This window comes from Mesorhizobium sp. WSM4308, assembly GCF_002294905.1.
Taxonomy (GTDB): Bacteria; Pseudomonadota; Alphaproteobacteria; order Rhizobiales; family Rhizobiaceae; genus Mesorhizobium.
Map to the genome: position 1 here is coordinate 220,629 of NZ_NSFW01000010.1, position 51,799 is coordinate 272,427.

Sequence of the window (51,799 nt, forward strand, 5' to 3'; positions counted from 1 at the left end):
GGCTGGTGCTGCTGGGCTCGAAGGGCGGCCCGGCGCTGCGGCCGGGCGGACCGTGGCCGAGCTCATCGCTGCTTGAGATCGGTGGGCGGACCATCGTCGTCGATTGCGGGCTCGGCGTGACGCGCGGTCTGGTCGATGCCGGGATAAGCCTCAAGGCGCTCGACCTGATCTTCATCACCCATCTGCATTCCGACCACGTGCTGGAACTCGGGCCGCTGGTCCACACCGCCTGGACGGCGGGGCTGGCGACACCGGTCGACGTGTTCGGCCCGCCCGGCACCGGCCATTACTGGCGGCGCTTCTGTCAGGCGATAGAGTTCGATATCGAAATCCGCATCGTCGATGAGGGCCGGCCTGATATTCGCGAACTGGTTTCGGTCAGCGAATTCGCCGAGGGCCATGTGCTCGACCAACTCGGCCTGAAGGTTTCAGCGCTTCGCGTCGATCATCCGCCGGTGACTGACTGCTTTGCCCTGCGCTTCGACCAAGGCGGCAAAAGCGTGGTGTTCTCCGCCGATACGGCTTTCTTCCCACCGCTCGCCGATTTCGCCAAGGATGCCGACATTCTCGTCCATGAAGCCATGCTGGAGGAGGGCATCGAGCGGCTGGTTGCCAGAACGGGTAATGGCGCTCGGCTCAAGGAACATCTGCTCGCCAGCCACAGCTTTGCCGGGGAGGCAGGGCGCATCGCCAGCGATGCCGGCGTGAAGAGGCTGGTGCTCAACCACCCCATTCCCGCCGACGACCCCGAGATCGTCGAGGCCGATTGGCTTGCTGCTGTCAGGAAAACATGGGCCGGCGACTTGACGATCGCCCGCGACGGCCTTGTTGTGGCGCTAGCATGATCCCGAAAAGTGGAAACCGGTTTTCGCTGGAGATCATGCGCAAGACAAAGAAACTAAGCAGTGTGAAAGCTGCACAAGGAGAGGAAACCGCATGAAGCTTGCCACATTGAAGGACGGGACGCGCGACGGGAAACTCGTCGTCGTCTCGCGCGACCTGACGCAGTACACCGACGCCTCCTTCCTGGCGCGCACGCTGCAGGCGGCACTCGACGATTGGCGCCGGATCGCGCCGCACCTATCGACAATCGCGGAATCGCTGGAGAACAATGCGGTGCCGTCAGCCCGCTTTCACGAGCACGACGCGCATTCGCCGTTGCCGCGCGCCTATCAATGGGCCGACGGGTCCGCCTATGTGAACCATGTCGAACTGGTGCGCAAAGCGCGTGGCGTCGAGATGCCGGCGAGCTTCTGGACCGACCCGCTGATCTACCAGGGCGGCTCGGACTCCTTCATTGCGCCGCGCGATCCGATCCGCATGGCCGACGAAGCCTTCGGCATCGACATGGAGGCGGAGGTCGCCGTCATCGTCGACGATGTGCCGATGGGCGCAAGCCTTGATGAAGCGCGTGCCGCGATCCGGCTGGTCATGTTGGTCAATGATGTCACGTTGCGCGCGCTCACCGGCCCGGAACTGGCCAAGGGGTTCGGCTTTTTCCAATCAAAACCCTCCTCGGCTTTTTCGCCGGTCGCGGTGACGCCGGATGAGCTGGGCGACGCCTGGGACGGCGGCAAGGTCAGCCTGCCGCTGCTTGCCGACCTCAACGGCAAGCCGTTCGGCCGCGCCAATGCCGGCGTCGACATGACCTTCGATTTTCCGGCGCTGATCGTCCATGCCGCCCGCACAAGGCCGCTGGTATCAGGCACCATCATCGGCTCGGGCACGGTTTCCAACAAGCTCGACGGCGGGCCGGGCAAGCCTGTCTCGGCCGGTGGCGCCGGCTATTCCTGCGTCGCCGAACTGCGCATGATCGAGACCATTGAGAATGGCGAACCCAGGACGCCATTCCTGCGCTTTGGTGACACCGTGCGCATCGAGATGAAGGACAGTACGGGCCATTCGATCTTCGGCGCCATCGAGCAGAAGGTCGAGAAATACCAGGGATAGGGGATACGGAGGTTTCAGCGGTGAATCTTCTGGATCATCTGCGCCGCATGGCCGGCAACAATCTGTGGTCGAACGACCGGCTCTATCGCGCCGTGCTCGCGCTCAAGCCGGGTGAGTTCGAGGCCGAACGCACCAGCTTTTTCCCGTCGATCAAGGCAACTCTCAACCACATCCTCGCGGTCGATTATCTCTATCTCGATTTTCTCGAAGAGGGCGGCGTCGGCGCCGCGGCCCATGATGATTTTGCGCCCTTCGACGAACCGCAGCCGCTGTTTGCCGCTCAGGTGGCCGCGGACCGGCGGCTGATCGCCTTCTGCGATGGCCTGTCGGAAGCCGATCTCGATCGCCGTGTCGTCACCGACCGGCGCGAGGACGGTATGATCCCTGAAAGGATCGGCGACATCCTCGCCCATGTCTTCCTGCACGACATCCATCACCGCGGCCAGGTGCACGCCATGCTGTCCGGCACATCGGTTGTGCCACCGCAACTGGACGAGTTTTTGCTCGATTATGATTTGAAGCTGAGGAAGGCGGAGGTTGAGCGGCTGGGACTTTAGTCGCCAATTTCATCTTAAATAGTCGGCCCATCAACAGCTGAACTGGTGCCGATGCGTGGCAGAAGGCACGCCCTCACCGGAGGCGGGAGGAGACGCGCTACCGGCTTGCCGCGTCGGGTGATCACGATCTCCTCGCCGGCCTTCGCGCGCCTCACGAGTTCCGGCAGTCTAGCCCTGGCTTCGGTTATGGAGACGTTCTCGGCTCGACCTCTTATGATCGGAACTTAAATCGAAGCCGATCGAGCCGCAAACGAGCTTGAGATTTCAGGCCGCCTTGCCATCCACCTTGATCACGCCGCGCTTGATCTGGTCCTGCTCGATCGATTCGAACAGTGCGCGGAAATTGCCTTCGCCAAAACCTTCGTCGCCCTTCCTCTGGATGAATTCGAAGAAGATCGGGCCGATCACGGTTTTGGAAAAGATCTGCAGCAGGATCTTGGTCATGCCGCCATCGACCACACCTTCGCCGTCGATCAGGATGCCGTGTTTTTTCATCCGCTCGATCGGCTCGTCATGGCCGTTCACCCTGGCATAGGACATGTCGTAATAGGTCTCCGGCGGGCCCGGCATGAATTTCAGCCCGTTGGCGGCCAGCTTGTCGGTGGCGGCATAGATCTCGTCGGTGCCGACCGCGATGTGCTGGATGCCCTCGCCATTGTACTTCTTCAGATACTCGGCGATCTGGCTGGTCTCGTCCTTGGATTCATTGAGCGGAATGCGGATCTTGCCGCAGGGCGAGGTGATGGCGCGGCTGACCAGGCCGGTGATCTTGCCGTCAATGTCGAAGAAATGGATCTGCTTGAAGCCGAACAGTTCGCGGTAGAAATCCCACCACTTGTCCATCTGGCCGCGATAGACATTGTGGGTCAGGTGGTCGAGATAATAGAAGCCGACGCCTTGCGGCCGCGGATCGCGCGCGCCGAGCCATTCGAATTCGGCGTCGTAAGCCGAGCCTTTCTTGCCATAGGCGTCGATGAAATAGAGCAGCGAGCCGCCAATGCCGACGATTGCCGGCACGTCGAGCGCCTTATCGGCGCCTTCGTAAGGCGTGGCGCCCTTCGAGACGGCATGATCGAACGCATGCTTGGCATCGACCACGCGCCAGGCCATCGAGGCGGCACACGGGCCGTGCTTGTCGGCGAACTCCATCGCATGCGAGCCGGGCTCGGCATTGACGACATAGTTGATGTCGCCCTGGCGCCAGACGGTGATGTTCTTGGTACGATGCCTGGCCACCGCCACATAGCCCATGCGGGTGAACAGTTCTGCGAGCTTTTCCGGCTCCGGATGCGCGAACTCGACGAACTCGAAACCATCGGTGCCGGCAGGATTGTCCTTGCTGATTTTGGCGGGCGGGGCGTCGTGCGGGAAGGGACCCATGGCATTCCTCCAAAGCTGGCTTGGCCTGAAAAGACCATTTGAAGCCATCATAGCGCGGAGCCGGCGCATGGTGCTTGCATTCAAACGCTTGAAATGATGATCTCATGCGTGAAGCATGCATGTTGAGAGACAAAACCATGGATGAGACGCGCATTGACCAATTTGACCGCAAGATAATGGCGCTACTGCAGGGCGATGCGCGGTTGACCAACAACGATCTCTCGGAGCGGGTAAATCTGTCGGCCTCGCAATGCTCGCGCCGCCGCCAGCGGCTCGAAGAGGACGGCTTCATCAAGGGTTATCGGGCAGTGCTCGACCGCGACAAGCTCGGCTTCTCGCTGGTAAACGTCATCTCGGTGACCCTGGCCACCCACAACCGCGATAATGCGCGACGCTTCGGCGAACTGGTGGCACGGCTGCCGGAAGTGCAGGAGGCGCACGCGCTGACCGGCGAGATGGACTACATCCTGAAGGTGGTGACGCCCGACCTGAAATCGCTGTCGGAGTTCGTCAACGGCGTGCTCTTGCCGCACGAATCCGTGCAGCATGTGAAGACGGCGATCGTGCTGGAGACGCTGAAGGAGACCGGCGCGCTGCCGATTTAGCCCTTCGACTGCTGGATCAGCCCGTACAGATTCGTGCAACGCGCGCCGGAGCGGCAATAGGCGAAGACCGGGCCGTCGAGTTCGTCGAGCGCCTCGGCCTGGTCATCGACATTCTCTTTCGTGATCTGGCCGCTGATCACCGGGATGTAGCGGAAAGCGAGACCGGCGGCTTCGACCGCCGATCCGATGCTTTTGGCCGAAGGCTGGCCGGGCTGCTCGTCATCCGGCCGGTTGCAGATGACGGCCTTGAAACCGGCTTCCTTGATGGCAGCGACATCTTCGGGCTGGATCTGGCCAGAGACCGAATAGTCGTCGCTGATTTCACGGTATTCCATCGCAGCATCCTCGCAATCTGATTTGCGGGGAGTCTTGCCACTCCCCGACGTAGCCGGCAATCCGCCAGCGGAAATCGTTCTGCAGAGATAGACGTTTCCGGCGAAGATTCCAACTCAAGCCGTCCAGTCCTGGAACGGATCGGGCAGACCGCGCCACAGGTCGAGCCGGAAGTCCTGGGCCGAAAAAGGCAGAGACCGCCTTTGCCTTTCGGAGAACGGCGCTCCTCAGCTGCCGAGGATGGCACCTTTGATCTGACGGATGTTGTTGTGCATCATGTCGATATAGGTCGAACCAGGGCCATCAGGCTGTGACAGCGCATCCGAATAAAGCGTGCCCCCCACCTTGATCCCGGTTTCGCTGGCGATCTGTTCGATCAGGCGCGGGTTGGTGATGTTTTCGACGAAGATCGCCGCCGCCTTGTGCTGCTTGACCTGCTCGACCAGCTTGGCGACATCGGCGGCCGACGGTTCGGAATCGGTCGAAATGCCTTGCGGGGCGAGGAAGGTCAGGCCGTATTCGTGTTCGAAATAGCCGAAGGCGTCATGCGAGGTGATGACGACGCGCTTGGCCTCCGGGATCGACTGGATCGCCGCCTTCACTTCGCCGTCCAGCGCGTCGAGCTTCTTGGTGTAGGCGGCGGCATTGGTCTGGTAGCTGACGCAGCCCTCGCTGTCGGCCGCGCAGAAGGCCTCGGCGATGTTCTTCACATAGATCTTGGCATTGGCGATCGACTGGAAGGCGTGCGGGTCGGTCACCGTCTTGCCGCCCTCGGTGCCGGCACCTTCGGCCGCATCGGCGTCGGCGAATTCAGGCTTGAAGTCGATTGGCGTCACGCCCTTGGTCAAGGTGATGATCGAGGCCTTGGTGGCGCTGGCATCGACCAGCCGCTGCAGAAAGCCCTCGAAATGCAGGCCGTTGACCAGAACGATATCGGCCTTGGCCATGGCGACCGCGTCGGCCGGGCTCGGCTCATAGACATGGGCGTCGCCATCCGGGCCGACGATGGTGGTGATGTCGACACGATCGCCGCCGACATTCCTGGCAAAATCGGCAATGATGGTGAAGCTGGCGACCACTTTCAGCGGCGCCGCGAAAGCCGACGATGTGCCAAAGGCAGTAAATGTTATAACGCTCATCGCCAGGGCGGCAGGGATGGATCTCAGCATAGGCAGGGGACTCCTTTCGAAGGGGCGGGGGATCAGGCCGTTCTGTGACGGTGATGGATGATGCGGGCGCGCAGAATGCCGCGCGTTCCAAACAGGATCGAGGCGAAGTAGACGACGCCGGCCGACAGGATGATGGCCGGGCCGGACGGCAGCGAGGCGTGATAGGACAGAAGCAGTCCGGCGACGCAGGAGGCAAAGCCGATCAGCACGGCCAGCACGCACATCGGCTCGACGCGCACCGTCCAGAAGCGGGCGGCGGCTGCCGGCAGCATCATCAGCCCGACCGACAGAAGCGTGCCGAGCGCCTGAAAGCCGCCGACGAGGTTGAGCACGACCAGACCAAGGAAGATGAAGTGCACCGGGCTGCCCATCCGGCTGACCGACCGCAGGAACAGCGGATCGAGGCATTCGGCGACCAGCGCCCGCCAGAAGATGGCGAGGCTGACCAGCGTCACCGCGACGATGCCGCCGATCAGCGTCAGCGCCTCGTTGTTGAGCGCCAGCACCGTGCCGAACAGCACATGCATGAGATCGACGCTGGAGCCGCGAATCGACACCATCAGCACGCCGATGGCCAGAGAAATCAGATAGAAGGCCGCCATCGAGGCGTCCTCGCGCTGGATGGTGAAGCGCGAGACGGCACCGGCGCCGAGCGCGACGATGATGCCGGCGATCAGGCCGCCAATGGTCATCGGCAGGATTTCCAGCCCGTAGAACAGGAAGCCGGCCGCCGCACCCGGCAGGATGGCGTGTGCCATGGCGTCGCCCGACAGGCTCATGCGCCGCAGCATCAGGAAGACGCCGATCGGGCAGGCGCCGAGCGACAGCATCAGCGAGCCGAACAGCGCCCGCTGCATGAAACCGAAATCGGCGAACGGTGCGATGAACAGACCGTAGAGCGCGTCCATCAGGCAGCCCTCGGCCCGGCGCCATGGCGATGGTCGTGATCGTCGCCATGATGATCATGGCCATGGCCATGGCCATGGTCATGACCATGCTCGTCGGGTTCGCACCAGGGCGCGTTCTCCTCCCAGGCCTCATGGAAGCGACGGGCGCGCAGCAGGTTTTCCGGCTTCAGCGTCTCGCGCGTTTCGCCCCAGGCGATCGGCTGGCGGGCAAGCAGCAAGGTCTCGGGAAAATTCTGCCGCACCAGATCGAGATCATGGACGACGACCATGATGGTGCGTTCCTCGCCATGCCAGCGCTTGATCAGGGCAATCAGGTCGCCGACCGTCTTGGCATCGACGGCATTGAACGGCTCGTCGAGCAGGATGAGGTCGGCGTCCTGCAGCAAGACCCGCGCGAACAGCGTGCGCTGCAGCTGGCCGCCTGACAGCGTGTCGATCGGCCGCTTTTCGAAGCCGCCGAGACCGACGGCCATCAGCGCCTGGCTGACCGCCGCGCGATCCTCTGATGTGTAGCGGCCGAGCATGCCGCGCTTTGGCCAGAGACCGAGCGAGACCAGGTCGACGACGCGCGCCGGGAACGAACGGTCCAGTTCCGATTGCTGCGGCAGGTAGGCGGCGCGCACGCCTGGCGCGCGAACAACCTCGCCGGCCATCGGCTTCAATACGCCGACAATGCCCTTCATCAGCGTCGACTTGCCGGAGCCGTTGGCGCCGACCACGGCGGTCAGCGAGCCCTTGCGGATCGTGCCGTCGAGATGGTGGATAGCCGGGTGGCTGTTATAGCCCAGCGTCAGGTCACGGAATGTCAGGCAGGTCTGGGTCATGTCGTTCCGTGGAGCAGCGAAGTCCGGCCGCGGGCAAGCGCCGACTGGATATGTGATGTTATTACATTAGTCAACAAGCCAATCGGGCGGAATTGCGACCGGCGGCTCAACTTGCCGTGAGTCCTTTGCGCACTGGTCCAAGGGGATTTGGCGCCGGCGGCCTTGCCCCGAGCGAACCGCGACTCTAAACAGTCGCAACCCATAACAGGAAGGAACCTCCCATGAGCATTCGTCGCATCGATGTTGGCCCGCGCATGAGCCAGATTGTCATCCACGGCAACACCGTCTATCTGGCCGGCCAGGTCGGCGAGCCCGGAGGCAACGTCGCCTCGCAGACCCGCGACATCCTGATGACCATCGACGAATTGCTGGCCAAGGCCGGAACCGACAAGACCAAGATCGTCCAGGCGATCATCTGGCTGGCCGACATGGGTACCTTCGCAGAAATGAATTCTGAATGGGACAAGTGGGTGCCGCAGGGCCACACCCCCGCCCGCGCCACCGGCGAAGCCAAGCTCGCCGGTCCGGAATATCTGGTCGAGATTATCGTTACGGCGGCGATTTAAGGCACGGCCGGCCTTCTACCTCCCCCTTATGGGGAGGTCGGACCGCAGGTCCGGGTGGGGGGCTGGCGCCGCCCCCACCCCGCTGCTTCGCAGCGACCCTCGCCACAAGGGGAGGGTAAGAGGTGCTTACCCCTGCGATGGTGTGAATCTTGCCACCAGCGTGTGACTTTCCGCCGGATAGATAAACCGCACATGCGTAACCGGGCGTTCAGCACTCCAGGTGCGGCGCTCGACCACCAGGCAAGGCGCGCGCGGATCGATGTCGAGCGCGTCGGCGATAGCCTCATCGGCGGCCATGGAACGGATGCGGTGCTCGGCCTCGCTCCATGGTACGCGGCCGATCAGCCAGGGGCCGGCGGCGATCTCCAGAAACTCTTCGTCCCCGGCTTCCGGCACCGCGGAAAGATTGATCAGGCGCTGCTCGAGCGCGAATGGCCGTTCGCCGGCAAAATGCAGGCCTTCGACCCATAGCACCGACCCTGCGGCGGATAGCCCGAGCAGCGCTCTGTCCTCCGCGTTGCTGCGGCGCTTCAGCTGTTCCAGCCGCTCGTAGCGATAGGACAGGCCAAGCGCTTCGACCTCGATCCTGATGTCGTGCAATTCAAGCACCGCTGCCTGCGACTGCGGCCGGCGGACGAAGCTGCCCGAGCGGCGGCGGCGTTCGATCAGCCCGGCCTTGGCCAGCTGCGACAGCGCCTTGTTCACGGTCATGCGCGAGCAATTGTACTCGGTCGTCAGTTCGTGCTCGAACGGGATGCGATGTCCGGGCGCCCAGGCGCCCGACAGGATCTTTTCCCTGATGTCGGACAGGATGCGCTGATGCAGCGAGATGCTCTCTGCGCCGTCAACATCGTCTGTCTCGATCAAGCTCATCAAACGTCCTGCTTCAATTCTGCGACAGGTCGGTCATGACTTTGCGGAATCGCTCGGCGATTGCCGAGCGCTTGGCATGCCTGCCGCCGCTGACCTGCTTCTTGCCGTGCACCCAGACGCAATCGATCGTGCTGCCATTGGCGAAGATCCAGGCATCGAGGATGGCGTCGCCGGTCTTGCCGGCCAGCGAAGGATGGCCGGCGTCGAGTGAGACGAAATCGGCCGGACCGCCAATGGCGATCTGCGAGGCGCCGGCACCGAGCGCAACGCTGCCGCCATCGAGCGCGGCATCGAACAGCGCCCGCCCGGTCGAACCACCGGCCACGGCCAGCACATTGCGGGCGCGGTGGGCGAGGCGCTGCGAATATTCGAGCTGCCTCAGCTCATCCGGCAGGCCGATCAGCACGTTGGAATCGGAGCCGATACCGAAGCGGCCGCCGTGCTCCCTGAAAAGCGGTGCGGCAAACGTGCCGTCGCCGAGATTGGCCTCGGTGATCGGGCAAAGGCCGGCGATGGCGCCGCTCCTGGCCAAGGCGATCGTCTCCGCATCGGTCATATGCGTGGCGTGGATCAGGCACCAGCGCTGGTCGACCTCGGCTTTGGCCAGCAGGAATTCGACCGGGCGCGCGCCGGACCAGGCGAGGCAGTCCTCGACCTCCTTCACCTGTTCGGCGACGTGGATGTGGATCGGCCCATTCGGCGCCAAAGCAGCAACTTGGGTCAATTCCTCCGGTGTGGCGGCGCGCAGACTATGCGGGGCGACGCCAACGACAGCCTGATTCAACGCGCGAACCGATTCGCTGGACTTCTCAACAAGCCGGGAGAACCGATTCACATCGTTGATGAATCGCCTTTGGCCTTCGTTCGGAGCCGCTCCGCCGAAAGAGGAGTGCGCGTAAAACACCGGCAGCAGCGTCAGGCCGATGCCCGTTTCGCCGGCGGCGGCGGCGATGCGCTCGGCCATCTCGGCAAGATTGGCGTAAGGGTTTCCGTCGCGGTCGTGGTGCAGATAGTGAAATTCGCCGACGCGGGAAAAACCGGCCTCCAGCATCTCGACATAGAGCTGCGCGGCGACCGCCTCGACCTGATCGGGCGTCATCGACAGCGCGAAGCGGTACATAACCTCGCGCCAGCTCCAGAAACTGTCGGCGGAGGGGCCGCGAAGCTCAGCCAGGCCGGCCATGCCGCGCTGGAAGGCGTGGCTGTGCAGATTCGGCATGCCGGGCACGAGAATGGCGCAGCGCTCGTCGCCGGCCTGCGGAATGGCGGTCGCTTCGACAGAGGCGATGCGGCCGCCATCGAGCGTGATCCTGACATTGCCTTGCCAGCCCTTCGGCAGCAGCGCCTGTTCCGCAAAGATCACCGTCACGTCTGTCTCCAAATCTGCATGCCCGGGCGACGAGACCACTTGCGTCGCGTTCCAATATGTATATACATAATTGCCATCCTTTCAAATGGAAAAGATGATGGGTGGAGCAAACGGGAAGAGCGGCCTTCGTGTCTGGCGCAATGCGCGCCTGGCGACCATGGCCGACGGTGTGGCTGTTCTCGGCATTGTCGAGAAAGGCGCGATCGCCGCGCGCGATGGTCTCATTGTTTATGCGGGCGCCGAAGCGGACATGCCGGCTTCGGCGGGGCAGGGCGCCGAGACCGTCGATTGCGAGGGCCGCTGGATCACGCCGGGCCTGATCGATTGCCACACGCATCTTGTCTATGCCGGCAACCGTGCCAACGAATTCGAGATGCGGCTGGCAGGTGCCACCTATGAGGAAGTCGCCCGCGCCGGCGGCGGCATTGTGTCTTCGGTCAAGTCGCTGCGCGAGGCAAGCGAGGATGAGCTCGTTGCCCAGACGCTGCCGCGCCTCGATGCGCTGATGGCCGAAGGTGTCACGACGGTCGAGGTCAAATCGGGCTACGGCCTCGATCTCGACAATGAGAAGAAGTCATTGCGTGCCGCCCGCCGGCTAGCCAATGAGCGCCCCGTCACCGTCCGCACGACGTGCCTTGCCGCGCACGCGCTGCCGCCCGAAGCCCATGGTGACAAGGACGCCTTCATCGATCTCGTCGCCGGCACGATCCTGCCGGACGTCGCCGCTGAGAAACTTGCCGATGCCGTCGATGGTTTTTGCGAGGGCATCGCCTTTTCGCCGGAGCAGATGGCGCGCGTCTTCGACAAGGCGAAAGCGCTTGGGCTGCCGGTGAAACTCCATGCCGACCAGCTTTCGAATCTGCACGGCGCCGCGCTTGCCGCCAGCTATGGTGCGTTGTCGGCGGATCATCTCGAATACACCGACGAGGCAGGCGCTGCCGCGATGGCGAAGGCCGGCACGGTGGCGACGATCCTGCCTGGCGCCTATTACTTCATCCGCGAGACCAAGAAGCCGCCTGTCGAGCTGTTCCGCCGCCATGGTGTGAAGATGGCGGTGGCGACGGACAGCAATCCCGGTACTTCGCCGCTCACCTCGCTGTTGCTCACCATGAATATGGCGGCAACGCTCTTTGGCTTGACCGTCGATGAATGCCTTGCCGGCGTCACCCGCGAGGCCGCGCGGGCGCTTGGCCTTCTCGACAAGGCCGGCACGCTGGAATCCGGCAAATCCGCCGACCTGGCGATCTGGGACATCGAGCGCCCCGCCGAACTCGTTTACCGCATGGGCTTCAACCCGCTGCATGCCCGCATCTGGAGAGGACAATGACCGAACTGACCCTGAAGCCCGGCAATGCGACGCTGGCCGACTGGCGCGCCATCTACCGTGGCGCCGTGCCGAAGCTGGATGAGGCCTGTCGTCCAAAAATCAAGGCGAGCGCCGAGGCTGTCGCCAGGATCGTCGCCAAAGGGGAGCCGGTCTACGGCATCAACACCGGCTTCGGCAAATTGGCCAGCGTGCGCATTCCCGCCGGCGACCTCGAGACCTTGCAGCGCAACATCGTGCTGTCGCACGCCGCCGGCGTCGGCGAGCCGATGCCGGTTGCAATTGCCCGGCTGATGATGGCGCTGAAACTTGCCAGCCTGGCGCAGGGCGCCTCCGGCGTGCGCCACGAAACCATCAATTTGCTGGAAGCGATGCTCGCCAACGACGTCATCCCGGTGGTGCCGGCGCAAGGCTCCGTCGGCGCGTCCGGCGATCTCGCACCGCTGTCGCACATGACGGCGGTGATGATCGGCGTCGGCGAATGCTTTACCCCGCATGGCCGGTTCCCGGCCAAGGTCGCCTTCGTCTCGCACGGCCTCGAGCCCGTGACGCTGGGCGCCAAGGAAGGCCTGGCGCTGCTCAACGGCACGCAGTTTTCGACCGCCTACGCGCTCGCCGCTTTGTTCGAAGCCGAAGTGCTCTACCAGTCGGCGCTGGTTGCCGGCGCGCTGTCGACCGATGCCGCCAAGGGTTCCGATGCGCCTTTCGATCCGCGCATTCATCTACTGCGCAAGCATCGAGGTCAGATCGAGACGGCGGAGGCGCTGCGCAATCTGATGGCCGGCAGTGTCATCCGCGAATCGCACCGTGTCGGTGACGAGCGCGTGCAGGATCCCTATTGCCTGCGCTGCCAGCCGCAGGTCATGGGCGCCGCCCTCGACGTGTTGCGCAAGGCTGCCGATACGCTCGGCACCGAAGCCAATGGCGTGACCGACAATCCGCTGATCTTCGCCGAGGATGACACGGCGCTCTCCGGCGGCAATTTCCACGCTGAGCCGGTGGCTTTCGCCGCTGACATGATCGCGTTGGCCGTCTGCGAGATCGGCTCGCTGTCGGAACGCCGCATCGCCATGCTGGTCGATCCGGCGCTGTCCGGCATGCCGGCCTTCCTGACGCCCAAGCCCGGCCTCAACTCCGGCTTCATGATCCCGCAGGTGACGGCGGCCGCACTCGTTTCGGAAAACAAGCAGAAGGCCTATCCGGCCAGCGTCGATTCGATCCCGACCTCGGCCAACCAGGAAGACCACGTCTCGATGGCCGCGCACGGCGCGCGCCGGCTGATCGGCATGGTCGAGAACGCCACCGCGGTGATCGGCATCGAATTGCTGGCCGCCGCGCAAGGCTGCGATTTCCACCAGCCGCTGGCGTCGAGCGCTGCGCTGGAAGCGGTGCGCAAGCTGGTCCGGGCCGGAGTGCCGCATCTCGACAATGACCGCCACTTCCACCCCGATATGGAAAAGGCAATCGCCATGGTGCGCAGCGGCGCGACCGTCAGGGCTGCCGGCGCGGTGGCGCTGCCGTCGATTGCGGGAACGGCGTGATGGCCGCCACACCCTGGCTCACCGTCAGCCGAGGCACAGCACCGCTGCTGGTGTCGATCCCGCACACTGGCATCGACCTCGCTGGCCTCGAACCCCGGCTGGTGTCGCCCTGGCTCGGCCGCCGCGATTGCGACTGGTGGATCGACAAGCTCTATGGCTTCGCCAACGACCTCGGCGCAACCGTCGTGCACACCGCCATTTCGCGCACCGTGATCGACGTCAATCGCGACCCGTCAGGCGTTTCGCTTTATCCCGGGCAGACCACGACCACGCTTTGCCCGACCGACACATTTGACGGCGATCCGCTTTATCGCATGGGCGAGGAACCGACCCCATCCGAGATCGATCAGCGTCGCGAGAGCTATTTCAAGCCCTATCATGCCGCCTTGCAGGCCGAGATCGAACGCCTGCGCGGCATGCATGAAAAGATCGTGCTCTACGACTGCCATTCGATCCGCTCGGTGCTGCCGCGCCTGTTCGAAGGCACGCTGCCGGTCTTCAATCTCGGCACCAATGACGGCAAGAGCACCGATCCCGGTCTTCAGGACAAGGTCGCCGCCATCCTCGCCGCGACCGGCGAGACCTGGGTGGTCAACGGCCGCTTCAAGGGCGGCTCGATCACCCGCGGCTTCGGCCAGCCGCAGAACGGTGTTCATGCGCTGCAGATGGAGCTCTCCAACCGTGGCTATATGCGCGAGCCGTCGCAGAAGGGGTCGCCGGAGAACTGGCCGGTCCCTTATGACCCCACCTATGCAGCGCCGATCCGCGCGACGCTGAAGACCATCCTCGAAACCGCGATCGACTGGGCAAGGCGCTGACGCGTCGCCCGTCTTGCTGAAAGGGACAATGATGAACAACCCTCGCCACAACATCCGCGAAGTGCGAGCGCCGCGCGGCGACAAGCTCAACGCCCGCTATTGGACGACCGAAGCGCCGCTGCGCATGCTGATGAACAATCTCGACCCCGATGTCGCCGAGAACCCCAACGAACTGGTCGTCTATGGCGGCATCGGCCGCGCGGCACGCACCTGGAACGATTTCGACCGCATCGTCGCCTCGCTGAAGACGCTTGGCGAGGACGAGACGCTGCTGGTGCAGTCGGGCAAGCCGGTCGGCGTGTTCCGCACCCACGCGGATGCGCCGCGCGTGCTGATCGCCAACTCCAACCTGGTGCCGCACTGGGCGACCTGGGATAAATTCAACGACCTCGATAAAAAGGGCCTGATGATGTACGGCCAGATGACGGCCGGCTCGTGGATCTACATCGGCACGCAGGGCATCGTGCAGGGCACCTACGAGACCTTCGTCGAGGCCGGCCGTCAGCACTATGGCGGCAATCTCAAGGGCAAATGGATCCTGACCGGCGGCCTCGGCGGCATGGGCGGCGCCCAGCCGCTGGCCGCCGTCATGGCCGGCGCCTGCTGCCTGGCCATCGAGTGCAACCCGGACTCCATCGATTTCCGCCTGCGCACCCGCTATGTCGACGAGAGCGCCGAGACGCTCGACGAGGCAATGGAGATGATCGAGCGCTGGACCAAGGCCGGCGAGGCGAAGTCCGTCGGCCTGCTCGGCAATGCGGCAGAGATCGTGCCGGAAATGTTCAGGCGCGGCATACGCCCCGATATGGTTACCGACCAGACCTCGGCCCACGACCCCATCAACGGTTATCTGCCGAAGGGCTGGACGATGGCCGAATGGCGCGAGAAGCGCGTCAGCGACCCGAAGGCGGTCGAGAAGGCGGCTCGCGCGTCCATGCGCGAACACGTCGAGGCGATGGTGGCGTTCTGGAACGCGGGCGTGCCGACGCTGGATTACGGCAACAACATCCGGCAGGTCGCCAAGGAAGAAGGGTTTGAGAACGCCTTTGCCTTCCCAGGCTTCGTGCCGGCCTATATTCGCCCGCTGTTCTGCCGCGGCATTGGTCCGTTCCGCTGGGCCGCGCTCTCCGGCGATCCCGAGGATATCTACAAGACCGACGCCAAGGTACGCGAACTCACGCCGGGCAACACCCATCTGCACAATTGGCTCGACATGGCGCGCAAGCGCATCTCGTTCCAGGGCCTGCCGGCGCGCATCTGCTGGGTCGGTCTCGGCGACCGCCATCGGCTGGGCCTCGCCTTCAACGAGATGGTGGCCAAGGGCGAACTCAAGGCGCCGGTCGTCATCGGCCGCGATCACCTCGATTCCGGCTCGGTCGCCTCACCGAACCGCGAGACGGAGGCGATGAAGGACGGCTCGGACGCCGTGTCCGACTGGCCGCTGCTCAATGCGCTGCTCAACACCGCGTCGGGCGCCACCTGGGTGTCGCTGCATCATGGTGGCGGCGTCGGCATGGGTTTTTCCCAGCATGCCGGCATGGTCATCGTCGCCGACGGTACGCAGGACGCCGCCAGGCGCCTGGAGCGCGTGCTGTGGAACGATCCGGCGACCGGCGTCATGCGCCACGCCGATGCCGGCTACGACATCGCCATCGAGTGCGCCAAGGAGCACCAGCTCAATTTGCCCGGCATTCTCGGCTGATAGGCTGAAATCATGCGCATTCTTCGTGCCGCCGACTACCGCGTCATGCCGTGGAAGAACGGCGGCGGCACGACGACCGAAATCGCTGTCTCGCCCGACGGCGCCGGCCTTGACGAATTCGACTGGCGCGTGTCGATGGCCCGCGTCGAGGGCAGCGGGCCGTTCTCCAGCTTTGCCGGCATAGACCGCACGCTGTCGGTGCTGGAAGGCGATGGCGTCGTGCTCGATGTCGCCGGCCGGCCCGCCGTGCGGCTGACGCCGGCTTCCGCGCCTTTTGCCTTTCCAGCAGACCTGCCGACCAGTGCCGCGCTGATCGCCGGCCCGATCACCGACCTCAACGTCATGACGCGCCGCGGCCGCACGCTGCATTCGGTCGAGCGCTTGGCGATTTCACGGCCTGTGGACATCGCGACCCGGGCCGGTTCGATCCTCATCCTTTGCCACAAGGGCGAAGCTGCTTTCCCCGAGGCTGGGTCAATTCGCCTCGGGCCGCTCGACACGCTGCTGATCGGGCCGGAGACTCCCATCCTGAAGGTTGAGCCGGCGCAGGATACGACGCTGTTCGTGGTCCGGATAACCACCGCGGCCTGACGCTTTCGCGCCAACGGTTACCGCCTGTTTCCAAACATGATCGCAATGCCGGCGAAATATAGCGTAAGCTCCCGCCGGGATCACGAAAAAGCCCGAATCCTCTCCGTCGATCGATCCTGACGAGAGCGAGGGGCGCCCGTCTTTGAGTTTGGTCGAAAGATGACGCTCTGTCGTGGTGCGGAAACAAACTTTCGGCATAGGGGTTGATGCAACCAATTGCATTTGAACCGGTTTTAGGGCCATTGCCGTGGCGGTGACGCCGCTGAGTGCCCGCTTACGGAATTTTCAATGAATATTCAGACGAATCCTGCCCAGATCGAGAAGACAAGCGCGAGCTTCCCGGCCATCACGGAAGAGCCGATAAGGTCGACATTCCTGCCGGAGGAGCGCCTGAGGCTGCTCGGCGAAAGCCTGGCAAAGGGCGATCTCGCCGACCTGTTCGGCCTGATTCCATTCGATTTCCAGGCCCGCATCCGTGACAGCGCCAAGAAGATCCTCGAAGTCTACCGTTCGACCAATGCGGCGCAGGCAAAGGGTGAAACGATCACTCCGGCCGCGCAATGGCTGCTCGATAACAACTATCTGGTCGAGGAGACCATTTTCCAGGTCAAGCGCGACCTGCCGCGCCGCTTCTATCGTCAGCTGCCGACGCTGAAACTGCCTGACGGCGGCACCGTGCCGCGCGCGCTGGCGCTGGCCTGGACCTATGTGGCGCATTCGGACAGTTCCGTCTCGGCGACCATGTTCAAGTCCATCGTCCAGGGTTTTCAGTCGGTCGAGCCGCTGAAGATCGGTGAACTCTGGGCGCTGCCGTCGCTTTTGCGCTTCGTGCTGATCGAAAATCTCCGCCGGCTGGCCGTCAGGGTCAATCGCACCCGCCAGATGCGCCAGATCGCCAACGATGTGGCCGACAAGGTGCTGGCGACCGACGAGAGTGCCGACCGCCAGGCGATCCTGGCCAATTTCAGCACTCACGCGCAGGACACAACCTTTGCCACGCAGCTTCTCTACCGCTTGCGCGATGGCTCGCAGAATGCCGGCAAGGCCCTGGAATGGCTGGAAGGCGAGCTCGAAAAGACTGGTTCCGATGCCGAGGAGATCATCATCTCCGAGCATCACACGCTGTCCAGCGGCAATGTGACGACCGGCAACATCATCCGCGGCCTGCGCCTCATCAACGACGTCGACTGGACGGTGTGGTTCGAAGGCGTCAGCCGCATCGACACCGTGCTGCGCGAGCGCACCGATTTTGCCGCGCTCGACTTCTTCTCGCGCGACCAATACCGCACCGCGATCGAGGAACTGGCCCGCCGCTCGAACCTGTCGGAATACCGCGTCGCCGAAAAGGCGATCGAACTGGCCGGCCAGGCCGCTAGCGAACACGCCGCCAGCGAACACGTATCGGCCGGCGATGGCGACGATTCAGCTCCGGCTCCGTCCGCGCATACCGATGTCGGCTTCTTCCTCGTCGGTCCGCGCCGTCTGGAGCTGGAAAAAGCGATCGGCTATCGGCTCACCATCAGCCAGACGGTCAAGCGGACCTTCGCCAAGACCGGATGGTTGGGCATCGTCCTGCCTGTTTTCGCACTGACGGCCTTGCTTCTTGTCGTCACCGGCAACGCGTTGGCCAATCTCGGCCTTTCGGTGGCCTCGATCGTCCTGATGCTGGCGCTGTTTGCCGTGCCGGCGAGCGAGGGCGCGCTGGCCTTCTTCAACACGGTTGTCTCGCTCTTCCTCAAGCCGACACGCCTGATCGGCTACGACTACAGGCACGGTGTGCCGCCCGAGGCGCGCACGCTGGTGGTTGTGCCATCGCTCATCGGCTCGCGCGACGATGTCGAGGAAAACATCCGCAACCTCGAAGTCCATTACCTTGCCAATCTGGTGGACGAGATCCATTTCGCGCTGCTGTCGGACTGGCCCGACTCCAAGATCGAGATCGATGCGGCCGACACCGAGATCCTCGAATATGCCCGTGCCGAGATCGCCCGTCTCAACGCCCGCTATCCCACGGAAGGCGCGCCGCGCTTCTACATCCTGCATCGCCGCCGGCTCTTCAACGCCGCTCAAGGGGCCTGGATGGGTTGGGAGCGCAAGCGTGGCAAGCTGCATGAGCTTGACCTTTTGCTGCGTGGCGACAGCGACACGACTTTCCTGCCGCTCGACGTGCCGCTGCCGGAAAAAGTCGTCCATGTGATGACGCTCGACGCCGACACGCGCACCACGCGCGATGCGGTGGCGAGCCTCGTCGGCAAGCTCTGCCATCCGCTCAACCGCCCGCATTTCGACGCCGCCAGGCGCGTCGTCACCGCCGGCTACACGATCCTGCAGCCGCGCATCACCGCTTCGCTGACATCAGGCGACGAGGCCTCGTTCTTCCAGCGTGTGTTCTCGGCCAATCGCGGCCTGGACCCCTATGTCTTCGCCGTCTCCGACCTTTATCAGGATGTCTTTAGCGATGGGTCCTTCACCGGCAAGGGCCTCTATCATGTCGATGCCTTCGAAGCCGCGCTGCAAGGCCGCATCGAGGAAAACACCGTCCTCAGCCACGATCTACTCGAAGGCGCGCTGGCGCGCGCGGCACTGGTCACCGACGTCGAACTGGTCGAGGACTATCCGACTCGCTACTCGGTCGACGCCTCGCGCCACCATCGCTGGGCACGTGGCGACTGGCAGCTGCTGGGCTTCATCCTCGATCCGCGTTCCGGTGTTCCGGCCCTGTCGCGCTGGAAGATGGTCGACAATCTGCGCCGCTCGCTGACGCCGACCTTCTGGGTGATGGCGGCGATCGCCGGCTGGACCCTGCTGCCCTTCACACAGGCCGCGCAATGGCAGGCACTGCTGATCCTCAGCCTGTTCATGGCGCCGACCTTCGATGTCGTCAACGCCATCCTGCCCAAGAGCGGCGACCAGACACCGCGCGGCCATTTCTCGGCGCTGGCGCGCGATGTCGCCTTCGGCACCGCCATGGTGGCCCTGAAGATCGTGCTGATGGCGCACAACGCCTGGATGATGGGCGACGCCATCGTGCGCACGCTCTACCGGCTGTTCGTCAGCCGCCAGAATCTCCTGGAATGGCGCACCGCTTCCCAGGCCCACAAGGCCGGCGACAACGATGTCGGCTCCTATTACGGCATGATGTACGGCGCCGTGATCATCGGCTTCGTCGGCCTGGCCATTCCGGTGCTGGCCGATTCCACCGGCGCCTTCGTCGCCTTCTTCTTCGCCCTGTTCTGGATAGGCTCGCCGGCGATCGCCAGCTGGATCAGCCGCTCGGCCGAAACCGAGGACCGGCTGCGCATATCGCAGGCCGATATCCACACGCTGCGCACTATTGCGCGGCGCACCTGGCACTATTTCGAAAGCTTCGTCACGGCGGAGCATCACAATCTGCCGCCGGACAATTTCCAGGAAAGCCCGGCACCGGTCGTGGCGCCGCGCACGTCGCCGACCAATGTCGGCGTCTATCTCCTGTCGGTGGTCTCGGCGCGCGATTTCGGCTGGATCAGCCTGTCGGATGCCATCACCCGCATTGACGCCACCATGACGACCATAGAGAGCATGCCGCGCCACCGCGGCCATCTCTTCAACTGGTACGACACCACGACGCTGAAGCCGCTCTACCCGCTCTACATTTCGGCTGTCGACAGCGGCAATCTCGCCGGCCATCTGGTGGCTGTGGCGGCTGCCTGTGCCGAATGGGCGGAAGCGCCTTCCGTTCACCTCCAGGGCGATTTCGAAGGCATTCTCGACACGGTCACCATCCTGAGCGAAAGCCTCGATGAGTTGCCCGACGACCGCCGTCAGCTCAGGCCTCTGCGCCAGCGTCTCGTCGACCGCCTGGACGGAATGCGGCGCGCCGTCGACACGATCAAGGCGCAGCCGGAAATGGCCTCGATCCGCACCATCAACCTCGCCGTGCTGGCGGGCGAGATCCGCAAGCTGGCCACCGCCATCCACACCGAGGCGGCCTCGGCCCAGAGCGACGTCATCGTCGACTGGGCGGCGAGGCTGGAAGCCACATGCGAGGCACATGTCCATGATGCCCACAGCGACGACAACGCTGTCGAAGCGCTGCGTGCCAAACTGCTAACCTTGCGAGAGCGCACCCGTCGTTTCGCCTTCGAGATGGAATTCGCCTTCCTGATGCGGCCGGAACGCAAGTTGCTGTCGATCGGCTACCGGGTCGAGGAACACCAGCTCGACGAAAGCTGCTACGACCTTCTCGCCTCCGAGGCGCGGTTGACCAGCCTGTTCGCCATCGCCAAGGGCGACCTGCCGACCGAACATTGGTTCCGGCTCGGCCGTCCGATCGTCGAGATCGGCTTCCAGGGCGCGCTGATGTCCTGGTCGGGCTCGATGTTCGAATATCTGATGCCGCCGCTGGTGATGAAGGAGGCGCAGGGCTCGATCCTCAACCAGACCAGCAAGCTGATCATCAAGCGCCAGATCCAGTATGGTCGCCAGAAAAACGTGCCCTGGGGCATCTCGGAAGCGGCCTACAACGCCCGCGACCGCGAACTGACCTACCAGTACACCAATTTCGGCGTGCCCGGGCTTGGGCTGAAGCGCGGTCTTGGCCAGAACACCGTGATCGCGCCCTACGCCACCATAATGGCGGCGCAGTTCAATCCGCGCGAAGCCGTGCAAAATCTCGCGCGTCTGCGCGGCATCGGTGCGCTTGGCCCGCATGGCTTTTACGATGCCGTCGACTTCACGCCGCAGCGCGTGCCTGAAGGTACCAACCACGCGGTCGTGCTGAATTACTATGCGCACCATTCGGGCATGTCGATCGCGGCGGTCGCCGACGCGATCTTCGAGGGTCGTCTGCGCGACCGTTTCCACAGCGATCCGGTCATCGAATCGGCTGAACTCCTGCTGCAGGAAAGGGCGCCGCGCGACATCCCGACCGCGACCGTCAGGACCGAAGCGGACGAGCGCGCCAAGGACGAGACCGAAACCGAGAGCCCCGACACGCGCATCGTGCTGGATCCCCTGCGGGCGCTGCGTTCGACCAATGTGATGTCGAACGGCCGTTATTCGGTGATGGTGACGGCAACCGGCTCCGGCTACAGCCGCTGGGGCGACCTTTCCGTTACGCGCTGGCAGCCGGACCCGGTCGAGGATCGTCTGGGTTCCTACATCTTCCTGCGTGACGTCAGCACTGGAGACTGGTGGTCGGCAACGGCGGAGCCAAAGCGCGCGGCCGAGGAGAAGGTGCAGACCCTGTTCTCCGACGACAAGGCGAGCTTCGTCAAATTGGTCGGCACGTTGCGCTCCGAGGTCGAATGCATCGTCGTTTCCGAAGGCAATGGCGAGGGCCGTCGCATCACGCTCTACAATGAAAGCACGTCCGATCGTTTCATCGAGGTGACGTCCTTTGCCGAACTGGTGCTGGGTTTGGAGGCCTCCGATTACGCGCATCCGGCCTTCTCCAAGATGTTCGTGGAGACTGAAATCGCCGCCAACAACGGAGCGATCTTCGCCACGCGCCGCAAGCGCGAAACCAGCGAGCCCGATATCAACCTGGTGCATTTCGTCACCGATCCGTCGGGTCCGGCGCGCGATGCCGAGGCCGAGACCGACAGGCGCGCCTTTATCGGCCGTGGCCGCTCGATCGTCGATGCCGCCGCTTTCGATCCGGGCGCCAGACTTGGCGGTCATTCCGGCTTTACGCTCGATCCCATCGCCTCGCTGCGCCGTCAGGTGCGGGTGCCCGCAAACAAGAAGATATCCCTGACCTTCTGGACCGTGGTCGGGGCCAACCGCACCGAACTGGAAGAGGCGATAAACCGTCTCGACCATCAGGAGAGCTTTGCCCGTCAGGCCATGCTGGCCTGGACGCGCAGCCAGGTGCAGACGCGCCATATGGGCCTCAGCCTGACCGACGCCGCCAATGTGCAGAAACTGGCGCGCTACCTGATCTATCCCGACGCGTTCCTGCGCTTGCCGGCCGAATCCATCGCTTCGGGCCTCGGCAAGCAGTCGAGCCTGTGGCCGACCAGCATTTCGGGCGATTTTCCGATCTTCCTGGTCAGGATCGGCGACGTCGCCGATCTGGAAATCGTCGCCCAGGCGCTGCGCTTCCAGGAATATATGCGCACCCGCGGCATGATGATCGACTTCGTCGTCGTCAACGAGCAGGCCTCGTCCTATGTCCAGGATCTGCAGCGCGCGGTCGAGACGCTGTGCGAAAACAGCCGTCTGCGCGGCAAGGAACTCGGTCCCCGCCAGCACATTTTCGCGGTGCGCCGCGACCTGATGGAAGAGACCACCTACAAGACGTTGCTCGCCGTCGCCCGGGTGGTGCTGCATACGCGCAACGGCACCATCTTCGATCAGATCGAACGGGCCGAGGCGGCTGCCTTGCAGGCGCGCGACGGCCTGCCGTCCATCGGATTGCCGGCTCCGCGCGAAATCCCCGCGGCGCATGCCTTTGCCCCGCAGAACGTGGCGGATGTCAGTGCCGATGGCTCTGGCCTCAGCCAATGGAATGGCTTTGGCGGTTTCGACGGCGACGGACGTCACTATGTCGTGCGCCTGGCCGGCCGACGCACCACGCCGCAGCCCTGGATCAATGTCGTCTCCAACGCCTCGTTCGGCTTCCATACGTCGGCCGAGGGGGCAGCCTTCACCTGGAGCCGCAACAGCCGCGACTACCAGTTGACGCCGTGGTCCAACGATCCGGTCTCGAACCGGCCGGGCGAGGGCATCTATATCTACGATCAGGCCAGCGGCAGGGCGTTCTCGCCGATCGCCGCGGTGGTGCGCGATCCCTCGATGACCTACGAGGCCTGGCATGGCCAGGGCTTCTCCACCTTCCGCTCGAAGCGCGGGCCGCTATCGATGGACCTGACCCATGTGGTCGACCCCGTCGATCCGGTGAAGATCACGCGGCTGCGCATCCAGAATTCTGGCCCGGTGCCGGCGCGGCTGCGCGTCTATGCCTATGCCGAATGGGTGCTTGGCGGACACCGGTCGCGGACGGCCGCCACCATCGTCCCATCCCGCGACGGGGCGACCGGCGCATTGCTGGCGCAAAACCCCTATGGGCTCGATTTCAGCGAGCGCGTCGCCTTCCTGGCCGCCGACGCCGCTGTCCATTCGGTGACATCGGATCGGTCGGAGTTCCTCGGCCGGCACGGGTCCAGCGAACTGCCGCAGGCTGTGCTGACCGGCGCGGCCCTGTCGGGCCGTGTCGAGGCCGGCGACGATCCCTGCGCGGCGATCGCCCGCGACGTCGAGATCCCGGCCGGCGGCGACGTCACGCTGCTCTGGCTGCTCGGCGATGCCGACACCCCGGCGCAGGCAAGCGCGCTGGTGCAGACGCATCGGGGCAAGGATTTCGATCAGCGTCTGGCCGACAATGAGCGCGAGTGGCGCGGTTTCCTCGACACCATTCAGGTCGAGACGCCGGACAAGGCGCTCGATGCCATGGTCAATCACTGGCTGCCCTATCAGAGCCTTGCCTGCCGCATCCGCGCCCGCTCGGCCTTCTACCAGGCAAGCGGCGCCTTCGGCTTTCGCGACCAGTTGCAGGACACGCTGGCGCTGCTGGCGCATGATCCGACACTGGCGCGCGATCAGATCCTCAACGCCGCGCGGCGGCAGTTCCCTGAAGGCGACGTGCAGCATTGGTGGCTGCCGCGCACCGGGGCCGGCGTGCGCACATTGATTTCCGACGACGTGGTCTGGCTGGCCCACGCCACGGCGCGCTATCTCACCGTGACCGGCGACGCCGCCATCCTCAAGGAGCAACTGCCCTTCATCGACGGGCAGGCGCTGGGGGAGGGCGAGCATGACGCCTTCTTCACTCCCGAAATCTCGAAGAAGACGGTGTCGCTTTACGACCATTGCGCGCGCGCGCTCGACCTGGCCATCAAGCGCAGCAGTCCTGCCGGCCTGCCGCTGATCCTTGGCGGTGACTGGAACGACGGCATGAACCGTGTCGGCGAGCACGGCAAGGGCGAGAGCGTGTGGCTGGGCTGGTTCCTGCTGAAGACGCTGGGCGACTTCGCCGCCGTCGCCAAGAGCGAGGGCGACAACAAGCGCGCCCAGGCCTGGGCAAAGCATGCCGAGGCGCTGAAGCGGGCGCTCGAGAGCACGGCATGGGACGGCGAGTGGTACCGGCGCGGCAGTTTTGACGACGGCACGCCCTTGGGGTCGCGCACCTCCGAAGAGTGCAGGATCGATTCCATCGCCCAGTCCTGGAGCGTGCTTTCAGGCGAGGGCGACCCGGCGCGGTCGACGACGGCGATGCAGCAGGCGACCAGCCTGCTCGTCGACGACAAGCTCAAGATCGTCAAACTGTTCACGCCACCCTTCTCGAAGACGCAGAAGGACCCCGGCTACATCAAGAGCTATCCGCCCGGCGTGCGCGAGAATGGCGGCCAGTACACGCATGCGGCGACGTGGTTCGTCATCGCGCTGGCCGAGATGGGGCAAACCGACGAAGCCTATCGCTGCTTCTCGATGCTGAATCCGGTCAACCACGCCTCCGACGAGGCCTCGGCCGAGCAATACCGCGTCGAACCCTATGTGGTGGCCGCCGATATCTATGCCGGAGACGACAAGGGCGGGCGCGGCGGCTGGACTTGGTACACCGGCTCGGCGGGCTGGCTCTACCGGGCAGCGGTCGAAGGCATCCTCGGCATCGAACGGCGCGGCAAGCAGATCACGTTCCGGCCGAAACTGCCCAGCCATTGGGATGGCTACCAGGCTTCCCTCAAGATGCTGGGCGCCGAGATCAAGGTTCACGTCGTTCGCGACAAAAAAACCAAGACGATCTCGCTCGAAGTCGATGGTTCGAAAACAAAGTCCGCCTCCTTCGAACCGAAAGCCGGCATCCAGACTGAGGTCGTGGTCAAGATACCGGCGTAAATTCAACGTCTTAGGTCGATAGATCGCGCGTCCTTCGGGACGCGCGATGCCGCGAATGTTTACTTGCGTGCGGTCGCTGACGGCGTCCGCCAGCGTCCGCCAGGCGTCGTCGGACAATTCATGCAAGCCTGCCGTGATTAAAAATGTGGCACTGCTCGGCTGCTGCCATGATTTTGCCGCAAGGCTGACATTTCACCTTTTATCTCAAACCGTTAGGTGATCACGTCAGATTTCGCATCGTCGTCATCTTTTGTTCGCTAAATGGGAACGGAAGCGATAGACGGGCATTGTTTTGCGACGCGTCAACCGTTACGTGTCAAGCAATGGTGCAGTGCACAATACCGCATTGAGCACAGTAGAGAATTGGCGGAGTAGCTGAAGTGTCACTTCTGCAGATCTATTGGAGAGCGCTGGGCTATCTGGCCGCCGACAAGAGGCGCGTCGCGCTGATTTGCGGTGCCAACGTCGCACTTGCCGCCATCGCCATCCTGGAGCCGATCATGTTTGGCCGGGTGATCGATGCCATCTCCGCGCATGGCTCGGTTTTCTCCACGCTTGCCGTGTGGGCCGGTTTGGGCGCCTTCAACGTCATCGCTTTCGTTCTGGTGGCGCGCGGCGCCGACCGCTTTGCTCACGCCCGGCGCAGCGAAGTGCTGTGCCAGTCCTTCGAGCGCGTCATCACCATGCCGCTCGCCTGGCATCATCAGCGCGGCACGTCCAACGCCCTGCACACGTTGCTGCGTGCCGTTGAGACGCTGTTCAGCCTGTGGCTCGAATTCATGCGCCAGCATCTGTCCACGGCTGTCGCGCTCGTCCTGCTCGTGCCGACGGCGCTCAGCATGGATGTGCGTATGTCGATGGTGCTGCTCGCGCTTGGCGTGCTCTATGTCGGCATCGGCCGTCTGGTGATGAAGCGCACCAAGGGGGGCCAGGCCGCCGTGGAGCGCCATTATCACAAGGTGTTCGCCCATGTGACGGACTCCGTGAGCAACGTCGCCGTTCTCCAGAGCTACAACCGCCTTGGCCATGAGGCCGAGACTCTGCGCCGCTATGTCAAGAACCTGCTCGACGCCCAGAACCCGGTGCTCGACTGGTGGGCCATCGCCAATGCGCTCAATCGCCTCTCGTCGACCATCTCGATGATGGTGGTGCTTCTGATCGGCGCCTATCTGGTGACCCATGGCCAGCTGCGCGTCGGTGATGTCATCGCCTTCACCGGCTTCGCCACGCTGCTGATCTCGCGGCTCGACCAGATGTCGGCTTTCGCCAACCAGATTTCGGAGGCTCGCGCCAAACTCGAGGAGTTCTACAAGCTCGAGGACTCGGCCGCCGATGCCGCCGAACCGGATGGCCTGCGCGATCTCACCAATGTCACCGGCCATGTCCGCTTCGAGGATGTCTGCTTCGAGTTCGCCAATTCGGGACAGGGCGTCAGCGACGTATCCTTCGAGGTTCAGGCCGGCCAGACCGTCGCCATTGTCGGACCGACGGGTGCCGGCAAGACCACGCTGATCAATTTGCTGCAGCGCGTCTTCTCGCCGTCCAGCGGCCGCATCCTGATCGACGGCATCGATACCCGCACCGTGACCCGCAAGTCGCTGCGCCATTCGATCGCCACCGTGTTCCAGGATGCCGGACTGCTCAACCGCTCGATCGAGGACAACATTCGCGTCGGCCGTGCCGAAGCCAGCAATGACGAGATCCATGCCGCGGCCGTCGCGGCTGCCGCGCAGGACTTCATCCTGGCCAAGAGCAATGGCTACGACACGGTGGTCGGCGAACGTGGCGGCCAGCTGTCGGGCGGTGAGCGCCAGCGCATCGCCATCGCTCGCGCCGTGCTGAAGGACGCCCCGATCCTGGTGCTCGACGAGGCGACCAGCGCGCTCGACGTCGAGACCGAGGACCGCGTCAAGGAAGCGATCGACGAATTGCGGCGCGACCGCACCACCTTCATCATCGCCCACCGCCTGACCACTGTTCGCGACGCCGATCTGGTCGTGTTCATGGACAAGGGCAGGGTGGTCGAAATGGGTGGCTTCGCCGAACTGTCGCTGCGCAACGGCCGCTTTGCCAGCCTGCTGCGCGCCGGCGGCCTGCTCAACGACGAGGAAGTCCGCCGCCTCAGCCGCTCCGTGCAGGGCGAGGCAGCGTAATCATTGTTCTTTACCTCCCCTTGTGGGGAGGTCGGACCGAAGGTCCCGGTGGGGCAGTGCCGCCCCACTGCTTCGCAGCGACCCTCCCAACAAGGGGGTAACCAAGCCTGCGACACCGCCGCTCGATTGCCCCAATCGCGCCGGCGGTTTATGTAAAGCCGCATGAGCGACACGACTTCACGCCTGAGCGGCTGGATGGACCTTGCCAACCCGACGCGCTTCGTTGGGCTGGCCGACAAGGTCGTGCCATGGCTGGCGACGATCGCCGCGCTCATCCTTGCCGTCGGGCTTTATATGAGTTTCGCCGCGCCCGAGGACTTCCAGCAAGGCATCACCGTGCGCATCATGTACATCCATGTGCCCTTCGCATGGCTCGCCATGATGTGTTACTCGCTGATGGCGGTCTCAGCCCTTGGCACGCTGGTCTGGCGGCATCCGCTGGCCGATGTCGCGCTGAAATCGGCGGCCCCCATCGGCGCCGTCTTCACCGCACTGGCGCTGATTACCGGTTCGATCTGGGGCAAGCCGATGTGGGGCACCTGGTGGGTCTGGGACGCGCGCCTGACCTCGGTCTTCGTGCTGTTCCTGATGTATCTCGGCATCATCGCGCTGACCCGTGCGCTCGACGACGCCAGCCGCGCCGCGTGGGCCGCCGCCATCATCACGCTGGTCGGCTTCATCAACATCCCGATCATCAAATTCTCGGTCGACTGGTGGAACACGCTGCACCAGCCGGCCTCGGTGTTCCGCCTCGGCGGCCCGACCATCGACCCCAGCCTGCTCTGGCCGCTGCTGGTCATGGCCGTCGGGTTCACGGCGTTGTTCTTCACGCTGCACCTGATGGCGATGCGCACCGAAATCCGCCGCCGCCGGGTGATCGCCATGCGGCGGGTAGCGGCTCGGCAGGCGGAGCGGCAACCGGCCTGAAACCCACCTGTCACTGGACCGTAGGCGGTCAGGCCATCAGCCCGCGCGCTGCCACCGGCAACGTTTCGAGCACCTGCTCGCCGTCGATCAGGTTGACCTCGTTGAACAGATTGGTGACGACGCAGCAATGGTCGGGCACCACGCGCACGCGCTCGCCGATGCGCAGCTTCGCGTCGCCGGAAAGCGTGACAGTGCCATGTTCTTCGCTGAGCCCGGTGACCCTTGCGTCGGGAGCGCCGAGGAGCTCGCCAAAATCTTTCAGCCCCAGCGTGTCACTGGACAGCGCCTTGCTGCCGGCATCGAGGATGGCGCGGGTTGCCGTCGGGTGGCTGACCACCGTCGACAGCACCGTCAGCGCGCAATCGCTCAAGGTGCCGACGCCTTTGGCGACCTGGTAGCGGTCGAGATAGATGTAGGTGCCAGGACGATATTCGGTGACGACCGATGCATCGCTGGAGCGCCACATGTCCGGGGTGCCGCCGCTGGAGATGCGTTCGCAAGCGAGGCTTGAAGTGGCCAGCGCCTGCTTGGCTTTCGCAAGCCAGGCTTCGGCCTCGGCCGCGCGGCCAGCGGCCGGATAGGTCATCAGCCCGCCGAAGGCGAGGCCACCGGCCTTGTCGATCAGCCTTGCCAGCGCAACCGCCTCATCAGCCGTTTGCACGCCGCAGCGGCCCATGCCCGTGTCGCATTCGACCAGAACCTGGAGAGGATGGCCGGTATCGGTGAAAGTGGCCGCCAGCCCTTCCAGCGTGTCCATGCTGTCGGAAGTGACCGACAGAGTTACGCGGCCGTGCAGCGCCTTCAGCCGTTCCAGCTTGGCGCGGCCGAGAATGTTGTAGGGTAGAAAAATATCGGACAGCCCGGCATCGGCCATCACCTCGGCCTCGCCGATCTTCTGGCAGGTTATGCCGACGGCACCCGCCGCGACCTGCTTCTTCGCCCAATAGGGCAGCTTGTGCGTCTTGATATGCGGCCGCAGCTTCAGTCCGTTCCTGTCGGCGTGGGCCTGTGCGCGGGCAATGTTGGCTTCGGCGCGAGCGGCGTCGATCAGGATCGACGGCGTATCGAGATCGTGGACGGTCGGCATCTTCTATCCCTGTGAGAATTCGCAGGGTTTATGAGCCTGAAAGTGCTTGATGTCATGCGGCCAGCGGACCGGACCGCTGGGCCATCCGCGAGTAGCGCAGGCGCGGGCACGGCGAGATGGATCGACACCGCAGCGGCGTTCGGCTATGCGATTTGTCTAAAAAATCCACACGAAGGGTCACGATCATGAAACGCTCCGCCATCAACGACATCATCCGCGAAGCCGACGCCTTCATCCGCTCGTTCGGCTATATCATGCCGCCCTTCGCCTATTGGTCGCCCGAGGAGATGAAGGCGCGCCAGGTCGATTCCTCGGCGATCTATACCTCGCGACTCGGCTGGGACATCACGGATTACGGCCAGGAAAAATTCAACGAGCTCGGCCTGTTCCTGTTCACCGTGCGCAACGGCCGCTACGAGGACATGAAGAAGGGCATGGGCATGCTCTATGCCGAGAAGATCATGATCTCGCGCAAGGACCAGCTGTCGCCCATGCACCGCCACAACATCAAGGCCGAGGACATCATCAACCGTGGCGGCGGCAAGCTGGTGCTGGAACTGTTCATGCACGACCGCGACGGCGGCATCGATCTCAAGGCCGAGGTGTCGGTGCCCGTCGATGGAACCATCCACCGGCTGCCGGCTGGCGGCCTGCTGAAGCTCGACCCGGGCCAGAGCGTCACGCTGCTGCCGGGCGTCTGGCATGCCTTCTGGGCCGAGGGCAAGGATGTGCTGATCGGTGAGGTGTCGACCGTCAACGACGATCTCACCGACAATGTTTTCCGCGAGCCGATCGGCCGCTTCTCCAACATCGACGAAGATGTCGCCCCGGTGCACCTGCTGGTGGCCGACTATGAGAAGTGGCTGAGGTAGGGCAGGCCTCGCTGCCTCCTTATTCCTGACGATCGAGGATTCCGCGAAGTCTGCGGACTTCGGCCACAAGGCGAGGGATGTCCTGGCGTGCGGCTGCTATGAAATCCTGGTCGGCGACAGTAGCGCCGCTCAGCTCGATATCTTCGCCTCGGCCAGCTCCTGCCCCGATTTGAATGAAATTCGATCCGCTTAGAAAATCCCGGCCTTCGATCCATGACTTCCACGGTCCGGGCTGGGCCATGGCCGCCCGGGCCTCCATTTCCTGGAGTTCGAGGTCGGATGGCGATGTGTTCATGGCAGTCCCGCAGGCTGTAGGTTGCTACCGCGCATACTTGTCCGCCTTGCGGTTGCCGAGCAGCAGCTTGCGCTCGAGATGCGCCCTCAGATCACCGTAGTAGGCGGTCAAAAAGGCCTTCGAATCGATCGGCTCGATCCTCGCGCCGATCTTGCGGCCGATCGTTTCCGCCACAGCTTTCATCGCAGAATAATCGTCGCGGCGCAGCACTTCTTCCAGCTTGTGCAATTCGGCGATGCCATAGGCGTCGAGCTGCGCCGGGCTGAAAGGGAAGCGCTTGGCGACCGGATCCTTTCGCTGCGAAAGGTCCTCGACCAGCTTGAATTTCGGCGTCTCCACCACCCAGGTTCCGGCAAGCAGGTCGCCAATGCGCAGCCGGTCGTGGTTGAACAGTAGAAACAGCGAGAACAGCAGCGACCACACCAGGCCGAAAATCGTCGACAGCGTGTCGGCTACGCCGGCGCCGCCGCGCGCGGCGATGATCGACAGCGGCAGGAAAACCTCGATCTCGCGCATCAGGTTGCGCGCGATCACCTGGTCGATGGTGAGACCCGCGCCGCTGCGCGAGGCGACCCGCACGCCGACGATCCGCTTGCCGGGCGTCGCGGCCCGCCGGCCCGCCTCGAAGGTGATGAAATAGACGTTGCGCAGCAGGAAGATGAAGATGATCCAGACGATGAAGAGCGGCTCCGCCTCCTTCACGCCAAGGCCGCCGAGGCCGAAGATGACGACGAGGGTGACCGCAACAGCGGCCGCGACGATGATCACCACATCGAGCAGGAAGGCCGAAGCCCGCGTACCGGCGTCCGCCAGCTTGATCCTGAGGTCGACGCCTTCCGGCGTGATCAGTGGCCTTGTCAGCTCGGCAGGGTTCCTAGCCGTTGCCATGCCGCACCATCCGGAACAGGTAGAAATAGGCGATCCACAACGTCAGCATGCCGCCGCCAATGGCGTAGCGCGTCGCATCGCTGGTGATCGTCTGCCGGCCGATGCCTTCGAGCAGGCCGGCAAACAGAAGCATCATCATCACGCCGACCATCACGGTCGCCGCCACCCGCCCGGCCTGGGCGGCGGCAGCCATCCGGGTCAGTTCGCCGGGGAAGGCGATGCGCGTGCCGATGCGCATGCCGGCCGCGCCCGCCAGCGCAATGGCGAACAGCTCCGTCGTGCCGTGGATCGACAGCCAACCGCCAAGCTCCAAGCCCAGCCCCTTGGCCGCATAGACCTGGAACAGCGCGCCCAGCATGCATCCGTTCATCAGGATGATCAGAACGCTCGGCACCGCGAAGGCGAAGCCGAGAGCAAAGGCCAGGATCGCCACCTGCGTGTTGTGGGTGAACAGATAGGCGGCAAAGCCGGACAGGAAGTGGCTGCTGCCGCCATCGTAGAGCACGCTGCGCAGCACTTCGGTCGACGAATCCGGATTGCGCCCGCCGGCAAGGCTGGGTGCGATGATGGCGTCGTACCAGCGTTTGTCGGAGGCCACCAGCCAGTAGCCGGCAATGGCGCCGGTCACCGTCAGTGCGACCGACACCCAGGTCTCGCGCCACAGATCGCGGATCGCCGCCGGCCAGTCACGCAGGAAGAAATCGCCGACGCGCTCCCTCAAACTTCGTCGCGCGCCGTAGAGATAGAAATAGCCGCGCAGGCTGAGCGCCTCCAGATAGGCGATCAGCGCGCTGTCGAGCGATGTCGCACGGGCCACCGAGAGGGAGGACAGCGCAGAACGGTAGAGCAATGGCAGCGACAGCAACTCGTCTTCAGAAAGCGTGCGCGGCGCGCGTCTTTCGACGCGGGCCAGCAGCGCCTCGAACGCCTTCCAGTCGGCCTCGCGCTCCTGGCGGAAGCTTGCCAGCGACTGGCGTACGGCATCGGTGCCGGCGGGCAGCGTCATAGGAGGTTCTCCTCCTTGAGCTGGATATAGCGCTCGACCAAGGCCGGACCGAGCCGCTGATGGTCGGCCTCGATCACATGCGCGCCCAGCAGCCGCAGTCGCCCGATCACCACTTGCCGTTCCCGAAGCAGGCCACCCGCGGTGACCGCGCGGGCCACATCCTCGGGTTTCGCGGGCTGCATGTCGGCCAATGTCTCCAGTTCGACATCCTTCATCAGCATGAACAGCACCAGATGCCGCTCGGTCAGCCGGCCGACGGTGCGTAGCATCAGTTCGGCGCTGATCGGGTCGACGAAATCGGTGAAGACGATGACCAGCGAGCGACGGTCGAGCTTGGCCGCCAATGTCGTCAGCGCCAGCGTGAAATTGGTCTCTTCGCCGGAATAGTCGATCTCGGCGGCGCGCTTCTGGATCATCGTGAAACTCGGCGAGCCGCGCACCGCGCCGCTCGAGACGCGGGGCGTGGCATCGAAGGAGAACAGGCTGACGAGGTCGCCGCCCTTGAGCGCTATGAAGGCCGACAGAAGTGCCGCCGTCACCGCCCGGTCGACTTTCGGCACGCCGTCGACCGGCTCGCACATCAGCCGGCCGCTGTCGATCGCCAGCACGATGTTGTTGTTCTCCTCGATCCTGAACTCACGCGCCAGAAGCTTGCCGTGGCGGGCGCTGCGCTTCCAGTCGATCATCCGCCGGCCCATGCCTGGCTGATAGTCCTTCAGCGCCTCGAACTCGCGGCCCTGGCCGGCTCGCCTCTGCGCGTGGCCGTCGGCCAGCGCGGAGCGCTGCAGCAAAGTGATCGCCTCGTCGCGCGCGCTGCTGACGTCGGGCAGTACCGCCACCTTGCGGTCCATCGGCAGCACGACCTGGTTCCAGGTCAGCCCGAACTGGCCGTTCCAGCGCAGCCAGACCCGGTCGAAACTGGCAATGCCGCGCCTGCGCGCCGTGAATTCGAGATCGAGCGTGCCGCCATTCGCCGGCAACGCGCCGCCTGTGCGGCCGACCGGCTCCGCACGCTGATCGTGGCCGACACGCGCTTGCAGCACGCGCGCCTGCTGGCCGAGGCTGGCCGCGACATGCACGGTAAAGCGCCCGCCGACGCCGACCTGCGGTGGCGCCGAGAGACTGGCGCTGAGCGAGGCACGCCCACGCCCGGCCGCCGCGTCGACCGCGAGAAATGCAAGCAGCACACAGATCCACAGCAGGCCCAGGTACCAGACATGCGGCAGCGCAAGCGCGATGAGGAAGGCAGGGATCGCCCCCGCCGCCGCTGCCCACACCGCTTTGCCGGTCGGGTAGATCAACGCGGCGCCTCCGTCTGGTCGACGAGGTCGGAAACGATCTGCTCGACCAGCCGCCCATCGATCTGCGCCGCCGGCGACAGGATGACGCGGTGGCGCAGCGCTGGTATGGCGAGCGCCTTGACGTCGTCGGGAATGACATAGGCGCGGCCGTCGAGTGCCGCCCTGGCGCGTGCGGCCCGGGCTAACATGGCGCCCGCCCGCGGGCTGGCGCCGACCTCAAGGTCCGGGCTTTCGCGCGTGCGGCGCACCAGGGCCGCTATATAGCCGACGACATCGTCGACCAGCGTCACGTCACCAACCGTGGCAAGTGCTGTTTCCAGCGTCTTGCGGTCCGTCTGCGCGTTGATGCCGTATTGCGCAATATCGTGCGAGGCGGTGCCGCCGCCATGATGGACGATGATGGCCCGTTCCTCCTTGAGATCGGGATAGCTCACCCGATGCTTGAACAGGAAGCGGTCGAGCTGTGCCTCGGGCAGGGGGTAGACGCCCTGATGCTCGATCGGGTTCTGCGTCGCCACCACCATGAAGTTCTGGCTGAGCGCATGCGTGGTGCCGTCGAAAGTGACGGCGTGTTCCTGCATGGCCTCCAGAAGGGCGGCCTGCGTCTTCGGCGGCGTGCGGTTGATCTCGTCGGCAAGCAAAAGGTCGCAGAAGATCGCCCCGCGCGTCAGCGTGAACTGCCCGCTCTGGAAATTGTAGATGTTGGAGCCGACGATATCGCCAGGCATCAGGTCGGGCGTGAACTGGATGCGGCCATAGGCGACGCCAAGCGCTTGCGCGAAGCATCGCGCGGTCATGGTCTTGGCGGTTCCCGGCGGGCCTTCCAGCAATATGTGACCGCCGGCGAACAATGCCGTCAGCATCAGATCGACCGTGTCGCGCTGCCCGGTGATTGCTTTCGCCACTTCTTCCCTGATCGCGGTCGCCAGGGCCTTCACATCATCGACGTTCACCGAGCCTCCTTGTCGTCCAGTCATGCAGCGCTTCCGCTGCTTCATGCATTTGCGCCAGGTTCCCAGCTTCGCTCGCGGCCTTGAAGCGACGGCTGAAGCCCTGCGTTTCGCTTCGGTCGCGAGAATCGAGCCAGCGGTCGAGCGCTTCGCCCGGCAAGCCTTGCGGCGCGCCGAGCAATGCGCCGGCACGCGCACGCATCAGCGCCGCATACCGATCGCCGAGGTCCCCGAGCCGCCCGGCGCGCTTCAAGAGCATCGCCGTGCTGTCGACCAGCGCCCGCTTGCCGAAGGCAATCGCCCGGGCCTCGGTGCGCGGCGGCCCGAACCGGCCGAGCCCATGCAGGAAGGCGAGGGCCGCCGCCGCCAGCACCGACAGCGTCAGCGCCAGGAAGGGCGGCTCGACCAAAAGCTTGGCAAGATCGTATTTCTGCCCGACGCCATGCAGCGTCAGGTCGAACATCACCGCGCCCTTGCCGGGCTCCAGCATGGCGATGATGTCGAGTGCCGCCGCCGCCTTTTGCGGATCCTTCAACGCCGCGTTGTTGATAAGATCGGGGTCGGTCAGGATGTAGAACGGCCCTTCGTCGAGCTCCGTGAGAACGGCCTTGCCATTGCCCGCCGCGATCAAGGGGTGATCGTCCGCGACCCATTGCAGGTCTTCCGGCGCGGCGACCATGCGGCCGGCGACGTCGATCTGCCCGACCGAACTCTTGCCTTCGCCAAGCTTGGCCTTGGCGATGCGCCCGAGCCAGTCATTGACGACGGTATCGGGCAGCCGTTCGAGCTTCATCTCCCAGCCTTCATGGTCCTGCAACGGCAAGGTGATCCATTTGGGCAACACGAACAGCGTGGCCTTGCCCGAGCGAAGCTTGATGATTCTTGCCAGCGCGCCCGGGTCGCTGTTTGGCGCGATGGTGACGATCAGCAGGAATTCGGACGCCAGGCCGGAGCTGAGCGCTTCCTCGCTGCGCGCCATCGGTGGCGCCTGTCCATTGGCGAGTTTCAGCCATTCGACGAGCCCGGCATAGCCGGAGCCGCCCTTGGACAGCGGCGTGCCGCCGCCTTCCGGCTGGCGAAAGTCCGGCGCGTAGGTCGACAGCAGGAAAAATCCCGCCGCCGCCAGCAGGCTGGCAAAAATGCCCCAGAACAGGGTTTTGCGGTTGAACGGTTCCTGCGCGGCCTCGACCGCCGGCGCGCTCATGTCCAGGCATCCCTGAAGGCGAAGCGTTCATAGGCGCCGCGCGCCTGCTGCCAGCCATCGGCTCCGACCGGCCGGCGGGCAAACAGCGCTGCCTCGACGATGCGCGCGATCTCGCTGAAGGGGCTGCGTGCCCGCGCCGGCAACGATGTGGCGCTGGCGATGTCGCGCGAGGTGAGCGACGGGCGCAGAAAGTCGGGCAGCCGCCCTGCAATGTCGGCGACGCTGCGGCGAAGCAGAAGATGCACCGCTTCGTCATAGTCGCCGCGCGCGGCGAGCGCGTCGGCCTCGGACAGCAGGATCTGCGCGGCACCAACATCCGGGCGCCATGCCTCTTCCGCCTCTGCCTGCTTACGGGCGCGCCGCCACGGCAGGCGCCATGCCACGCCCTTGGTCTCCAGGGCAACGAGAAGCGCGATGACCGCGACGCCGACGATCACCGCGCCCCAGAACAGGTAGATCATGTAAGGGCCGATCTTCGCCAATGCTTCCAGGAAAGGCCGCAGCCATTCCGGCGGCTCGGGCTGCACCAGCGTCGGCAGGTCAAACTGGATGGAATCGTCCGCAAGCAACTGCTTGTGTATCTTTGCCAGCCATTCGGCGTCCTGCGGCTGTGCGACTGTCACCCGCTCGCCCCTCTGCACCTGCGGTTTGGTGCCGACACTGGCAATACGCCTGGACAATTGCAAGGCCACTGGACGAAGCCTTTTAATCTTGCCAGATTTACTTTCGAGGTTGGTTGTTTGGATGTTGCGGCGGCTCGGGGGAATATAATGACCACTGCGACATTGGGACAACCCGGCCGATTCGAGATCGGCAGGGTGTTCAACAACACCTTTGCCGTCATCGGCCGCAACATCGGGCTTTGCCTTGGCCTTGCCGCGCTGTTCGCCGGCGCGCCGACGCTGCTTGTCCGGTTGTGGACCCAGCCTCAGGTCGACGCGATGTTGCATGGCGATCCGGGCGCGATGGCGGATCCCCATGCGATGTTTCGCAATTCCTACCTCAGCCTCGTCGCCGGGCTGGTTTCCTTCGTTTTCACCATGCTGCTTCAGTCGTCACTGGTCCGGGCGACGATCGAGGACCTGAACGGCAGGCGGCCCTCCTTCGGCGACTGCATTCAGATTGCGATCCGCTTCCTGCTGCCGACGCTGGCGATTGGCTTCCTCGTCGCCTTTGGCTCGGTCCTTGCCATGCTGGCCCTGATTGTGCCCGGCATCATCTTGTGGCTCGGATGGTCGATGTCGGTGCCGGTCCTGATTCAGGAGCGGCGGGGCGTTTTCGGCTCGATGTCGCGCAGCCGTGCCCTGACCAAGGGCAACCGCTGGTCGCTGTTTGGCCTGTTTCTCATATTGATGATCATCGCGATGGTCATCCAGTGGGGGATATTGCTGGTTTTCGTCCTGTTTGGCGGGATTCTCGCGCAGCTGGGCGCCGCGCTGGTGCAGACCGTGGTCTCCATGGTGCTGTCGATCGCCGCCGCGGTCAGCTATGTCGAGCTGCGCCAGGTCAAGGAAGGCGCAAGCATCGACGAACTGGCGCGGATATTCTCGTAGCGGACGGCGCCATCACATGAGGGCTACAGCTGCCGGGTCCGACGCCAATTCGCGGCAGCGTCATCAAAATGGATGGCGACTTTCGTCCGCGCCTGTGGTGGCATCGAGCCCAGGTGGAGAGCGGCCCCCCGAGCAACAGGTGATCCTATCTTCCGGTGAGTGGGCCAACTCCCTCATTAAGCGGGCCTCTTTGTAGGCTCCGACCGAGGACAGTCGATATGCAAGATCCCGCCGAGAGGAACAAAAGGCCGCCTCATACCCAACCAGCCGAAGATGAGCGCCTGGCGCGGCTCGAGAAAACAGCCAGGCTCAAACGGCTTCGGTCTTACGCTTCCTGGCTTGCACCTGATGCATGCGCCCAATTTCATGATGAGATCGACTGCTCCGCACTAATTGAGGAAAGCCGTTCCTTGCGCCTGGCCTGATCGGCTGATGCCGCCGCGCTGCCCGGTCCGTGCTGTGGCGGCTCGGGCTTCCATCGCCTGAAGATCTTCTGAAGAAACATCCTCAGATCGGAATCTCAGTGACAACAACCGCGCCGCACGCTCGTCCGGCACAGGCATGACGAGCTGATCGCCACATCCGCCTTGGCCAGCGCCGTGGCGAGCTTTGCCTGCAGGGCCGGCAGCTCCTCGCTCTCGCCACGCCGCCTCAAACATTCAACCAACCCATGCAGCGCCCAGACATTGTCCGGGTGCTGGGCGCAGCGCTGCACCTTGCCGCTGATGCCGAGATCGTCGCGATAGACCCGCTCGGCCTCTTGCATGTGGCCCCGGTCGAGAAGCAAGGCCGCCAGCGCATGGCGGGGAGGGTGCATCCACGCCCATGGCTCGGTGTAGGAGAGGTTGTCATCCAGCTCGACCGCCTGGCGCAAATGGGCGTAGGCCTCCTCGTGTCGGCCCTTGTGGTAGGCAAGCTCACCATCGAGCAAGGCGACACCGACAGCGAGCGAGGCGCGGGTGGGGTTGCTGAGGAAACGCCGTTCGGCCGGAATGGTCTCCATATGCCGGTGGAACCGGTCGCGCTCGCGCTCGGCTTCCGTGAATTGCCTCAGCGTCGCATGCGCGATGCCCTTGGCGTAATGCTGCATGGCCGCAGTCAGCACATAGAGGCCGGGCTCTTCGACCGCCGGTTCGTCGATGATCTCCTGCCAGCGGCCGAAGCGCACCTGCACGTGCGATTTCATCGCATGGTAGCCCTCCACCGTTTGCGTCAGTTTGGGCCGGTCCAGGATGGCGACCACGTCTCGCGTCACCAGGCTGCGCACCTTGTCGGCGGCCCACAGCGCCGGACGGTACTGGCCAAGGAACATGCAGGTGAACATCATCAGATGCAGGTCGTGGCAGCAGCCGAGCAGGTAATAGGTCGGCTCGTCCGCATAGGCGAGATAGAGGTCATTGGCGCGGACCGCCTTTTCGCTGGCGATCCTCGCCTTCTCATAATCGCCGCACAGCACGTAGATATGCCCCGGCATGTGGTTCATGTGCCCGGCATCGGGACACATTTCGCCGAGCCGGTCGGCCGAGCGCAGGCCGCGCTCCGGCATGGTGGACATTTCCAGGAGATGGATGTGCAGGTGCAGGATCGCCGGATGTTGCGCCGCGCCTGCCTCGTCGGCAAGCCGGATCGACCGCTCGCAAACCTCCAGCGCTTCAAGCACGTCCGAATTCGGCGCCGGCTCGCCGGTCTTGAGGTTCCACAGCCGCCGCACCGTGCGCATCATCAGCGCCTCGACCAGCAGCGCCATCACATCATGGTCGTCGGGAAAATCCTGGTAGACCCGCCGCATCGCGGCGGCATAGGCATCATCCCATCGTTCGAATTCCTGCGGGCTGACCTTGTGCGGCTTCTGGAAGCGAGAGGCCAGCGCCTCGATCAATCGCCGTTCGACATCGCTGGCGCCGGCCGCGTGGGCACGCGCAAGCCGAACGTGCTGGAAGCAGCGCCTGGTCGCGCTGTTGACCTCGACCTCACCATGTTCCTTCCAGGTCAGATTGTAGAAAGGCCCGGCGGCATAGGCGATGCCCCAATGCACCATCGCGCAGCCGGGATCGGTCTCCAAGGCCTTCTCAAAGCACTTGATGCCTTCCTCATGGTTGAAGCCGTAGCACCAGTTCAGCCCGATATCGAACCAGCGCTGGGTCTCAGTCGAGCGGGTGGAGATCGGGCGGCGATAGGTGCCAAGGTTGAAGCGGTCCATTTCCCGGCTCGTCTGACTCATTGTCTTCGTCAGACAAGCGCAGTCGGTGTGCCCAATGCTTTCTGACCTTCAGCACAATCCAGACTAACTTGCAGTTTGGCTATTTTAACCCGCATATCCGCATCACCCTATATGGCACCACTATATATCGTGGCACCACTGTACGGAACACGCACCGATATTTGGAACTGCTGAGCGGGTGACCTGAAAAACAGGATCTGCAAATCAGAATTTATAGGCGATCCCGATTCGGACCTCGTTGGTCTTGAGGTGTTCGTGCTCTTCCCAACCCGAGTCAGTGTTATCGGTTGCAGTCGTAACCTTGCCGAAATCTGTATAGCGATATTCGGCCTGGCCGACCCAGTTCTTGTTGAAAGCGTAAGCGAGACCCGCGCCGACCGTCCAGCCGGCCTTGATGGTAGACTTGGAATCCGTTGCCGGCCCGTCTTCGAACTTCGTATGAATGTCTCCCAGCGCCAAACCGCCGGTGACATAGGGTAGCCAGTTGTCAAAGGCATAGCCCAGGCGCCCGCGCAATGAACCCTGGGCATCGACATGGGTATTGTCGTCACTTCCGAACGGCCAGTCCGGGTTGTGGCCGACAATTCCGGAGGCCTCGATATCGCCTTCGACGCCGCCGACGATATTGCCCCATTGCATATTGTAGCCGGCAAAAATACCGCCGGTGACCCCACGGAGCCTGAAGCTATCCGAATAATCTGAATCGCCGCTGGCGATGTTCTCGTCCTGGATATGGTCCTTGCCCCACGCGTAACCGATCTGGCCGCCGATATAGGCGCCTGTCCAATCGTACGTGGAAGCGACCGGAAGCTCGTTCACAACATCTGCCGCCATGGCCGAAGTAAGGGTGGCGCCCAAAAATGCTGCTGCCAAAAGGTATTTCATGGCCTGTCCCCGCATGGAGCTATGCCTAATCCTAGCTCTGTGTATCAGTATCACAGGAGTTCCCTTACGGAAGGCAATTGCAGGATCGAGGCGCACACTTTTCCCAAAGTATGTTGCGACGGCGCAACAAAAGGGTGTTTTGGAGGGGCGTTTGGCCTGTTTCCGAACGATTGTCGCTCCGATCTTCGAGTTCGCGGAGGACCCGCGTCGCCACGGTGAGCCAGCCTCGCCTGGATTCCTTCGCCATCAATGTGTGCCTCCAAGCATTGCAAACGCCATGGTTGCACCGCCGCTGTTTAAGAGGGGTAGGGCTGGCGTCTCTGACAAAAAAGCCGCCCTGCTTGTGCCAGCGTGGGCGGCTGTTGAAAATGGAGCTCTGAATGGGAATTGAACCATTACGTCGGTTTTGCAGACCGATGCGTCACCGTCCCGCCCTCAGACCGTGCTGGTCTTAAGGCCGCCCCACCAACACGCGTCAACCTGTTCTGTCGGCGTGCCCCTGCGCGGTTTGGGTGACGATACGGGGACTGTAGGTGGCGCGCCGCCCTTAATTGGTCCCGTCGTGCGGCCCTTCGTTTTGCCAGCCGGCCAGCTCCGGCAGGTCGTCGAGCCAACTTTTCTCGCTCATCAAAGTATCTCGGGCCTGCGGTGCGGCCTCCATGGCGTTTCGAATCAGCCAGTCCACCCACTTCCGATAGGCGACCGGATCCAGTTGCGGCGGCAGCACATTGGCCTTGGCCAGCATGCGTTTGCGGAAACTGGTTTGCCTGCGCAGTTTGGTCGTCGTGAACTTGATGACCTTGCCTTGATAGTCGATCGTCCAGCGATCGCCTCCAAGACTGACAAGGCTGTCGATGGAGAAACCGGCATCGACCGGCCTGTCCCGCCAAGGCAGTTCGACGGCCTTCTTCCTCAACTCGATGGCCCATCGCCTGTAATCGGCCCCGGCACGCTGGGGCGGCAGTACGCCGGCCTGTTCGAGTATCTTCTTTCGGAAGGTCGGTTGCATCTTGAGCTGGCCGGTCGTGAACTCGACGCGATGCCCACGAAACTCGACATGCCAACGGATCCTTCCGTTGCCGACATATTTCACCAGCCTGTCGATGAGGAATTCGCCATTGGCAAGCGTCACGCAGCCTTGGCTGATGCTTTCGTGAATGAACTCGGTGTCGGTGACCATTATCCGGCCTCGTGCAGAACTTCAGGCAGCTTAGCCATTGGAACGCACCTGCCACCATCAATCTTCTTCACTCGGGAAATATCACCTTCCTCGAGCCGCCTAAAGAGTGACGCGCCGCTTGCTGTCGGCTGCCTCGAACCTTCCATCCTGACAAGAATATGCAAACCGTCGTGTTACAGTCAGATGGTGTCATGTCATCGAGCGCATGGCGATCGCAGCAAATGGGAGAGTTCGCCACGTCCAGGATCAACCGCCGCGCCTTGCTTTTCCACTCCGGCAGCGCAGTCGTCGCCTCGACGGTTGCGGCAACCGCACGCGGCACAGGGTCGCCGGGCCAAGACCAGGAACCGTCCGATAGACTGCGAGAGCTGATCGAGGCGCACAGGGCGGCATACGCGGCGTTCGGCAAGGCGCTGCACGACTTAGGCGGCGACTCCGACAGGGCCAGCCGGGAGGAGGAGAGGGCGCTGCTCGCCATCTGCGGCCATGCCGCGGTTGAGGAAGGCGATCGCCTGGCCAAGGCCCGATATCTTTTGGAGATAGAGGCGCGCGGCGAACTCGACCTCGCAGAGCATATGCAGGCTGTTCTTCGATCGACGATGTGGAAGGCATGAGGCGACCGGCGTGCAACCACGACAGTATCCGGCAAGGGAGGTTCGCCAAATCCTTCCGTTTTCGAGAAACGAAAGGATTTGTCTTCTGCCTGCGGCCGACGGGCGGAGCTGCAGCCATATTCATGTCGCGACAGCAGCCTCGCCGCCCGACGAGAAACCTTTTAGCCAGCAGCCCAGCAGTTTGCCCTACGCCGGCTTGGCGTATTGCTCGGCGCTCATGACCTCGATGCAGACGAAGCGTTCGTTGCCTTCCACCCAGGCGTCGTGGCCGGGCGGGATCGTATAGGACGTACCCTTCGTTAACGTCTTCTGGGTCCCGTCGTTCATCTTGACGGTGATGGTTCCGGAAACGACGTAGCCGACATGCGATACCTGACAGCTATCCGTCTTGACGACCGGCTTCACGCATTCGGACCATTTCCATCCCGGCTCCATGTTGAGCCGCCCGAGCGTAAAGCCTGGAAGCCGCACCACCTCGACACGTGTCTTGTCGGGCGAGCGAACCTCATCCGGGTTGTCGTGAGATTTGGATTCAAGTTTGGTGACATTTATTCCACCATCGGCCATGGCATCCTCCCATACGCGACGCGGAGCCCGATGCTGTCACCTTTTCAATATATTAGCAATTGCTTTTATATATCGCGAAGGTCGACCACAGCCGCGCTCACCACCTGAACGGGTGACCTGGAATGGCCTGCATCAGGACATAAAGTTCTGTGTAAGCTGCTGATTGAAATTATGAATAAACTTGGCTGGGGTTCTTGGAAGCTTTTCGAACTTTCTGCCTTGCACCTCCGGCCGAATTGGGCGTGCTCATGGCTGAGATCGGGATATCAGGAGGCGCTATGGGGCAAGCTTGATCAGCACGTCCGCATGTGCCCGTCCCTCAACTGACCTCAACTGAGGAGTATGGCATGGAGACTGCGCGGTTACTCACATCACCATGGCACTGATCTTGCGGAAACGCATGACGGACAGGGCAAAGAATCCGCCGCCGACCAGGCCAACAACGGCAAATTGCGGCCACACGACGTCAAAACCAGCACCGCGATAGAGGATTGCCTGGGCGAAGCTGACGAAATGGGTCGATGGTGACAACTGCATCACCGCCCGCAGGAATGCTGGCATGCTGTCGAGCGGCGTATTGCCACCGGAGAGGATGTTCATCGGCAGGGCGATCAGGATGAACAGGAGCCCTACCTGCGGCATTGAGCGGGCGACCGTGCCCAGGAAGATACCGATGGCGGTAGCAAAGAACAAATAGAGCATGACGCCTGCCATGAATAGCGGAATGGATCCGACGATCCGAATTCCGAGCAATGTCTCTATCACCAGCCAAAGCGACAGGCCGACCGCGACGGTGATTACCAGGCCGTTCGCCCACACCTTGGCAGCTGCGATCTCGAGAGGCGTAAGCGGCATGATCAGCAGATGCTCCAGGGTGCCGTGTTCACGCTCGCGGATGATTGCAGCGCCCGCAAGTATGATGGCTAGCATGTTGACATTGCCGATGATGGCCATGACGGCATTGAAAAGTTGCGTGGTGAGGTTGGGATTGAAGGCGACGCGGACAGCGAGATTTGCCGGGTCGTATCGTAACGGTTTGGCATGAGCGGCAGAGCGAGCGATTTCGCCGGCGATGATCTGCTGCAGATAACCAGCGCCGATGCCGGCTTGCATCATAGCGGTGGCGTCGACGTTGACCTGGATAGCCGGCCGGCGCCCTGCCATGACGTCGCGCTCGAAATAGGGCGGGATGTCGAGGACAAACGTACTGCGGGCGGCGCCCATCAGCTCGTCAACCTTGCCGGCTGCTACCTCGGTTGGACGGCTGAAATAGGGCGGCAGCAGAGCCGTGGCGATCGAGCGCGAGAGGACCGAGTGGTCCTCGTCGACGATAGCGACGGCAGTGTTGTGGATCTCCTGTGCGGGACTCTCAGCCTGCGTATAGACCGCCAACGAGAAGGAGTAGACGACGAAGCCGAAGAGTACGAAATCGCGCGAGAAGCTCCGCAACTCCTTGACGCCGAGCCAGAAGATGTTCGCCATGTGCTGGGTCACGTCACCGCTCCTGCCGGCGGAGGAATGCCAGGCTGATCAAGGTGAGAAGCGGGATGAAGACCGCAAGTGCCAGCAGGTTTCCGGCAAGCTCTTGGAAGCCCAGCGCCTTGGTGAAGGTGCCGACCGAGATGCGCAGGAAATACATCGCCGGGAACGTGTGGGCCATGAAGGCCGGAAAACCCGCCAGGGAGGAGACGGGCGTCAGCATGCCTGAGAACTGCACGGCCGGTAGAGAAGTCATGATCCCGGTGGCGAAGATGGCAGCGATCTGGGTGTTGGTGAAGGTCGAGATCACCAATCCGTACCCGGTCATGGCGGTCACATAGAGGACCGCGCCGACCAGCAGCGCGAGCAGGCTGCCCTTGAGCGGCACGCCGAACAGGAAGATCGCCATGGCAAGCAGACTCAAGAAGCTGACGAAGGCGACCACCACATAGGGGAGTTGCTTGCCGAGCAGGAATTCCAGGCGACGGACCGGCGTTACATAGAGGTTGGTGATCGAGCCGAGCTCCTTCTCGCGCACCACGCCCACGGCCATGAGGATAGCCGGGATGAAGGCAAGCAGCATGGCGATGGTGCCGGGAACCATCGCGTAGATGCTGTCGAAGTCCTGGTTATAGCGGAAGCGCGTCTCGATGCTGGCCGGAGCCGCCGCCGACGGGCCGTTCGGCTGCAGACGCGCCAGATCGGTCAGGTATTGCTGATGTACGCCGCTCACATAGGCCCGCGCTGTCTCGGCTCGGAACGGCATCGCGCCGTCCACCCAGGCGCCAATCTCGGCGGAAGTCCCTCGCCGCACGTCGCGGCCGAAACCGGGTGGCACTTCGATGGCCACCGTCACAATGCCGCTCCTCAGGCGATTTTCCAGGTCGCTGTAGTCGGCGAGCACCGATTTCTCGGTGAAATAAGGCGAGCCGCGGAACTCTTGCAGATAGGTGCGGCTCTCCGGCGTGTTGTCGCGATCTAGCGCGGCGAAGCTCAGTTGGTTGACGTCGGTGTTGATGCCGAGCCCAAACACAATCATGAGGAAGGCCGTGCCGAGGAGTGCGAAGCCGAGCCGGACAGGATCCCGCCACACCTCCAGCGCTTCGCGTAGCGAATAGGCGAGGAGCCGCCCGAGGCTGAAGCCCCGCCGTGGCGTAGCGCGCACCGGGCCAACGGTGGGGGCGACTGCCTGGCGGGCCGGCGAGGGCCGGGGCGTTTCTCTTTCACCGGCTTCAAGATAGGCGACGAAGGCGTCCTCGAGATTGGCCGCACTCGTGGCGGTGACCAGTTCGGCAGGCGTTCCGGTGGCCAGCACACGCCCCGCTTGCATGAGCGCGAGACGATCGCAGCGCGCCGCTTCGTTCATGAAATGGGTGGAGACGAAGATGGTGACACCGTGACGGCGCGACAGATCGACGAGAAGTTCCCAGAAGCCGTCACGAGCGAGTGGGTCGACCCCCGAGGTTGGCTCGTCGAGAATAAGGAGTTCCGGCTCATGAACCACTGCGACAGCAAGCGAGAGCCTCTGGCGGATGCCAAGAGGCAACTGCGCTGCCCGCTGATCGATATGGGGTCCTAGGCCGAAGCGCTCGACCAGTTCCGCAATGCGGACTCGCGCCTTGTTGGCGGGCAGGTGGAAGAGCCGTGCGTGCAGGTCGAGGTTCTGCCGCACGGTGAGCTCCGTGTAGAGCGAGAAGGATTGCGACATATATCCGACGCGTCTGCGCAGGCGCATGTCGGTGCCGTCGATCGGTTGCCCGAACAGCCAAGCCGTGCCACTGGAAGCTGGCAGCAGCCCGGTCAGCATCTTCATCGTCGTGGTCTTGCCGCAGCCGTTCGAACCGAGGAAGCCGAAAATCTCGCCGCGCTCGATGGTGAAGTTCACGCCGTCAACAGCGACGAAGTCGCTGAAGCGCCGGGTCAGGTTGCGGGCGACTATCGCCGCCTCGCGCTCGCCGGACGGACGCGGTGGGACGGAGAGCGTCCGCCGCCTGGCGCGGACTGCCTCGGGCAGGAGCGCGATGAAGCTTTCTTCCAGGTTAGGCTGTCCTGTGCGCGCCTTCAACTCGGCCGGCGAGCCTATCGCGAGGATGCGGCCGGCATTCATGGCGATGATTTCGTCGAAGCGCTCTGCCTCCTCCATATATGCGGTGGCGACAACCACGCTCATGCCAGGGCGTGCGGCGCGCATGCGCTCGATCAGTTCCCAGAACTGCCGGCGCGACAAAGGGTCGACGCCGGTGGTCGGCTCATCGAGGATGAGGAGATCTGGGTCGTGGACGAGGGCGCAGCAGAGGCCGAGCTTTTGCCGCATGCCGCCGGAGAGCTTCTTGGCCGGACGGTTGGGAAAAGGGGCGAGGCCGGTCGCCTCGAGAAGGGCGTCGATACGTCGATGGCGCTCGAGTGCCGGCTGGCTGAATAGGCGGCCGAAAAAGTCGATGTTCTCCCGCACGCTGAGATCGGGATAAAGATTCTTGCCGAGGCCTTGCGGCATATACGCGATGCGCGGGCAAGCGGCGACGCGGTGGCCGCGGTCCGCCATATCGCCGCCAAGCACCGCCACACAGCCGCTCTGGATGCGCTTTGCACCGGCGATGAGGCCGAGCAGCGTCGATTTCCCGACACCGTCCGGGCCGATCAGCCCGACGAGTGCGCCGGCCGAAAGGACGAGCGTCACATTGTCAAGCGCCAGTGTCCGGCCATAGCGGTGCGATAGCCCGTCGACGGCTATGACGGGATCATCGGGACTGTTCATCGGTCCGGCCTGCAAGCGAAATCGGCCATTCCGTGCCCGGATCGAGTCGAACATAAGCCAAGCCTGGAAGACCGGAGCCCACCTCTGCCGAGTGGGCGCGCAGATAGTCGGCGTCCACCCGCACGCGGACCCGAAACATCAACTTGTCGCGTTCCGCCTTGGTCTCTACCGCCTTCGGCGTGAATTGTGCTTGGTCGGAGACGAAGACCACCTTGGCCGGGATTGGTGCATCAGGCCTGGCGTCGAGCACCACACGGGCGTCGCTGCCCGTCATCGCGCGACCGGCTTGTGCCGTGGGCAAGAAGACATCCATATAGACATAGCCGGTGTCGAGCATGGTCAAGACCTTGCCGCCGGCGCCGATCACCTCGCCGACATTCGCGAGGCGATATTGGATGCGACCAGCGCGCGGCGCGACGAGCGAATTGTCAGCGATGTTGATGTGATAGAGGTCGACATCGTGGTTGGCCGCAGCCAGTGTCTGTTCGGCCTCGCCGACACGCGCGTTGGCTGCCGCAAATGCAGCGTTGGCGGCGTCCATCTGTTGGTGGCGCTGGTCGAGGATCTCGGTCGTCGCATAGCCTTTGTCGGCAAGGTAGATTGCGCGGGCGAGCTGCTGCTCAGCGAGCTTCACCTGTGCCTTCTGCTGCTCGACGCTGGCGCTCGCCTCGTCGAGCATGCGGCTCGCTCCGAGCATCTGTGCCTCGGCCTTGTGGAGCGACGTTTCGAGGTCTTGCGTATCCATCCGAGCGACTACCTGGCCGGCGCGGACGCCGTCGCCCTCGTCGGCAAGGAGCGCGGCGATGCGGCCGCCGAACTTGGCTGCGATGTCGATCTCGTCGGCCTCGACCCGGCCGTTGCCGAAGGCGATGCCTGCTGGAAGTCCAGGCTCGGCATGCTGCCACCAATATCCGCCTGCCGCGGCCGCGGCCGCGGCTAAACCCAGCGCCAACCCAAGCCAAAGCCGGCGGCGCGGTCTCACGGCGGAAGCGACAGGTTGCAGAGGAGTAGGCTCGGGTAAACTCGGCACGAGCATTCGGCTCACCGAACGGTCCTTCGGGGGGATCAACTCGGCACTGCCTGCGTCAATGAAATCGGTGTTTTGCATTCGTCGATCCAATCAGCCAGACTTAACTTCGCCCGAATGCGGCGACCGGACGTTGATCTGTGTCAAAAGTAGTTGGCAGGCGCGCAGACGGTTCTGTCAGCAAGTTACGAATATGAAGGCGGCAAAGCCTAGGAAACGTACCAAAGTGCCAGGAAACCAGCTAAACGGGGCCAGGAAGATTGGGACAAAGCCAATCACATCCAAGTCCAGGGTCTGGCGACGCGGCTTTCGGCCACCAACCTCGAGCACGCAATCATGGGCGCGTCGGGCGGCTTCGATTCCACGAAGGCGCTGATCGTGGCGGCGCGCGCCATGGACCTGGTCGGCAGAGCGCATCAAAGGCGTGCTGGCGAAGCACTTCGGCGAACGATCGGCTTCGAGATCGGCATCAAACAGGTTGAGGACCGTATCTGGCTTCGATGATGATGCATGCAGGCTCGAACCACTCCAAACCCGTTCGGGCCAAGAGTGTTACCCATGCCTCCGGTAAAAACCGTAATCCACGTGCCAGGAACGGACCTAAAGATATATGGCTGGGGAACCTGGATTCGAACCAGGACTAACGGAGTCAGAGTCACCACATTGATATCTGCAAACTATTGAAACTTATACACTATTCCGCTGTAGTCCGCGAGGGCTGTGCCGCCTTTTGTGCGGTTTTTTCGAGGTCAAGGAACGCATAGGACTTCTCTGTCACGGCCACTGACGAGTGTCCGAGCATGGTAGAGACTTCCTGCATTGTAGACACATCGCAGCCTACGCCCTGAAGCCGCCGGCATCCGAACGTGCGGCGCAGATCATGCCAGCGAACGTCCTTTAGCTTCGCCCGCCGCACAGCTCCCTCAAAGGCTTGGTTCAAGCGAGATATGCGCTTCCCGTCTGGATGGAAGAACACGAAGTTGCTCTTGATGTGCCGGGGCCGGCGCTCCAAAAGCTGTGCCGACCTTTGTGACAGGGGCGCGTAGCGTTCCTTGCCGCTCTTGGTTTTGGTGCCGGTTCTGATCGTGAAGTTTTTGAAGTCGATTTGCGGCCACGTCAGCCCAAGCAGCTCTTGCTCGCGAAGCCCGCTGTCGATCGACACGATAACCGCCGTACGGCATGGCTCAGAGCTTTTGGCAATCACTTCGGCCTCTTCATCCACGGAAAGGTAGCGCGTGCGTCCTGGCGCCTCCTTGAGGCCTCTGCGGCGGCGCCTGCGCATGTAGGCCGGGATGATATTCTTGCCGTCGTCGATCCATTCCCATTCCTCGCAGTAGGACATGATGCAGGACAGGCAGGCGAGATCCCTACGGATTGTCGGGGCGCTGGCGCCCTCAGACCGCCGCAGCGTCTCGAACTCGCTCAGAAGGGCCGTGGTGACGTGCTGGATGTTCTTCCCGTCAAGCACCTTGGATAGATTCTTCAGGCTGACCGCATAGCGCGTGGCGCTGTTCGGCTTTATCGTCGGGAAGTGCTCGCGCATGAAGCGTTCCCAGACAGCAGGCCACGGACGCGGAGGTTTATCGCCCCACGCGCTGTCATCCATTTCATTCAGCCATTTGCGCAAACGCTTTTCAGCAGTTCGCTTATCTTCGGTGCCGAGGGTGAATCGGTATTCTTTGCCGTTACGCTGGGCGCGGCCCCAGTATGTTTTCCCGCGCTTGTATACCCCGGCCATGCCGATATCTCCTTGCGCCTTGTCCGCTGCCAGCGTTCAAAAATTGGCTTGTCGAATAGCCATTTCCCCTTCGATCCGCTAGGCTGCCAAGCGCCAGGCACCTTGCCCTCGGCCGCCATGCGCGTCCAGTAGCGGGGCGTCATTCCATAGTGGACAGCCAAATCCGCCGCGCTCAGAGCCGTCTGCGTATGTGTCGCCCGCTCAGCCATTACCATCACCGGACTGGCTGGGGCGGATCTCGCCCGTTCGAGAGTTGATTACGCCATTGGCGCAGGCCCGCCAGAGCACGACGTCGATAGTCGCGGTCCGCCAGCCGGTTTCCTTCGCCAAGCGCTCACACAACGCCTGTGCGGTCGTTCCTTCCCTGTCCGCGAGCCGCTGCAAATGAACGTCAGGCTTGGCCACATCGGCGCCGAAGTTCTTGGCCAGATGATATTTGGTGATGTTGCCGATCCAAGGTAGGGATGCGCAGAATTCCAGCTTGTCGATCGCGGCCATGTAGCGGGTGAACAGGTCAGCGCGGCCATTCCAGATGTCATTGATGGCCGTCGCCTTGCCGAGATGACCGAAGACGTTCCTGGCATTGCCGCCGCGAAACAACTCGTCGCGGCACTTTTCGAAGATGCGCCGCGCTACCGTGTTCTTCATGCCGGAATTGCAGATGACGAAGATCGCCTCCAGGGCGAAGTCGTCAGGATCGGTCGGTGGCGTGATGCTTTGCGACCAAGCGATATCCTCGGTCGCCTGCTGGCCAAGCGCTGCCACCACGGTTCGGAAGGTTTCGAGCGTCAGCGTCTCACCCATGATCGCCGCCATCCTTATCGCTGAGGGCGCGGGAGGCGTTGCGGAAGTCGCCGACCGTTATGGGTGAGGCTCGTTCGTCACCCGGTTCAACGCCATCGACCCACCAAGCCGGTGTTTCGTCCGGGCACCAATCGTTAAAAAGCGATGGGCACGCCTCGGTAAACGGCTTCAGCGCCTCCCGCAAGCGCTCTATCTCGGTGAGAAGGGTGCGGAAGTCGCCGACTGTGAACTTGCTGAGGACGCGGAAATGCGCGGCCGGTTTCTCGTCTGGCCAACTGGACAGCAACTCCAACGCTTCACGCAGTTCCTTCTCTATCCGCTCTATGGTCATGGGCGGGGCTCCTGCTGATCGGCCCAAAGCTCAAGAACGCTGGCGATGCGCTCGAAGCTGTTAAGCAGCCGCGTGAACTGCTCCTGCATCTCGTCCTCGCGGTCATAGCCGGCAGCTCGCCGCTGTTCGGCCCGGAGATCGTTCTCTATGCGCAGCCGCTTGCGCTCGTCGTATGCCTGTTTCGGTGTCATTTCTGCTTCTCCAGAGCGCGGATAGCGTCACGGCCCTCAATCGGGTTGTAGCCGTAGTGGTATGCGTCCTTGCCCGAGTACCCTTCCATTGGTGCGTGGGTGCGACCGTTCACGAGTAAGCCAGCCTTTGTCCCGGCAGCATGCAGCATTGCGACATGGGCAAAGCCTGAGGTGAGCCACATCCCGATTTCGATGGCTTTATCGTCAGGGAAGCGGCTGCTCCGGATGCGCGCCAGTTGCTTTTCCGTCAGCCCCGCCACGAGCAACGCGCGCTCGAAATCGTCTGGAAATTCAGGGTTGCCAAACGCCGAATGTTCCGACCAAAATTCCATGCCGAAATGCTGGTATTCGCCAGGCTTCATGACCGGTATGAGATCGCGC

45 protein-coding genes and 1 tRNA gene (1 of these 46 running past the window's edge) are annotated in these 51,799 nt (G+C 63.4%); 17 read left to right on the top strand and 29 right to left on the bottom strand.

The window, feature by feature from the left end; translation table 11 throughout:
- From CK227_RS20320 to CK227_RS20330, 3 genes are all read left to right on the top strand, one after another.
- Positions 1 to 845: the 3' portion of an MBL fold metallo-hydrolase gene (locus tag CK227_RS20320; RefSeq protein ID WP_179296338.1), read on the top strand. The gene continues 10 nt to the left of window position 1, outside the view; only the last 845 of its 855 coding nucleotides appear in the window; its start codon lies beyond the left edge, outside the window; the stop codon is at positions 843 to 845.
- A gap of 91 nt (positions 846 to 936) precedes the next feature.
- The gene (locus tag CK227_RS20325; protein WP_095770506.1) at positions 937 to 1,950 is read left to right on the top strand and encodes a fumarylacetoacetate hydrolase family protein; all 1,014 of its coding nucleotides are present in this window, start codon (positions 937 to 939) and stop codon (positions 1,948 to 1,950) included.
- 20 nt (positions 1,951 to 1,970) lie between these two features.
- The gene (locus CK227_RS20330) at positions 1,971 to 2,507 is read left to right on the top strand and encodes a DinB family protein (protein WP_095770505.1); all 537 of its coding nucleotides are present in this window, start codon (positions 1,971 to 1,973) and stop codon (positions 2,505 to 2,507) included.
- 14 nt (positions 2,508 to 2,521) lie between these two features.
- Here CK227_RS20330 and CK227_RS20335 read toward each other — a convergent pair whose 3' ends face one another.
- Together CK227_RS20335 and hppD are read right to left on the bottom strand one after the other, a co-directional pair.
- Positions 2,522 to 2,725 carry a type II toxin-antitoxin system prevent-host-death family antitoxin gene (locus tag CK227_RS20335; protein WP_348629130.1) on the bottom strand — a complete coding sequence of 68 codons (204 nt, stop codon included), beginning with the start codon at positions 2,723 to 2,725 and terminating at the stop codon, positions 2,522 to 2,524.
- 46 nt (positions 2,726 to 2,771) lie between these two features.
- Positions 2,772 to 3,887, bottom strand: coding sequence for a 4-hydroxyphenylpyruvate dioxygenase (gene hppD, locus CK227_RS20340; protein ID WP_095770503.1), 1,116 nt, complete (start codon positions 3,885 to 3,887; stop codon positions 2,772 to 2,774).
- A 137-nt stretch (positions 3,888 to 4,024) separates the two neighbouring features.
- On the opposite strand from hppD, the gene CK227_RS20345 reads away from it, so the two are divergent.
- Complete coding sequence (locus CK227_RS20345; RefSeq protein WP_023762149.1) at positions 4,025 to 4,492, top strand: Lrp/AsnC family transcriptional regulator; 468 nt, start codon at positions 4,025 to 4,027, stop codon at positions 4,490 to 4,492.
- On the opposite strand, the gene CK227_RS20350 is transcribed toward CK227_RS20345, so the two are convergent.
- From CK227_RS20350 to aztA, 4 genes are all read right to left on the bottom strand, one after another.
- Entirely contained in the window at positions 4,489 to 4,827 is a 339-nt protein-coding gene (locus tag CK227_RS20350; RefSeq protein ID WP_095770502.1) for a TIGR01244 family sulfur transferase, read from the bottom strand. The two genes, CK227_RS20345 and CK227_RS20350, sit on opposite strands and share 4 nt — an antisense overlap.
- Before the next feature lie 225 nt (positions 4,828 to 5,052).
- On the bottom strand, positions 5,053 to 5,994 hold the full coding sequence (aztC, locus tag CK227_RS20355; protein ID WP_095770501.1) for a zinc ABC transporter substrate-binding protein AztC: 942 nt from the start codon (positions 5,992 to 5,994) through the stop codon (positions 5,053 to 5,055).
- Between the two features lie 32 nt (positions 5,995 to 6,026).
- On the bottom strand, positions 6,027 to 6,902 hold the full coding sequence (gene aztB, locus CK227_RS20360; protein ID WP_095770500.1) for a zinc ABC transporter permease AztB: 876 nt from the start codon (positions 6,900 to 6,902) through the stop codon (positions 6,027 to 6,029).
- Positions 6,902 to 7,726, bottom strand: coding sequence for a zinc ABC transporter ATP-binding protein AztA (gene aztA / locus CK227_RS20365; protein ID WP_095770499.1), 825 nt, complete (start codon positions 7,724 to 7,726; stop codon positions 6,902 to 6,904). The genes aztB and aztA overlap by 1 nt, the downstream gene beginning before the upstream one ends.
- 221 nt (positions 7,727 to 7,947) lie before the next feature.
- On the opposite strand from aztA, the gene CK227_RS20370 reads away from it, so the two are divergent.
- Positions 7,948 to 8,292 (top strand): RidA family protein, encoded by a 345-nt coding sequence (locus tag CK227_RS20370; RefSeq protein WP_095770498.1) that lies wholly within the window; start codon positions 7,948 to 7,950, stop codon positions 8,290 to 8,292.
- Positions 8,293 to 8,418: 126 nt separating this feature from the next.
- On the opposite strand, the gene hutC is transcribed toward CK227_RS20370, so the two are convergent.
- Both hutC and CK227_RS20380 read right to left on the bottom strand, forming a co-directional pair.
- A complete protein-coding gene (gene hutC / locus CK227_RS20375) occupies positions 8,419 to 9,165 on the bottom strand; it encodes a histidine utilization repressor (RefSeq protein ID WP_095770497.1) in 747 nt (248 codons plus the stop codon).
- A 13-nt stretch (positions 9,166 to 9,178) separates the two neighbouring features.
- On the bottom strand, positions 9,179 to 10,534 hold the full coding sequence (locus CK227_RS20380; RefSeq protein ID WP_095770496.1) for a formimidoylglutamate deiminase: 1,356 nt from the start codon (positions 10,532 to 10,534) through the stop codon (positions 9,179 to 9,181).
- 97 nt (positions 10,535 to 10,631) lie between these two features.
- On the opposite strand from CK227_RS20380, the gene hutI reads away from it, so the two are divergent.
- From hutI to CK227_RS20420, 8 genes are all read left to right on the top strand, one after another.
- A complete protein-coding gene (gene hutI / locus CK227_RS20385) occupies positions 10,632 to 11,861 on the top strand; it encodes an imidazolonepropionase (RefSeq protein WP_179296315.1) in 1,230 nt (409 codons plus the stop codon).
- A complete protein-coding gene (gene hutH / locus CK227_RS20390; protein WP_095770495.1) occupies positions 11,858 to 13,399 on the top strand; it encodes a histidine ammonia-lyase in 1,542 nt (513 codons plus the stop codon). Before hutI ends, hutH begins: the two co-directional genes overlap by 4 nt.
- On the top strand, positions 13,399 to 14,217 hold the full coding sequence (gene hutG, locus CK227_RS20395; protein ID WP_095770494.1) for an N-formylglutamate deformylase: 819 nt from the start codon (positions 13,399 to 13,401) through the stop codon (positions 14,215 to 14,217). Before hutH ends, hutG begins: the two co-directional genes overlap by 1 nt.
- 28 nt (positions 14,218 to 14,245) lie before the next feature.
- On the top strand, positions 14,246 to 15,919 hold the full coding sequence (gene hutU / locus CK227_RS20400; protein WP_179296314.1) for a urocanate hydratase: 1,674 nt from the start codon (positions 14,246 to 14,248) through the stop codon (positions 15,917 to 15,919).
- A 12-nt stretch (positions 15,920 to 15,931) separates the two neighbouring features.
- A complete protein-coding gene (locus tag CK227_RS20405; RefSeq protein WP_095770493.1) occupies positions 15,932 to 16,510 on the top strand; it encodes a HutD family protein in 579 nt (192 codons plus the stop codon).
- A 288-nt stretch (positions 16,511 to 16,798) separates the two neighbouring features.
- The gene (locus CK227_RS20410; protein ID WP_095770492.1) at positions 16,799 to 25,390 is read left to right on the top strand and encodes a glucoamylase family protein; all 8,592 of its coding nucleotides are present in this window, start codon (positions 16,799 to 16,801) and stop codon (positions 25,388 to 25,390) included.
- A gap of 380 nt (positions 25,391 to 25,770) precedes the next feature.
- Entirely contained in the window at positions 25,771 to 27,543 is a 1,773-nt protein-coding gene (locus CK227_RS20415) for a glucan ABC transporter ATP-binding protein/ permease (protein ID WP_095770491.1), read from the top strand.
- Between the two features lie 162 nt (positions 27,544 to 27,705).
- Entirely contained in the window at positions 27,706 to 28,470 is a 765-nt protein-coding gene (locus CK227_RS20420; protein ID WP_095770490.1) for a heme ABC transporter permease, read from the top strand.
- 28 nt (positions 28,471 to 28,498) lie between these two features.
- Here CK227_RS20420 and CK227_RS20425 read toward each other — a convergent pair whose 3' ends face one another.
- Positions 28,499 to 29,557 (bottom strand): D-TA family PLP-dependent enzyme, encoded by a 1,059-nt coding sequence (locus CK227_RS20425; RefSeq protein WP_095770489.1) that lies wholly within the window; start codon positions 29,555 to 29,557, stop codon positions 28,499 to 28,501.
- Positions 29,558 to 29,742: 185 nt separating this feature from the next.
- On the opposite strand from CK227_RS20425, the gene CK227_RS20430 reads away from it, so the two are divergent.
- Positions 29,743 to 30,429, top strand: a complete 687-nt coding sequence (locus tag CK227_RS20430; RefSeq protein ID WP_095770488.1) for a D-lyxose/D-mannose family sugar isomerase — start codon at positions 29,743 to 29,745, stop codon at positions 30,427 to 30,429.
- A 19-nt stretch (positions 30,430 to 30,448) separates the two neighbouring features.
- On the opposite strand, the gene CK227_RS20435 is transcribed toward CK227_RS20430, so the two are convergent.
- From CK227_RS20435 to CK227_RS20465, 7 genes are read right to left on the bottom strand one after another with little or no spacing between them, the layout of a single operon-like run.
- Complete coding sequence (locus tag CK227_RS20435) at positions 30,449 to 30,724, bottom strand: hypothetical protein (protein ID WP_179295927.1); 276 nt, start codon at positions 30,722 to 30,724, stop codon at positions 30,449 to 30,451.
- Between the two features lie 24 nt (positions 30,725 to 30,748).
- The gene (locus CK227_RS20440; RefSeq protein WP_095770487.1) at positions 30,749 to 31,612 is read right to left on the bottom strand and encodes an RDD family protein; all 864 of its coding nucleotides are present in this window, start codon (positions 31,610 to 31,612) and stop codon (positions 30,749 to 30,751) included.
- Positions 31,599 to 32,618: a stage II sporulation protein M gene (locus tag CK227_RS20445; RefSeq protein WP_095770486.1), complete on the bottom strand. Its 1,020-nt coding sequence runs from the start codon at positions 32,616 to 32,618 to the stop codon at positions 31,599 to 31,601. The genes CK227_RS20440 and CK227_RS20445 overlap by 14 nt, the downstream gene beginning before the upstream one ends.
- Positions 32,615 to 33,919: a DUF58 domain-containing protein gene (locus CK227_RS20450; RefSeq protein ID WP_095770485.1), complete on the bottom strand. Its 1,305-nt coding sequence runs from the start codon at positions 33,917 to 33,919 to the stop codon at positions 32,615 to 32,617. Before CK227_RS20450 ends, CK227_RS20445 begins: the two co-directional genes overlap by 4 nt.
- Positions 33,916 to 34,872, bottom strand: coding sequence for a MoxR family ATPase (locus CK227_RS20455; protein ID WP_095770484.1), 957 nt, complete (start codon positions 34,870 to 34,872; stop codon positions 33,916 to 33,918). The genes CK227_RS20450 and CK227_RS20455 overlap by 4 nt, the downstream gene beginning before the upstream one ends.
- Positions 34,859 to 36,073, bottom strand: a complete 1,215-nt coding sequence (locus CK227_RS20460; RefSeq protein WP_095770483.1) for a DUF4350 domain-containing protein — start codon at positions 36,071 to 36,073, stop codon at positions 34,859 to 34,861. The genes CK227_RS20455 and CK227_RS20460 overlap by 14 nt, the downstream gene beginning before the upstream one ends.
- Entirely contained in the window at positions 36,070 to 36,696 is a 627-nt protein-coding gene (locus CK227_RS20465; RefSeq protein WP_179296313.1) for a DUF4129 domain-containing protein, read from the bottom strand. The genes CK227_RS20460 and CK227_RS20465 overlap by 4 nt, the downstream gene beginning before the upstream one ends.
- Positions 36,697 to 36,843: 147 nt before the next feature.
- Between CK227_RS20465 and CK227_RS20470 the strand changes: the two genes are divergently transcribed.
- Positions 36,844 to 37,626 (top strand): hypothetical protein, encoded by a 783-nt coding sequence (locus CK227_RS20470; RefSeq protein ID WP_095770482.1) that lies wholly within the window; start codon positions 36,844 to 36,846, stop codon positions 37,624 to 37,626.
- Between the two features lie 520 nt (positions 37,627 to 38,146).
- Here the strand turns inward: CK227_RS20470 and CK227_RS20480 are convergent.
- The 4 genes from CK227_RS20480 to CK227_RS20495 form a co-directional block, all read right to left on the bottom strand.
- The gene (locus tag CK227_RS20480) at positions 38,147 to 39,826 is read right to left on the bottom strand and encodes a hypothetical protein (RefSeq protein WP_095770480.1); all 1,680 of its coding nucleotides are present in this window, start codon (positions 39,824 to 39,826) and stop codon (positions 38,147 to 38,149) included.
- A gap of 225 nt (positions 39,827 to 40,051) precedes the next feature.
- A complete protein-coding gene (locus CK227_RS20485) occupies positions 40,052 to 40,732 on the bottom strand; it encodes an outer membrane protein (protein ID WP_179295929.1) in 681 nt (226 codons plus the stop codon).
- Positions 40,733 to 41,101: 369 nt separating this feature from the next.
- Positions 41,102 to 41,174: transfer RNA gene (locus tag CK227_RS20490), tRNA-Cys, on the bottom strand.
- Between the two features lie 105 nt (positions 41,175 to 41,279).
- On the bottom strand, positions 41,280 to 41,912 hold the full coding sequence (locus tag CK227_RS20495; protein ID WP_095770478.1) for a hypothetical protein: 633 nt from the start codon (positions 41,910 to 41,912) through the stop codon (positions 41,280 to 41,282).
- A 158-nt stretch (positions 41,913 to 42,070) separates the two neighbouring features.
- On the opposite strand from CK227_RS20495, the gene CK227_RS20500 reads away from it, so the two are divergent.
- Positions 42,071 to 42,526 (top strand): hypothetical protein, encoded by a 456-nt coding sequence (locus tag CK227_RS20500; protein WP_245317971.1) that lies wholly within the window; start codon positions 42,071 to 42,073, stop codon positions 42,524 to 42,526.
- 186 nt (positions 42,527 to 42,712) lie between these two features.
- Here the strand turns inward: CK227_RS20500 and CK227_RS20505 are convergent, their stop codons facing one another.
- From CK227_RS20505 to CK227_RS20520, 4 genes are all read right to left on the bottom strand, one after another.
- Positions 42,713 to 43,093 carry a cupin domain-containing protein gene (locus tag CK227_RS20505; RefSeq protein ID WP_095770476.1) on the bottom strand — a complete coding sequence of 127 codons (381 nt, stop codon included), beginning with the start codon at positions 43,091 to 43,093 and terminating at the stop codon, positions 42,713 to 42,715.
- Between the two features lie 366 nt (positions 43,094 to 43,459).
- Positions 43,460 to 44,587, bottom strand: coding sequence for an ABC transporter permease (locus CK227_RS20510; protein WP_245317969.1), 1,128 nt, complete (start codon positions 44,585 to 44,587; stop codon positions 43,460 to 43,462).
- Position 44,588: 1 nt separating this feature from the next.
- Complete coding sequence (gene rbbA, locus CK227_RS20515) at positions 44,589 to 47,327, bottom strand: ribosome-associated ATPase/putative transporter RbbA (RefSeq protein ID WP_095770474.1); 2,739 nt, start codon at positions 47,325 to 47,327, stop codon at positions 44,589 to 44,591.
- The gene (locus tag CK227_RS20520; protein ID WP_245317967.1) at positions 47,311 to 48,435 is read right to left on the bottom strand and encodes an HlyD family efflux transporter periplasmic adaptor subunit; all 1,125 of its coding nucleotides are present in this window, start codon (positions 48,433 to 48,435) and stop codon (positions 47,311 to 47,313) included. Before CK227_RS20520 ends, rbbA begins: the two co-directional genes overlap by 17 nt.
- A 255-nt stretch (positions 48,436 to 48,690) precedes the next feature.
- On the opposite strand from CK227_RS20520, the gene CK227_RS36795 reads away from it, so the two are divergent.
- Positions 48,691 to 48,858 (top strand): hypothetical protein, encoded by a 168-nt coding sequence (locus CK227_RS36795; protein ID WP_179295930.1) that lies wholly within the window; start codon positions 48,691 to 48,693, stop codon positions 48,856 to 48,858.
- A gap of 190 nt (positions 48,859 to 49,048) precedes the next feature.
- On the opposite strand, the gene CK227_RS20525 is transcribed toward CK227_RS36795, so the two are convergent.
- From CK227_RS20525 to CK227_RS36800, 5 genes are all read right to left on the bottom strand, one after another.
- Positions 49,049 to 50,092, bottom strand: coding sequence for a site-specific integrase (locus tag CK227_RS20525; RefSeq protein WP_095804199.1), 1,044 nt, complete (start codon positions 50,090 to 50,092; stop codon positions 49,049 to 49,051).
- A 201-nt stretch (positions 50,093 to 50,293) separates the two neighbouring features.
- Positions 50,294 to 50,896 carry a hypothetical protein gene (locus CK227_RS20530; RefSeq protein WP_143750512.1) on the bottom strand — a complete coding sequence of 201 codons (603 nt, stop codon included), beginning with the start codon at positions 50,894 to 50,896 and terminating at the stop codon, positions 50,294 to 50,296.
- Complete coding sequence (locus CK227_RS20535) at positions 50,889 to 51,227, bottom strand: hypothetical protein (protein ID WP_095804201.1); 339 nt, start codon at positions 51,225 to 51,227, stop codon at positions 50,889 to 50,891. The genes CK227_RS20530 and CK227_RS20535 overlap by 8 nt, the downstream gene beginning before the upstream one ends.
- Positions 51,224 to 51,418, bottom strand: a complete 195-nt coding sequence (locus CK227_RS20540; protein ID WP_095804202.1) for a hypothetical protein — start codon at positions 51,416 to 51,418, stop codon at positions 51,224 to 51,226. The genes CK227_RS20535 and CK227_RS20540 overlap by 4 nt, the downstream gene beginning before the upstream one ends.
- On the bottom strand, positions 51,415 to 51,799 hold a 385-nt coding region (locus CK227_RS36800), incomplete at its 5' end, for a hypothetical protein (RefSeq protein WP_179302413.1). The genes CK227_RS36800 and CK227_RS20540, both read right to left, overlap by 4 nt.

Bases quoted from the DNA above. Each gene is read 5' to 3' on its own strand.
- CK227_RS20500 (WP_245317971.1), top strand. From the start codon at position 42,071: ATGCAAACCGTCGTGTTACAGTCAGATGGTGTCATGTCATCGAGCGCA.
- hutG (WP_095770494.1), top strand. From the start codon at position 13,399: ATGGCCGCCACACCCTGGCTCACCGTCAGCCGAGGCACAGCACCGCTG.
- CK227_RS20520 (WP_245317967.1), bottom strand. From the start codon at position 48,435: ATGCAAAACACCGATTTCATTGACGCAGGCAGTGCCGAGTTGATCCCC.
- aztC (WP_095770501.1), bottom strand. From the start codon at position 5,994: ATGCTGAGATCCATCCCTGCCGCCCTGGCGATGAGCGTTATAACATTT.
- CK227_RS20430 (WP_095770488.1), top strand. From the start codon at position 29,743: ATGAAACGCTCCGCCATCAACGACATCATCCGCGAAGCCGACGCCTTC.
- CK227_RS20345 (WP_023762149.1), top strand. From the start codon at position 4,025: ATGGATGAGACGCGCATTGACCAATTTGACCGCAAGATAATGGCGCTA.
- CK227_RS20440 (WP_095770487.1), bottom strand. From the start codon at position 31,612: ATGGCAACGGCTAGGAACCCTGCCGAGCTGACAAGGCCACTGATCACG.
- CK227_RS20470 (WP_095770482.1), top strand. From the start codon at position 36,844: ATGACCACTGCGACATTGGGACAACCCGGCCGATTCGAGATCGGCAGG.
- hutI (WP_179296315.1), top strand. From the start codon at position 10,632: ATGGGTGGAGCAAACGGGAAGAGCGGCCTTCGTGTCTGGCGCAATGCG.
- CK227_RS20495 (WP_095770478.1), bottom strand. From the start codon at position 41,912: ATGGTCACCGACACCGAGTTCATTCACGAAAGCATCAGCCAAGGCTGC.
- CK227_RS20435 (WP_179295927.1), bottom strand. From the start codon at position 30,724: ATGAACACATCGCCATCCGACCTCGAACTCCAGGAAATGGAGGCCCGG.
- CK227_RS20530 (WP_143750512.1), bottom strand. From the start codon at position 50,896: ATGGGTGAGACGCTGACGCTCGAAACCTTCCGAACCGTGGTGGCAGCG.
- rbbA (WP_095770474.1), bottom strand. From the start codon at position 47,327: ATGAACAGTCCCGATGATCCCGTCATAGCCGTCGACGGGCTATCGCAC.
- CK227_RS20350 (WP_095770502.1), bottom strand. From the start codon at position 4,827: ATGGAATACCGTGAAATCAGCGACGACTATTCGGTCTCTGGCCAGATC.
- CK227_RS20410 (WP_095770492.1), top strand. From the start codon at position 16,799: ATGAATATTCAGACGAATCCTGCCCAGATCGAGAAGACAAGCGCGAGC.
- CK227_RS20370 (WP_095770498.1), top strand. From the start codon at position 7,948: ATGAGCATTCGTCGCATCGATGTTGGCCCGCGCATGAGCCAGATTGTC.
- CK227_RS20535 (WP_095804201.1), bottom strand. From the start codon at position 51,227: ATGACCATAGAGCGGATAGAGAAGGAACTGCGTGAAGCGTTGGAGTTG.
- CK227_RS20420 (WP_095770490.1), top strand. From the start codon at position 27,706: ATGAGCGACACGACTTCACGCCTGAGCGGCTGGATGGACCTTGCCAAC.
- CK227_RS36795 (WP_179295930.1), top strand. From the start codon at position 48,691: ATGGGCGCGTCGGGCGGCTTCGATTCCACGAAGGCGCTGATCGTGGCG.
- CK227_RS20505 (WP_095770476.1), bottom strand. From the start codon at position 43,093: ATGGCCGATGGTGGAATAAATGTCACCAAACTTGAATCCAAATCTCAC.
- CK227_RS20460 (WP_095770483.1), bottom strand. From the start codon at position 36,073: ATGAGCGCGCCGGCGGTCGAGGCCGCGCAGGAACCGTTCAACCGCAAA.
- CK227_RS20325 (WP_095770506.1), top strand. From the start codon at position 937: ATGAAGCTTGCCACATTGAAGGACGGGACGCGCGACGGGAAACTCGTC.
- hutH (WP_095770495.1), top strand. From the start codon at position 11,858: ATGACCGAACTGACCCTGAAGCCCGGCAATGCGACGCTGGCCGACTGG.
- hutU (WP_179296314.1), top strand. From the start codon at position 14,246: ATGATGAACAACCCTCGCCACAACATCCGCGAAGTGCGAGCGCCGCGC.
- CK227_RS20445 (WP_095770486.1), bottom strand. From the start codon at position 32,618: ATGACGCTGCCCGCCGGCACCGATGCCGTACGCCAGTCGCTGGCAAGC.
- CK227_RS20405 (WP_095770493.1), top strand. From the start codon at position 15,932: ATGCGCATTCTTCGTGCCGCCGACTACCGCGTCATGCCGTGGAAGAAC.
- hppD (WP_095770503.1), bottom strand. From the start codon at position 3,887: ATGGGTCCCTTCCCGCACGACGCCCCGCCCGCCAAAATCAGCAAGGAC.
- aztB (WP_095770500.1), bottom strand. From the start codon at position 6,902: ATGGACGCGCTCTACGGTCTGTTCATCGCACCGTTCGCCGATTTCGGT.
- hutC (WP_095770497.1), bottom strand. From the start codon at position 9,165: ATGAGCTTGATCGAGACAGACGATGTTGACGGCGCAGAGAGCATCTCG.
- CK227_RS20485 (WP_179295929.1), bottom strand. From the start codon at position 40,732: ATGAAATACCTTTTGGCAGCAGCATTTTTGGGCGCCACCCTTACTTCG.
- CK227_RS20425 (WP_095770489.1), bottom strand. From the start codon at position 29,557: ATGCCGACCGTCCACGATCTCGATACGCCGTCGATCCTGATCGACGCC.
- CK227_RS20540 (WP_095804202.1), bottom strand. From the start codon at position 51,418: ATGACACCGAAACAGGCATACGACGAGCGCAAGCGGCTGCGCATAGAG.
- CK227_RS20480 (WP_095770480.1), bottom strand. From the start codon at position 39,826: ATGGACCGCTTCAACCTTGGCACCTATCGCCGCCCGATCTCCACCCGC.
- CK227_RS20525 (WP_095804199.1), bottom strand. From the start codon at position 50,092: ATGGCCGGGGTATACAAGCGCGGGAAAACATACTGGGGCCGCGCCCAG.
- aztA (WP_095770499.1), bottom strand. From the start codon at position 7,726: ATGACCCAGACCTGCCTGACATTCCGTGACCTGACGCTGGGCTATAAC.